This window comes from Paenibacillus sp. sgz302190, assembly GCF_059820445.1.
Window position 1 is genome coordinate 125318 of the sequence record NZ_JBZYAO010000010.1, and the last position, 56040, is coordinate 181357.

The 56040-nt window shown below is 52.3% G+C and carries 58 protein-coding genes and 1 other annotated feature (1 of these 59 running past the window's edge); of the genes, 41 read left to right on the top strand and 17 right to left on the bottom strand.

Features of this window, described 5'->3' with window-relative positions; all coding sequences use genetic code 11:
* The 3 genes in view from AC6RNO_RS13775 to AC6RNO_RS13785 are tightly spaced (at most 60 nt apart) and all read left to right on the top strand, a layout consistent with a single transcriptional unit that may run on beyond the window.
* Nucleotides 1-572 carry the 3' portion of a right-handed parallel beta-helix repeat-containing protein gene (locus AC6RNO_RS13775; RefSeq protein WP_497105772.1) on the top strand. The gene continues 781 nt to the left of window position 1, outside the view, so the window shows 572 of its 1353 coding nt (coding positions 782-1353); the start codon falls outside the window, past its left edge; it ends in the stop codon at nt 570-572.
* Nucleotides 573-611: 39 nt separating this feature from the next.
* Nucleotides 612-830 (top strand): hypothetical protein, encoded by a 219-nt coding sequence (locus AC6RNO_RS13780; RefSeq protein WP_474684889.1) that lies wholly within the window; start codon nt 612-614, stop codon nt 828-830.
* A 60-nt stretch (nt 831-890) separates the two neighbouring features.
* On the top strand, nt 891-1358 hold the full coding sequence (locus tag AC6RNO_RS13785; RefSeq protein ID WP_488435421.1) for an SRPBCC family protein: 468 nt from the start codon (nt 891-893) through the stop codon (nt 1356-1358).
* Nucleotides 1359-1443: 85 nt separating this feature from the next.
* On the opposite strand, the gene AC6RNO_RS13790 is transcribed toward AC6RNO_RS13785, so the two are convergent.
* On the bottom strand, nt 1444-1653 hold the full coding sequence (locus AC6RNO_RS13790; protein WP_474684891.1) for an alpha/beta-type small acid-soluble spore protein: 210 nt from the start codon (nt 1651-1653) through the stop codon (nt 1444-1446).
* Between the two features lie 436 nt (nt 1654-2089).
* Between AC6RNO_RS13790 and AC6RNO_RS13795 the strand changes: the two genes are divergently transcribed.
* The 4 genes from AC6RNO_RS13795 (at nt 2090) to AC6RNO_RS13810 (ending at nt 4019) form a co-directional block, all read left to right on the top strand.
* Complete coding sequence (locus AC6RNO_RS13795; protein WP_474684893.1) at nt 2090-2416, top strand: hypothetical protein; 327 nt, start codon at nt 2090-2092, stop codon at nt 2414-2416.
* 145 nt (nt 2417-2561) lie between these two features.
* Nucleotides 2562-3110, top strand: a complete 549-nt coding sequence (locus tag AC6RNO_RS13800) for a superoxide dismutase family protein (RefSeq protein ID WP_488435420.1) — start codon at nt 2562-2564, stop codon at nt 3108-3110.
* A 20-nt stretch (nt 3111-3130) separates the two neighbouring features.
* A complete protein-coding gene (locus AC6RNO_RS13805; protein WP_497105773.1) occupies nt 3131-3661 on the top strand; it encodes a hypothetical protein in 531 nt (176 codons plus the stop codon).
* Nucleotides 3662-3848: 187 nt separating this feature from the next.
* Nucleotides 3849-4019, top strand: coding sequence for a hypothetical protein (locus AC6RNO_RS13810; RefSeq protein WP_488435418.1), 171 nt, complete (start codon nt 3849-3851; stop codon nt 4017-4019).
* 246 nt (nt 4020-4265) lie between these two features.
* Here AC6RNO_RS13810 and AC6RNO_RS13815 read toward each other — a convergent pair whose 3' ends face one another.
* Nucleotides 4266-4694: a CBS domain-containing protein gene (locus tag AC6RNO_RS13815; RefSeq protein WP_474684897.1), complete on the bottom strand. Its 429-nt coding sequence runs from the start codon at nt 4692-4694 to the stop codon at nt 4266-4268.
* 138 nt (nt 4695-4832) lie between these two features.
* Between AC6RNO_RS13815 and AC6RNO_RS13820 the strand changes: the two genes are divergently transcribed.
* Nucleotides 4833-5273, top strand: a complete 441-nt coding sequence (locus AC6RNO_RS13820; RefSeq protein ID WP_497105774.1) for a GNAT family N-acetyltransferase — start codon at nt 4833-4835, stop codon at nt 5271-5273.
* Here the strand turns inward: AC6RNO_RS13820 and AC6RNO_RS13825 are convergent.
* From AC6RNO_RS13825 to AC6RNO_RS13835, 3 genes are all read right to left on the bottom strand, one after another.
* Nucleotides 5270-6895 carry an ATP-binding protein gene (locus AC6RNO_RS13825; protein ID WP_497105775.1) on the bottom strand — a complete coding sequence of 542 codons (1626 nt, stop codon included), beginning with the start codon at nt 6893-6895 and terminating at the stop codon, nt 5270-5272. The genes AC6RNO_RS13820 and AC6RNO_RS13825 overlap by 4 nt on opposite strands.
* A gap of 193 nt (nt 6896-7088) precedes the next feature.
* On the bottom strand, nt 7089-7364 hold the full coding sequence (locus AC6RNO_RS13830) for a DUF3892 domain-containing protein (RefSeq protein WP_474684900.1): 276 nt from the start codon (nt 7362-7364) through the stop codon (nt 7089-7091).
* Between the two features lie 43 nt (nt 7365-7407).
* On the bottom strand, nt 7408-8160 hold the full coding sequence (locus tag AC6RNO_RS13835; RefSeq protein ID WP_497105776.1) for an MBL fold metallo-hydrolase: 753 nt from the start codon (nt 8158-8160) through the stop codon (nt 7408-7410).
* 145 nt (nt 8161-8305) lie between these two features.
* Here AC6RNO_RS13835 and AC6RNO_RS13840 point away from each other — a divergent pair, with 145 nt between their 5' ends.
* Nucleotides 8306-8800: a CcdC family protein gene (locus AC6RNO_RS13840; protein ID WP_474684902.1), complete on the top strand. Its 495-nt coding sequence runs from the start codon at nt 8306-8308 to the stop codon at nt 8798-8800.
* On the opposite strand, the gene AC6RNO_RS13845 is transcribed toward AC6RNO_RS13840, so the two are convergent.
* The gene (locus tag AC6RNO_RS13845; RefSeq protein ID WP_474684903.1) at nt 8795-8962 is read right to left on the bottom strand and encodes an aspartyl-phosphate phosphatase Spo0E family protein; all 168 of its coding nucleotides are present in this window, start codon (nt 8960-8962) and stop codon (nt 8795-8797) included. The genes AC6RNO_RS13840 and AC6RNO_RS13845 overlap by 6 nt on opposite strands.
* Before the next feature lie 108 nt (nt 8963-9070).
* Between AC6RNO_RS13845 and AC6RNO_RS13850 the strand changes: the two genes are divergently transcribed.
* From AC6RNO_RS13850 to AC6RNO_RS13860, 3 genes are all read left to right on the top strand, one after another.
* Entirely contained in the window at nt 9071-9955 is an 885-nt protein-coding gene (locus AC6RNO_RS13850) for an alpha/beta hydrolase (RefSeq protein ID WP_474684904.1), read from the top strand.
* A gap of 84 nt (nt 9956-10039) precedes the next feature.
* Nucleotides 10040-10669, top strand: coding sequence for a stalk domain-containing protein (locus tag AC6RNO_RS13855; protein WP_497105777.1), 630 nt, complete (start codon nt 10040-10042; stop codon nt 10667-10669).
* 91 nt (nt 10670-10760) lie between these two features.
* Nucleotides 10761-11072 carry a DUF1292 domain-containing protein gene (locus AC6RNO_RS13860; RefSeq protein ID WP_474684906.1) on the top strand — a complete coding sequence of 104 codons (312 nt, stop codon included), beginning with the start codon at nt 10761-10763 and terminating at the stop codon, nt 11070-11072.
* 92 nt (nt 11073-11164) lie between these two features.
* On the opposite strand, the gene AC6RNO_RS13865 is transcribed toward AC6RNO_RS13860, so the two are convergent.
* Together AC6RNO_RS13865 and AC6RNO_RS13870 are read right to left on the bottom strand one after the other, a co-directional pair.
* A complete protein-coding gene (locus tag AC6RNO_RS13865) occupies nt 11165-11584 on the bottom strand; it encodes a DUF1885 family protein (protein WP_474684907.1) in 420 nt (139 codons plus the stop codon).
* Nucleotides 11585-11749: 165 nt separating this feature from the next.
* A complete protein-coding gene (locus AC6RNO_RS13870) occupies nt 11750-13219 on the bottom strand; it encodes an aminotransferase class V-fold PLP-dependent enzyme (RefSeq protein WP_497105778.1) in 1470 nt (489 codons plus the stop codon).
* Nucleotides 13220-13392: 173 nt separating this feature from the next.
* Between AC6RNO_RS13870 and AC6RNO_RS13875 the strand changes: the two genes are divergently transcribed.
* The 3 genes from AC6RNO_RS13875 (at nt 13393) to AC6RNO_RS13885 (ending at nt 16958) form a co-directional block, all read left to right on the top strand.
* Nucleotides 13393-14667, top strand: coding sequence for an MFS transporter (locus AC6RNO_RS13875; RefSeq protein WP_497105779.1), 1275 nt, complete (start codon nt 13393-13395; stop codon nt 14665-14667).
* Between the two features lie 34 nt (nt 14668-14701).
* On the top strand, nt 14702-15877 hold the full coding sequence (locus AC6RNO_RS13880; protein ID WP_497105780.1) for an MFS transporter: 1176 nt from the start codon (nt 14702-14704) through the stop codon (nt 15875-15877).
* Nucleotides 15878-16721: 844 nt separating this feature from the next.
* A complete protein-coding gene (locus AC6RNO_RS13885; protein ID WP_497105781.1) occupies nt 16722-16958 on the top strand; it encodes a LacI family DNA-binding transcriptional regulator in 237 nt (78 codons plus the stop codon).
* A gap of 99 nt (nt 16959-17057) precedes the next feature.
* Here the strand turns inward: AC6RNO_RS13885 and AC6RNO_RS13890 are convergent, their stop codons facing one another.
* Complete coding sequence (locus AC6RNO_RS13890; protein ID WP_488435408.1) at nt 17058-17759, bottom strand: hypothetical protein; 702 nt, start codon at nt 17757-17759, stop codon at nt 17058-17060.
* A gap of 106 nt (nt 17760-17865) precedes the next feature.
* Nucleotides 17866-18495 carry a YktB family protein gene (locus tag AC6RNO_RS13895; RefSeq protein ID WP_488435407.1) on the bottom strand — a complete coding sequence of 210 codons (630 nt, stop codon included), beginning with the start codon at nt 18493-18495 and terminating at the stop codon, nt 17866-17868.
* A 324-nt stretch (nt 18496-18819) separates the two neighbouring features.
* Here AC6RNO_RS13895 and AC6RNO_RS13900 point away from each other — a divergent pair, with 324 nt between their 5' ends.
* The 7 genes from AC6RNO_RS13900 to gnd all read left to right on the top strand — a co-directional run bounded on the left by AC6RNO_RS13900 (nt 18820) and on the right by gnd (nt 27922).
* The gene (locus tag AC6RNO_RS13900; RefSeq protein WP_488435405.1) at nt 18820-19665 is read left to right on the top strand and encodes a stalk domain-containing protein; all 846 of its coding nucleotides are present in this window, start codon (nt 18820-18822) and stop codon (nt 19663-19665) included.
* Between the two features lie 475 nt (nt 19666-20140).
* The gene (locus AC6RNO_RS13905; RefSeq protein ID WP_474684915.1) at nt 20141-20737 is read left to right on the top strand and encodes a YkzI domain-containing protein; all 597 of its coding nucleotides are present in this window, start codon (nt 20141-20143) and stop codon (nt 20735-20737) included.
* Between the two features lie 1073 nt (nt 20738-21810).
* On the top strand, nt 21811-22818 hold the full coding sequence (locus tag AC6RNO_RS13910) for a LacI family DNA-binding transcriptional regulator (RefSeq protein WP_474684917.1): 1008 nt from the start codon (nt 21811-21813) through the stop codon (nt 22816-22818).
* A 15-nt stretch (nt 22819-22833) separates the two neighbouring features.
* A complete protein-coding gene (locus AC6RNO_RS13915) occupies nt 22834-24105 on the top strand; it encodes a nickel pincer cofactor-dependent isomerase, group 22 (protein ID WP_488435403.1) in 1272 nt (423 codons plus the stop codon).
* Nucleotides 24102-25676, top strand: coding sequence for a gluconokinase (gene gntK, locus AC6RNO_RS13920; protein WP_497105782.1), 1575 nt, complete (start codon nt 24102-24104; stop codon nt 25674-25676). Before AC6RNO_RS13915 ends, gntK begins: the two co-directional genes overlap by 4 nt.
* A 33-nt stretch (nt 25677-25709) precedes the next feature.
* Complete coding sequence (locus AC6RNO_RS13925; protein WP_488435401.1) at nt 25710-26477, top strand: SDR family oxidoreductase; 768 nt, start codon at nt 25710-25712, stop codon at nt 26475-26477.
* A gap of 32 nt (nt 26478-26509) precedes the next feature.
* Entirely contained in the window at nt 26510-27922 is a 1413-nt protein-coding gene (gene gnd, locus AC6RNO_RS13930) for an NADP-dependent phosphogluconate dehydrogenase (protein WP_474684921.1), read from the top strand.
* A gap of 37 nt (nt 27923-27959) precedes the next feature.
* Here the strand turns inward: gnd and AC6RNO_RS13935 are convergent, their stop codons facing one another.
* On the bottom strand, nt 27960-28319 hold the full coding sequence (locus tag AC6RNO_RS13935; RefSeq protein WP_497105783.1) for a hypothetical protein: 360 nt from the start codon (nt 28317-28319) through the stop codon (nt 27960-27962).
* A 119-nt stretch (nt 28320-28438) separates the two neighbouring features.
* Between AC6RNO_RS13935 and AC6RNO_RS13940 the strand changes: the two genes are divergently transcribed.
* A complete protein-coding gene (locus AC6RNO_RS13940; RefSeq protein ID WP_474684923.1) occupies nt 28439-28963 on the top strand; it encodes a shikimate kinase in 525 nt (174 codons plus the stop codon).
* A gap of 67 nt (nt 28964-29030) precedes the next feature.
* On the opposite strand, the gene AC6RNO_RS13945 is transcribed toward AC6RNO_RS13940, so the two are convergent.
* Nucleotides 29031-29321: a rhodanese-like domain-containing protein gene (locus AC6RNO_RS13945; protein WP_474684924.1), complete on the bottom strand. Its 291-nt coding sequence runs from the start codon at nt 29319-29321 to the stop codon at nt 29031-29033.
* 123 nt (nt 29322-29444) lie between these two features.
* On the opposite strand from AC6RNO_RS13945, the gene crcB (AC6RNO_RS13950) reads away from it, so the two are divergent.
* The 5 genes from crcB (AC6RNO_RS13950) to AC6RNO_RS13970 are packed head-to-tail and all read left to right on the top strand — an operon-like array spanning nt 29445 to nt 32777.
* Nucleotides 29445-29831 carry a fluoride efflux transporter CrcB gene (crcB, locus tag AC6RNO_RS13950; protein WP_488435400.1) on the top strand — a complete coding sequence of 129 codons (387 nt, stop codon included), beginning with the start codon at nt 29445-29447 and terminating at the stop codon, nt 29829-29831.
* Nucleotides 29828-30187, top strand: a complete 360-nt coding sequence (gene crcB / locus AC6RNO_RS13955) for a fluoride efflux transporter CrcB (RefSeq protein WP_474684926.1) — start codon at nt 29828-29830, stop codon at nt 30185-30187. Before crcB (AC6RNO_RS13950) ends, crcB (AC6RNO_RS13955) begins: the two co-directional genes overlap by 4 nt.
* A gap of 15 nt (nt 30188-30202) precedes the next feature.
* Nucleotides 30203-31498, top strand: a complete 1296-nt coding sequence (aroA, locus tag AC6RNO_RS13960; protein ID WP_474684927.1) for a 3-phosphoshikimate 1-carboxyvinyltransferase — start codon at nt 30203-30205, stop codon at nt 31496-31498.
* Between the two features lie 32 nt (nt 31499-31530).
* The gene (locus AC6RNO_RS13965) at nt 31531-32340 is read left to right on the top strand and encodes a C39 family peptidase (RefSeq protein WP_497105784.1); all 810 of its coding nucleotides are present in this window, start codon (nt 31531-31533) and stop codon (nt 32338-32340) included.
* A gap of 11 nt (nt 32341-32351) precedes the next feature.
* Entirely contained in the window at nt 32352-32777 is a 426-nt protein-coding gene (locus AC6RNO_RS13970; RefSeq protein ID WP_474684929.1) for a CoA-binding protein, read from the top strand.
* Between the two features lie 84 nt (nt 32778-32861).
* Here the strand turns inward: AC6RNO_RS13970 and AC6RNO_RS13975 are convergent, their stop codons facing one another.
* Entirely contained in the window at nt 32862-33425 is a 564-nt protein-coding gene (locus AC6RNO_RS13975) for an FAD-dependent oxidoreductase (protein ID WP_497105785.1), read from the bottom strand.
* Between the two features lie 204 nt (nt 33426-33629).
* Between AC6RNO_RS13975 and AC6RNO_RS13980 the strand changes: the two genes are divergently transcribed.
* From AC6RNO_RS13980 to AC6RNO_RS14010, 7 genes are all read left to right on the top strand, one after another.
* Entirely contained in the window at nt 33630-34268 is a 639-nt protein-coding gene (locus AC6RNO_RS13980) for a hypothetical protein (protein ID WP_488435398.1), read from the top strand.
* Between the two features lie 109 nt (nt 34269-34377).
* Complete coding sequence (locus tag AC6RNO_RS13985) at nt 34378-36267, top strand: glucose PTS transporter subunit IIA (protein ID WP_474684932.1); 1890 nt, start codon at nt 34378-34380, stop codon at nt 36265-36267.
* Entirely contained in the window at nt 36264-38021 is a 1758-nt protein-coding gene (gene ptsP / locus AC6RNO_RS13990) for a phosphoenolpyruvate--protein phosphotransferase (RefSeq protein WP_474684933.1), read from the top strand. The genes AC6RNO_RS13985 and ptsP overlap by 4 nt, the downstream gene beginning before the upstream one ends.
* Nucleotides 38005-38535, top strand: coding sequence for a type 1 glutamine amidotransferase domain-containing protein (locus tag AC6RNO_RS13995; protein WP_474684934.1), 531 nt, complete (start codon nt 38005-38007; stop codon nt 38533-38535). Before ptsP ends, AC6RNO_RS13995 begins: the two co-directional genes overlap by 17 nt.
* Nucleotides 38536-38676: 141 nt before the next feature.
* Nucleotides 38677-39084, top strand: a complete 408-nt coding sequence (locus AC6RNO_RS14000) for a hypothetical protein (protein WP_474684935.1) — start codon at nt 38677-38679, stop codon at nt 39082-39084.
* A 169-nt stretch (nt 39085-39253) separates the two neighbouring features.
* Entirely contained in the window at nt 39254-40258 is a 1005-nt protein-coding gene (gene ccpA, locus AC6RNO_RS14005; RefSeq protein WP_488435397.1) for a catabolite control protein A, read from the top strand.
* A 43-nt stretch (nt 40259-40301) separates the two neighbouring features.
* Nucleotides 40302-41003, top strand: a complete 702-nt coding sequence (locus AC6RNO_RS14010; RefSeq protein ID WP_474684937.1) for a 5'-methylthioadenosine/adenosylhomocysteine nucleosidase — start codon at nt 40302-40304, stop codon at nt 41001-41003.
* Nucleotides 41004-41259: 256 nt separating this feature from the next.
* Here AC6RNO_RS14010 and AC6RNO_RS14015 read toward each other — a convergent pair whose 3' ends face one another.
* Nucleotides 41260-42447 (bottom strand): acetoin utilization protein AcuC, encoded by a 1188-nt coding sequence (locus AC6RNO_RS14015; RefSeq protein ID WP_474684982.1) that lies wholly within the window; start codon nt 42445-42447, stop codon nt 41260-41262.
* A gap of 38 nt (nt 42448-42485) precedes the next feature.
* Nucleotides 42486-43124 (bottom strand): GNAT family N-acetyltransferase, encoded by a 639-nt coding sequence (locus AC6RNO_RS14020; RefSeq protein WP_474684938.1) that lies wholly within the window; start codon nt 43122-43124, stop codon nt 42486-42488.
* 242 nt (nt 43125-43366) lie between these two features.
* On the opposite strand from AC6RNO_RS14020, the gene acsA reads away from it, so the two are divergent.
* Nucleotides 43367-45091 carry an acetate--CoA ligase gene (gene acsA, locus AC6RNO_RS14025; RefSeq protein WP_474684939.1) on the top strand — a complete coding sequence of 575 codons (1725 nt, stop codon included), beginning with the start codon at nt 43367-43369 and terminating at the stop codon, nt 45089-45091.
* Between the two features lie 923 nt (nt 45092-46014).
* On the opposite strand, the gene AC6RNO_RS14030 is transcribed toward acsA, so the two are convergent.
* A complete protein-coding gene (locus AC6RNO_RS14030) occupies nt 46015-49170 on the bottom strand; it encodes a transglycosylase domain-containing protein (RefSeq protein ID WP_497105786.1) in 3156 nt (1051 codons plus the stop codon).
* 140 nt (nt 49171-49310) lie between these two features.
* Nucleotides 49311-49576: a binding site (T-box leader), on the top strand.
* Between the two features lie 44 nt (nt 49577-49620).
* Between AC6RNO_RS14030 and tyrS the strand changes: the two genes are divergently transcribed.
* A complete protein-coding gene (gene tyrS / locus AC6RNO_RS14035; RefSeq protein ID WP_497105787.1) occupies nt 49621-50883 on the top strand; it encodes a tyrosine--tRNA ligase in 1263 nt (420 codons plus the stop codon).
* Between the two features lie 525 nt (nt 50884-51408).
* Here tyrS and rpsD read toward each other — a convergent pair.
* Nucleotides 51409-52008 carry a 30S ribosomal protein S4 gene (rpsD, locus tag AC6RNO_RS14040; protein ID WP_474684943.1) on the bottom strand — a complete coding sequence of 200 codons (600 nt, stop codon included), beginning with the start codon at nt 52006-52008 and terminating at the stop codon, nt 51409-51411.
* A 365-nt stretch (nt 52009-52373) separates the two neighbouring features.
* On the opposite strand from rpsD, the gene AC6RNO_RS14045 reads away from it, so the two are divergent.
* The 4 genes from AC6RNO_RS14045 to AC6RNO_RS14060 all read left to right on the top strand — a co-directional run bounded on the left by AC6RNO_RS14045 (nt 52374) and on the right by AC6RNO_RS14060 (nt 56034).
* On the top strand, nt 52374-54359 hold the full coding sequence (locus AC6RNO_RS14045; protein ID WP_474684944.1) for a sensor domain-containing diguanylate cyclase: 1986 nt from the start codon (nt 52374-52376) through the stop codon (nt 54357-54359).
* A 223-nt stretch (nt 54360-54582) separates the two neighbouring features.
* A complete protein-coding gene (locus AC6RNO_RS14050; protein ID WP_474684945.1) occupies nt 54583-55266 on the top strand; it encodes a TVP38/TMEM64 family protein in 684 nt (227 codons plus the stop codon).
* Nucleotides 55267-55376: 110 nt separating this feature from the next.
* On the top strand, nt 55377-55625 hold the full coding sequence (locus tag AC6RNO_RS14055) for an HPr family phosphocarrier protein (RefSeq protein ID WP_474684946.1): 249 nt from the start codon (nt 55377-55379) through the stop codon (nt 55623-55625).
* Between the two features lie 121 nt (nt 55626-55746).
* Nucleotides 55747-56034 carry an Fpa/YlaN family protein gene (locus AC6RNO_RS14060; RefSeq protein ID WP_474684947.1) on the top strand — a complete coding sequence of 96 codons (288 nt, stop codon included), beginning with the start codon at nt 55747-55749 and terminating at the stop codon, nt 56032-56034.
* Nucleotides 56035-56040: the final 6 nt, after the last annotated feature.

Below are 56040 nucleotides of genomic sequence, written 5' to 3' on the forward strand. Positions count from 1 at the left end.
CGCCGTACAGTGTCATTAACTGCATCAGCGGTTCCTATAACGTTACGATAACCGGCAATACGTTCAGGAATACCCAAAGGAGATCGACGGCCATTCATTTAGCCGCATCCGGGGGAGCCAACGCATCCAGATGCAGCATTTCCGGCAATACGATTTCGGGATTCGATGTGGGCGTGTCTAACAACGAGCAGCTGCTATGTTCTTATGCCGACAATACGATCAGCGATTGCGGGACAGCTTTTTACGGCAATAAATTATTCAATCAAACTTATTCGGTCAATGTAATATCGAACTGCACGAATGCTTTCGTATTTGCAGGGTATCAATTGTATTACGCCTACACGGATACGAAAATTTCGTTCATTGGCAATCAGGTCGGGGCCGATGTGCAGAACGGTTTTGTTACGGACGATACATCGATCTATGTAATGCGCAGAACTTTTATCGGAAATCAAGGCTTATCGATACCGAGCAAGGTTGTCAATGATTCTTCCGCGCTGGACATTAACAGTCTGAGAGCGGATCACAATCTGCTTCTGGCCAAACTGCGGATCCAAAAAATTGTCGAATAGGTGACTTTGTCTTGCGATACGGAAGGAGGCTGAATTGCGATGAAACGAGGACGTTCGAAGAAACTAAATATCGTTTTGTATGCGTGTCTAATGGCGACGATACCCACGATGGTATATCTTGAAATTCATCATTACTTTTGGATGAGCCTTGTACTGGTCTGTGTCATGTTCGCGATTTCGATGGTTATGTTCGGATTGTCCGTTTACGAGCACGAGAAAGCCGGAGAAAAAGCCAAACAGAAGAAATTTTTGAATTAGGAGTCGGGCATGAATGCTTCCCGGAAAATGCTATAATGGATGCTGACTGGGGGAACCGACATGCCTGTAATTCGAATCGAGCTGTACATTAACGCTCCGAAAGAGATTTGTTTTGATTTGGCGAGAAGTATCGATATTCATGCCAAGTCCGCTTCGCAGACGAAGGAGAGGGCGGTAGCCGGCGTGACGAGCGGTCTTATCGAGTTGGGGGAGACGGTCACTTGGGAAGCCGTTCATTTTGGCATCAGGCAGCGGTTGACGGCCAAAATTACGGAGTTCGACAAGCCGCACCGTTTTGTGGACGAGATGGTCAGCGGAGCTTTTCAGCGTTTCCGGCATTCGCATGAGTTTGCGGATAGCGGAGCGGGAACGATCATGACCGATGTGTTTGATTACACCTCGCCGCTCGGGGTGCTCGGCAAGCTGGCGGACATGATGTTTTTGAAGCGGTATATGGCCGGGTTTTTGCAAAAGCGGAACGCATATATAAAGCAAATGGCCGAACAAGCCCACGGCCGGCGGGAATAAAGCGCCGAATTTGCATTGCAAAGGACTGTCCGCCCCGCAAGGGGAGACAGTCCTTCTATGCTTTGCTTGCTCCTACATCAAAGGATTAGCGTTTGAAGCCGGAAAGCTGTTGCTCGGCAATTTGCACCAGACGCTTGGTAATGTTGCCGCCGATTGCTCCGGCATCGCGTGTGGCCAGGTTGCCGTTGTAGCCAGTCGGAGAGAGCGGAACACCAATTTCCTGAGCGACTTCGTACTTCAGTTGATCCAATGCTGCCTTTGCTTGTTGTACGACTAAAGCGTTGTTAGTTGCCATTGATCATCATCTCCTTTTTTATGGTACGCCTTTATTGTTTTGAATGTTCAGACTATTTATACGAGCAATCACAATAATTTTTCCGCTCAGAACTGACGGAACCGATTGCCTTCGCTCCCGCTCATAAAAATAAGGCGTGCACATATACATAGAAAGTCAAAAGATATATAAGGAGATGGTTCGTGCGTGAACAATGTGATTATTTTTTTTAATCAGAGGAAAGTTCCAGTGAGGTTGATTGGCACCGACCGAAAGCTCCTTCCGAGGTTAATCAAGGCGTTAGGGTCCAACAAAATAACGATCGGCAGGATACGGGAGTCGCTGGTGAAGATCGACCTTCTGGGCTCGGAAGCGATTGTGTATTCTTCACAGGGCGATAAATTCCGGATCCCTATCTTTTAATAAAGCGTGAGTCAGCCGGCAAGGAGGAACCTTTATGAATCGGTCGGATGTTATTTTGGAATTGCAGCTTGTGCCTGAATTGCTGAAACAGGCGGAAGCGATCTATACGGATGCCGTAACGGAATTGGCCTGGGCGAAGCATCGGCTGCTTGCCAAAGAGTGCGAAGTGATCGGCGAAGGCTTGGTGAACGGGAAGAACGAGCAGCAGCGCCAAGCCGAGATGTGGCCGTATACCAAAGATTTGCAGGAGCAGGTTTTACGCGTGGAAGCCGCGGTAGAGCATGCCAAGGTCGAGTTCCATTTTTACAAGCGCAAGCTGGAAAATTTGCAAACGATCGCCAAGCTGATGACCATTTTATAACATATAGCCCCATAGTAGTCTGCAATCGAAAAGATTGCGGATTTTTTTTTGAAAAATTGTATCCGTTTGATGTTTACTGTCGGATTCACTTGCGCATCCTAAGTGTAGTTTTTGCAAATCCCAAGACGCAGGAGGTCAATCGTCCGTGAATTCGACAAAATTATTGTTGGCCGCAAGTGCCATGCTGCTTACGATAAGCGGTTGCCAGAGTGTGAAAAGTGTTTCTGTTAAGGAGGCGGGGCAGCCCGCTGAAATTCAGGTGTCCATGATCGGAACGACCGGGCAAAAGATCGGTTCGGCGAAGCTGCAGTCCGTAGCGGATGGAGTTCGGATTCAGCTTCAGGTCAGCGGATTGAAACCGGGTATGCACGGTTTTCATATTCATGAGAACGGCGTGTGCGAAGCTCCGGAATTTACTACCGCTGGCGCCCATTTCAATACGTATAAGAAAGAACATGGATTCCTGAATCCCAAGGGAACGCACGTAGGCGATCTGCCAAATTTGGCGGTGGATGCGCAGGGAAACGGCCAAATGGACGTAACGACAAAGTTGGTCGTTCTTCCTCAGGACAAGCCTAACTCGCTCTTGAAGCCCGGCGGTACAAGCTTGATTATCCATGAGCAGGTCGATGATTTCATTACAGACCCGTCAGGCAATTCGGGCAAACGAGTCGCCTGCGGCGTTGTGAAATAAGCAAAGGGGCGATTATGATAATGATCAAAACTCAAGACTTGAAGCTGCAAATGGACGAACTGACCAAGCAAAACGATATGATGCTTATCGAACTGGAGCAGATGAAAAAAATGTTACAAAACAGCGGACAGGACTCGCAGAACGGGCAAAATCAGGATCAAAACAGCGGCGGGCAGCAGCAAGCGTCCGGTAACAACAGCCAGCCGCAAGATCAGGCCGGTTGTCAGGACCAGCAGACTCAGTCAAACCAACAAAATCAGCAAAACCAGCAAAACCAGCAAAATCAACAAAATCAACAAAATCAACAAAATCAGAATCAAAGGAACGGCGGCGGAAACCAGGTGTCGGATTTGGCGTACGAGCTGCTGAAAATTAAAGATCTTGTGGAAAAATTGGAGCAAAAGACGGCGCAATACGTTTGCAACCAGTCCAGCGGGGCGATGACGGAGAAGGACGCCGTAAATTTGGTGCTCACGCTGATGAACGGCATGGTCGATTGGGCCAGTGAATTTGTTTCATCCAAAAATTCGTCTTCCGGCCAATTGCAATAAGACAAAGGAACCGCCTGCGCGGTTCTTTTTGTCGAAAAGGCAGGTTTTCGATCAAGATTTCTTTATATTGGATTGATTTATTTTTTAGGAGTTTCGACAATATGCACTTATTTACAGGAGCTGGAATGATGGTTAAAGTATAGGGTAGAAAAAGAGAATAGACAAACCATTAAACGAGGTGCGGATCATGAGAGAAATGGATATCAGTAAAGTAATGAACCAGTTAGGGCTGCATATGGCCGATTTCGGGCGGTGGCTGAGTGAGGAAGAAGAATCGGACAACAGCGACATTCCGACGCCGCCTGTACAGCCCTTCGCCAAGCCGATGCCGTCTGAACCGGTGAAATTTCCTCAATAAGATGCCGTCATATCGAAGCTGCAGCTGCGGAATCGGGCTTCTTTTCTTCTGCATTGTTCCTCAGCGGCAACCATTCTTTCGCTGTCCGTCGTTGTTTCATTCCTCGCACATCCTGCTTTCCACTCAGTAAAAAACCTATCATTCTTATCCAATTATATCGATTGCCATTATTACATACGTTTTTTTGGTGACCGCAATATGCAAAAATAAAAACAAAGCCGACTTGGGAGGCCGGCTTCATTAGCTTTAATGCTCTGCCGCGGCAGAAGGAGATCTGAACATCTGTTTGGCGCAATATTCGATGATATCGCTTCTGCGCACGATGCCGATAAATTTATCCGCGTCATCGACGACAGGAACGAAGTTTTGCACTTTGGCCAGTTCGATTAAATCTTCCATATCCGCGTGGATATGAACCGGTTTGTTGTTCATTCGCAGCGGCACTTCCTGCAGGAGGTGCCGGTGAGCGTTCTCGAAGCCGATGCCTTCGGAATTTTTGAGAAACCAGAGCAAGTCGCCTTCTGTAACGGTCCCGACGTAGTGGCCGTTCTCGGAGAGGATCGGAACTGCCGTGTACCGATGGTATTCCATGCGTTCCAGAATTTGACGCAGCGTTGTCTGCATAGTAGTCGTAATAACTTCAGATTTGGGTAGTAGGAAGAAGGCTATATTCATTGACAAAACTCCTTTTTGCAAGCTCATACTCTCATTGTATCAAAAAGTGGGGACAGAATCTAAACCGGCGGCGAAATCGCCGCTTGCGGCAGCCCCGGCAATGAGATAAGCTGGACTTTGGAAAGGAAGGTGCGTCACATGACAGAAACGATTCGCGTAACGAACAAGGAACAACTGCAGTCCTGTTTCGATATCCGGTTGAAAGTATTTGTAGAGGAACAGCAGGTTCCCAAACATTTGGAAATGGATGAGAAGGACGAGTCTCACGAAGCAAGCCATCATTTTCTTCTTCTCGAAGGTGGACAAGCTGCCGCGACAGCGCGTTGGTATATGTATGCGGAAGGAATCGCCAAATTGCAGCGGATTGCTGTTCTTGCGGAACACCGCGGCAAAGGCCTGGGCAAGGAGCTTGTCCTTGCGATGGAAGAGCACGCGAAAGAGCTGGGGTGCGTCTCCGCGATGCTGGATGCCCAATGCCAGGCGGAGGGCTTTTATGCGTCGCTGGGCTATCATGTCATTTCGCCCGAGCCGTTTGACGATGCCGGCATCCCGCACGTCAGCATGCAAAAGCCGCTTTAAATATAAGCGGCGTGGTCCAGCGGAGCGCTTTGATTCGAAGCGAGCGGGAATTTAATAATAAAGCGGGTGCCTTGGCCGACCTGGCTCTCCACTTCCAGGGTCCCTTCGTGATCCTGGACAATTTTGTAGCAGATGGACAAGCCAAGCCCTGTACCGCTTTCTTTTGTCGTGTAAAAAGGATGAAATATTTTTTCCTGCAAATCGCTCGGAATGCCAGGCCCGTTGTCCTCTACGACGAGTGTCGCATGCTTCTGGTCGGCAGTGAGCTGCAGCCGGATCAAGCCGTTTTCCGTGATGGCCTCGCATGCATTTTTCACCAAATTGAGAATCAACTGAATCATTTTATCCTGATCCATAACGACATATACAGGCGTGCCCGGTATGTTGTAGCTTAAAATATGCCCCAGCCTGGTGGCTTCGGACTCCGTCAGCGAAACGACCCGAGCTACGCACTCATGCAGCGAGTGGATGCTGAACTGTGTGGAATGCGGCTTGGAAAACTGCAGAAATTCAGCCGTAAGCTCACTCATTCGATCGATTTCGTCCATAATCATTGAGTACCAGCTTTCGATATTGTAATCGTTTGCTTTAGAAATTTGCAAAAAACCGCGGATGGTCGTTAACGGATTGCGTATTTCGTGGGCCATACCGGAAGCCAATTCTCCCACTACCCGCAGCTTTTCCGACCGCAGCATATGCTCCTCGCGTTTTAGCCACACTTCCCGTTTCTTCAAAAATAAATGGTGCTCGGCCATAAGTATCAGATCATCCTTCGTCTGTCCTTCAAACGGATAGGTAGCGATGCCGTATGTAATTTGGATGCCCGTCAGCTTGGGAAGCTCCGAATCGAGCTGCAGTTTGTAGGAGGCGACATTGTTTTTGTGGTTGCCGTCTTGCAGCGGCATGACGACCGCAAACTCATCTCCTCCGTACCGGGCGACGATCAGAGCGTCAGAGAACAAAATTTTCAGCAGCTCGGCGATTTGCTTTAAAATAAAGTTGCCGGCCTGGAAACCGCGCGCCGTATTCATGGACTTCAAGTCATAGCAGTCGATCAAAATGAGCGCCAGGCTGCTTTTTTCGGCAACAAGCTCTTCCAGACGGCGGTGGCATTCCTCGTAGTTGTACAGCCCGGTCAAGGAATCCCGCGTCGAGAGTCTTGTCCGCTCTTTCCTCAGAAGCTCCGTCTGTTTCGCGGCGGATCGATTGGAGCGGGTCAATGCAAAAACGGACGCGAAATGCAAACAACCGCTGACGGCAAACAACCAGAGCAAGCCCGGGCCGTAAGCGCCAGGCATATTGGCGGCAATTGCCACATAAACGACTGTATAAGCGGCTGCTAACGGCCATGCCGCACGCCTGCGCTCTTCCGTGCCAATATCCCGGGACATGGAAAGCAGGTACAGCGCCAGCGCTATATTTTGCTGTGCAGCCCAGTGAAAGCCGCCTATTAACAGCAGACGAACCCAGGGGAGGGCGGCATGCCGATTGTTCAGATGCAGGCTCGACATATACAGAACGCAGCACAAAATAACAGGTGCGGGATGAATGGCGCTATTTGTCACAAATGCATATACGCACATAACACCGGCATAAGCGTAAAGAATACAGTTCAAGATCACGATATCATCTCCTGAGTGCATGTATGACATTATGTTAAAAACAGGGAATTCGGATGAGCAATATGTGTAATGTTCTCTATAGACAAGTAAATACCTGCATGACGATAGTAAATATTAGTAAATAAAGGCGGATTTTCTCGAAAAAAAGAACCCGCGAGCCGAAGTCTCTGCGGATTCTTGTTTTAAAACCAAACTAGAATGTAGGTAAATTGTCCAAATTGTTATCGGGATTGCCGTCGGCGTCCGAACGCAAATGTTCATCGCCGTCCCGGCCCCTGAATACGTTGACATGTTCAATCTGTCCGGCTTTGGCCATCTGCTGCGCCTGTTTGTAATCGACGACGGCTCCCGACGACAATTGCAGTTGGACGATGTCGCCGTCCCCGTTTTTGCGTACGGCTACGACTTGCTCTTTGCCGGATTGCGCGGCAGCTCCGGTTTTTGCCGAAGTTGGGTCAAAAGGGTTCATTTCAATCGCCTCCTCTGTATAGGATGGCTGGAAGGCGGTGTTTTTATTCGGATAAGTTCACGGTTTGATGCTGGCGCACAAATGTCATACGGCCTGTTTTACCGATGTAACTCTCCATGGTGTCGTTGTAATGCATCAAATAGATGCGCTGCTGAATGTCGTCCGGAAGCGTCAGCAATTGATCGAGCGTAGCGTGGATCATCGGCGTCCCGCTAAGCTGGCAGTCGTGAAAAATAACGGTGCACTTCCGTCTGCCTACGACCTCGTCCACGATCAGGCTGCGGTCAAATTGAATATCGGCGCTGTAAAAAGCATGATGGTTAATAAATATGGAATAACTCGGTTTATCCGGTATGTGCGGTGTCTGTATCATTTCGATGTGAAGTCCGGGAAATATCGGGGTTGGCACGGAAGCTTCGACGATCACGACTTCGAAATAGTCCGATAGGCCGACGCATCCCGCGCTCGGGTTATACATGCCGCCTTTGAGCGTATGCTCCCACAGCGTTTCGGCGACCGGCTGCGTGACAAACAGCTTGATCCGTTTCTTGTTATAATCGTAAAATAAACGAAAAGCGATCTCTTCCAGACCGAAAACATGGTCCGCATGTATATGTGTAATGATAATCCCGTCAAGTTGGTCCGGGGCAATCCCTAGCTGATAAAGCGATTGGGGAGTCGAGTAGCCGCAATCAATGAGCACCTTCTGACGATCGTGAATGATCAGCGCACTTGTATTATAATAGTTTTTTGCAAATGCACTGCCGGTGCCTACCATTTGAATTTGCAAACTCATTCATTCGCCTCCAATATTCGACAAAAAAGCCTCTTTTTCTAATGTAGCATGGGAGCTCGAACAATTTCAACCATTATGTAAAATGACTTTTGAACAATAAGGGACGATGTTATAATGGAGGGAAAGCAGATTGGAGGGATTTCAGATGACTTATGCACTAAGTTCTCATTTGCATGCTGTATCCCTGTTCGGGTCTCTTGGCATGGCATTGATGGTAATGCTGGTCAGAATGCGGGCTTCTTCGAAGCCGGTCAACGCTATGAAAATCATCATGCCGCCGATCGGGATGAGCACAGGGTTTATGATGTTCATTGCACCGGTCACAAGAATTCCCGTGGAATGGGGGATCGCTTCTTTTTTGGTCGGCGCGCTGCTCTTCTCTTATCCGTTAATCAAGACGTCGAACATGTACGTCCAGGACGGCCACGTGTATATGAAGCGCTCCAAGGCATTTGTGGGGATATTGCTTGTTCTGTTGGCGGTCAGATTCGCGCTGCACGGTTACGTGGAAGAGTGGATCACGATTTATCAAACGGGGGCTGTTTTTTTCGTGCTTGCATACGGAATGCTGCTTCCATGGCGCATTTACATGTATATGCAATTCCGCAAGCTTACCGTTAAAAACGGCGGAAGCTTATGAAGCGGCGATCTGTTTCATCTGCTTGACGATCAGCTTGTCCAGTTTTTGGCTGATTTCGATGACTTGGGGATGGTGAAGATTGTATTTGTAAGCGGCGGCGGTTGCCACCAGCTGTTTTTTTAAACGGTCAATTTCCATGTCGAGTTTCGTTGAACAGGCCATTTCAGTAAGTCCTCCTAGTAATTGCCACTTTTATTGTAAGTTTACATGATTCATTAGGTAAATGGTACTACAATTTATTGCTTTTTGATGAGGTGTTGAGAGTCGGGCATGTTGATGTGGACAATTGGAAGTTTATTTCTCCTGGCTGCGGCGGGAAGCGTCGCTATTTCCGCCCATGTTGGGTGGCGTCTTACACACCCCGCGCATAAGCCTGTCGACGATTCTCCGGCTGCATACGGCCTGTCGTTTCAGGATATTGCCTTTGAAAGCAGAACGAAAGACGCGAACCTGCGCGGATGGTTTTTGCCGGCTTCGTGGCCTGATGCCCGGATGACGATCATTTTAGCCCACGGATACGCGGGGACACGGCTGGAAAAAAGTCTTCCCGCGCTGGCTCTCGCCCGGTCGCTCGTACAGGCCGGCTATCACGTTCTCATGTTCGATTTCCGCAACTCGGGGCTATCGGAAGGCTCGATGACGACCGTGGGCTTTTTGGAAAAACAGGACCTGCTGGGCGCCATCGATTGGACCAAGCGGCATGTGCCGGGTGCGATCGGTCTGATCGGCTTCTCGATGGGAGGCAGCGCCTCTATCCTCGCAGCGGCGGAGGAGGACTCCGTTGTGGGCGTCGTTGCCGACAGCCCCTTCAGTCAGCTGCGACCTTACCTTCGGGCGAATTTGCCGGTCTGGTCGAAGCTTCCTCATTATCCTTTCACCCCGCTCATACTGACGATTTTGCCGCGGATGACGGGCATCGACCCGGAGCGGGTGGATGCGCTTGCAGCCGTGGACCGCGTCAGCCCGAGGCCGATTTTGTTCATCCACAGCCGGAATGACGGCGCTATTCCTTATACCCATAGCGAGGCGATGTGGAGCAGGAACAGACACTCGTCCCAGCTGTGGCTTACGGAAAAAGCCGGACATGTCGGCTCGTACAAGCTTTATCCTTCCGAGTATACGAACCGGGTTCTCGCTTTTTTTTCAAATTTATAAAAACGGACGCAACTCTTCCCATCATCCGGAGTATAAAGATGCAGACAGGAAGACTACTAACGAGAGCTGGAGGGGTTAAGAGGGATGAAAGGGATGAAAGTTCAGCGTATATTTGCGTTGATGCTGGTGTTTTTTATTCTTAGTACGGCTACTGTGGTGGCCTCATCGATATGGGGGAATTATGAGGGATTCAGCATTGCGCGGTTGGTCGTCAACGATAAGACGGAAGAGTTTTCCGATTCGGATGTGCCGCCGCTCATTATTAACGGCAAATCGGTTCTGCCGCTTCGCTCGCTGACGCAGTCGCTGCAAGCGCTGGTGAAGTGGGACAACACGAACAAGACCGTGTCTTTGTACAAACCGAACGTGCATATGTTCTTTACGACGGAAGTGCGGAAGGATTCGTCGTTCGTGCCTTTTGGGGTCGTGGAGAAAGGCAAGAAAGCCGATATGATCATCGTCTTCGCGCAGGTTGACAACCTCAAAACGAACATCAATTCCGTCCAGGTATCGATCATCTCCCCGAGCGGGAACAGCGTGGTAGACCCTGTGGTCAAAGATATTACGGAGGTCAAGGATTCGTTCTGGCTCAAAGTTCCTTTGTACAACGTTTCGTTTGACGAGTCCGGAAACTATTTGGTCAAGTTTGCCATGCGGCAGGAAGGCTCTTCCGATTACAACGTCGTTTCGGAAAAGCAGATCCAGTCCAATTAAGAGCGGGTCCGCAAACTGTGGTTTGACCTCTCCTATCGAAAATGTTACCATGATTGGGAAACCAATTATTTGATGAAGAGAGGTTCTGCCTGTGAGCGATCATAAACACGATCATGTACACGGCCCAGACTGTGATCACGATCATGAGCATGGGGAAGATATTTTTATCGTCACCGATGAGGACGGTAAAGAGCATGAGATGGTGATGGTGTACACCTTCCAATCTCAAGAACAGGCCTATGCCGTATTGTTGGATCGCAACGATCCTGAGGCAGACGGGGTCATTTTCCGTGTCGAAGAAGAAGACGATGAAGCTTACCTCGTCAATATCGAGGACGAAGCGGAATGGGAACGTGTCGTTACCATTTACAACGAAATTATAGCTCAAGAAGCTGACGAGTAAAAACGATACATAAAACCCCCTTTCAGAGCGAGCGAGTTCTGAAAGGGGGTTTCTCATTATATCCTGGACACTTGACATTCAGCCGGTTTGCGTCATTTCCGGGGGTTAAAATACATGATTCTTCCGTTAAACAAGTGAAGTTCGGCTTTCAACTGACGACCCAAATATTTGCTGAATTCGTTGCCTTTGCTTTTGTCGCCATGAGTCGCGTTATCCGGCAAAACGATCTGCACAAAATGGCGCCCCTCGTCCTGGGAGCCTTCACTGCCGACGCCGACGACGATATATTTGTACAGCGGATTCGTTCCTTTGAGGTAAAACCATTTGCCGTCGCCTTCCGGCTTCGTTTCGATCGTGTAGGGAAATCCCGCCTCGTCGTATTCCCAGCCGAGCTGCTTCGCCGTAAGGGCAAGCTGTTCCCGGTAATGAAGCAGTTTCTCCTTGACCTCGTCCAAAGAAAGAGCGGAGACGGCAGAGCCTGCCACGAACTTGATATAAGCGCTTTGAGCCATTGTTTTGCGACCTCCTAAGAGTTTTCCGAAGGAAAACTTGCGTCGTAAGCATATGCTTTGAGTTTTCCGAAGGAAAACTTGCGTCGTAAGCATATCAGCACATCAACAACATCATAGCACCATGTAAACGGTTTTACAATATTTATCCAGCACGATTGCGCGCGTTTAGAAAATGGCCTGCGTCTCCACGATGACTTTGACGTTTTGCACGCTGCGATCTTCCGGGCCCTTGACGGGAAGACCGACTTCGACGTGCTCGACGATGTAATCGATCAGCTCCTGCGTGATGACTTCCCCCGGCAGAAGAATAGGGATGCCCGGCGGATAGACGTAAATGAACTCCGCGATAATGCGGTCGGCGGCTTCCTTGAAAGGAATCGTTTCCGTTTCCCCGTAGAACGCATCCCTTGGAGTCAAGGTCAGCTGCGGGATGGCCGGAATTTTGACCACTACTTCATGGATGTGGCCGCTGCCATCATGCACGGTGGACAGCTTGCTCAGCGCCTCGATCAAAGTATCGATGTTCTCCCGGGTGTCCCCCGGCGTGACCAGGCAAAGAATGTTGTACATATCGCTCATTTCCACTTCAATGTTGTAATTGTCGCGGAGCCAGTTCTCGACTTCGAAGCCGGTAACTCCCAGCTTGCGGACGTGGACCGTTATTTTTGTCGGATCGAAATTAAATGTAGCTTCATCGCCCAAAATTTCGTCGCCGAAGCAGTAGAGACCCGGAATTTCATTGATTTGCTTTCTCGCGTAATGGGCAAGATCCAGCGCATGCTGCGCCATGGAGCGGCCATTCAGTGCCAAATGTCTGCGCGACGTATCGAGCGAACCGAGCAAAATATAGGAGGTCGAAGTTGTAGTCAGCATGCTGATGATCGTCTGGATGCGCTTCGGATTGATGCGATTGCCCTGCACGTTCAAAACGGAGCTTTGCGTCATGGAGCCGCCGAGCTTGTGCACGCTGGTCGCCGCCATATCCGCGCCCGCTTTCATGGCCGACACCGGAAGCTGGTCGTGAAAATGAATGAGCACGCCGTGCGCTTCATCCACAAGAACAGGCATGTTGTAGCTGTGGACGAGCTCTACGATTTCGGTCAAGTTCGTGCAGACGCCATAGTAAGTAGGATTAATAACGAGTACCGCTTTTGCGTCAGGATGTTTTTCAAGCGCTCTGCGGACGGAGCGGGTCGTAATGCCGTGATCGATCCCGAGATTTTTGTCGCGGGCAGGTGAAATGAACACCGGCTTCGCGCCGACGAAAATAATAGCCGCAAGAACGGACTTATGTACGTTGCGCGGAATAATAATTTTATCTCCTTCGGAGCAGACGGTCATAATCATCGTCATAATGGCTCCGCTTGTCCCTTGCACGGAGAAGAACGTGTGATCCGCCCCATAGGCGTCGGCGGCAAGCTTTTGCGCTTCTTCGATCACGCCCATCGGTTGATGGAGGTCATCCAGAGGTGCTATATTGATGAGGTCGATGGACAGGGCATTGTCCCCAATAAAGGAACGAAATTCCGGGTCCATGCCGACTCCTTTTTTATGGCCAGGAATATGGAATTGAATCGGATTTTTCTCGGCATGCGCCAGCAGTGCGGAGAACAGGGGGGTACGGTTATGGTCCACCTGATTATCGCTTCCCTTCTATAGTGGATTTGCTTGTCGATCTTTGCAACAAACAAAATGAGTATAACAAAATAGAGATTTCATGCAAGTGAAATTTTTGAAAATAGTTTGCACGCCTTGCGGCAAAACTAACAGGAAAGATCGGAAACGTCGGGAAAAGGAGCGGCAATCCCATGAATAGTTTGAAAAAATGGAAAAAACAGCGTTTGTTTTCGCCGTTTGTACTGGAACTATTGATCATTATGTTCGTGGTCGAATTTGTGAAAGGCGCTCTGCTGCTGACGATTTTGCCGGTCTATATGAAAACGGCCCTGGGCGCTTCCGCTTTCGTTATCGGCTGGACGCTCGCTGCCCAGTATATTGGAGATAATGTGCTGCGCACCCCTGTTGGATGGATCATCGACCGATTCGGCTATCGGACGGTGATGCTGACGGGAGTCCTGCTGACATTCGTCTCCGTCGTGCTCATTGCGACTACGTCCGCGTACATCTGGACGATTCTGGCTTGCGCGCTGCTGGGCTTCGGCACGGCTCCGCTGTGGCCGTGCGTCATTACAGGTACGACGGAGGTGGCCGGCGACGAAGCGAAGGGAACGATTATGAGCGTCGTCTATGTGGCTTGGCTGTCCGGCGTCGGACTCGGTCCGGTGGCGATCAACTTTTTTATTGCGGACCATAATTTCCGTCCGGCCTTTCAATTAATTATCGGCTGCATGACCCTAGTCGTACTGGTTGCCCTGCTGCTGCCCGGAAGACCAGCGGCGGGAGGGAAGACGGCGAGAGGGCGGCGAGCGCCGGAGAAGGTCGAAGGAGCGGCGCACATGCCCGCTAATCGCGGTAGCCGGCCGGAAAGAGCGGCGGCCTATATGCGCGAGGTCAGGCAATCGATGACGGTCAGCCCGCTGCTGTTTCCCGCGATGTTCGCGCAGACGTTCGCGCTCGGCATCCTTACGCCGATCTTGACGCTGTATGCGCGGGAAGTTTTGAAGCTGTCTTCGTTTCAATACAGCATGTTTTTGATCGCCGGCGGGGCGGTGACCGTGCTCTTTTTGATCCCGATGGGCAAGCTCGTCGATCGCATCGGCATTCGCCCATTTCTTGTCGCGGGCTTTTCCCTGAGCGCAGCCAGCCTGCTGCTGTTCACCTACGCGCGGGGGATGGGGCTGCTGTATGTTCTCGTCGCCGTGCTGGGCATCGGCTACGCCCTGATCATTCCTTCCTGGAACGCGTTGATCGCATCGGCGATCCCTCCCGAGAAAAGAGGGGCGGTTTGGGGATTTTTCCTGACGATCGAAGGGCTCGGCATGATCATAGGACCGATCGTATCCGGCAAGCTGTGGGACATTTACGGATACCATGCGCCGTTTTTGCTGAGCGGCTCGGTTCTCATTATTTTGCTTGTTCTTCAAAAGTTCATTTCCATCGGAAAAAAAGGTATGGTACGATAATGGAAAATGCTGCAATTGGAGGAAGACTGGCAACATGAATAAACAAATCGGAATTATCAGCCTGCTGCTTATTACGATATTCATTGGCTTCGGCATCATCATTCCCGTACTTCCGGAAGTCGTGGTCGGGGCAGGAGGAGACAAATTTCACAACGCGCTGCTGCTATCCGTCTATTCGGCGGCATCTTTTCTCATGTCGCCTGTGTGGGGAGCCATGTCGGATCGCATCGGCCGCAGACCTATCATCATGATCGGCTTGGTCGGCTTTTGCGTGAGCTTTTTAATATTCGGCTTTGCCGGCGGCCATCTGTGGATCATGTACGTATCCCGCATCTTGGGCGGACTGTTCTCCGGCGCGGCCACCGCTTGCGCAGTCGCCTATGTCGCCGACATTACGACAGCCGAGAACCGGACGAAAGGGATGGCGATGGTCGGCATGTCCATCGGGCTGGGCTTCATTTTCGGACCGGCGCTGGGCGGCATTTTGAGCCGCTGGGGGCTGGAGCTGCCTTTTTTTGCATCGGCCGGTTTATCGTTCGTTTCTCTCGTATTCGCTTACATGGTTTTGAAAGAATCGCTGCCTGCGGATCAACGCGCCTCCGCGGCCAAGGAAAGCAAAGTTTCCAGATGGACGGCGTTTGCCGGATCGCTCAAATATTTGTATGTGCTGTCGTTTTTCGTTACGTTTACGCTTGCCGGGTTGGAAGCGACATTGCAGTATTTCCAAATGGAAAAAATCGGCGCGACGCCTTTTGACATCGGCATGATGTTTCTGGCGAGCGGCATTGTCGGGGCGCTGATTCAAGGCGGCGTCGTGCGGAGGCTGGTGAAAAAAGGGGCCGAACAGCGCGTAATCGCGATCGGGCTCATTTTGTCCGCAGCGGGGTTCTTCCTGCTGCTGTTCTCGACAAGCGTGGTGAGCGCCGCGGTGTATTTGTCCGTCTTCGGCGCAGGCAATGCGCTGATCCGGCCTTGTGTCACTTCGCTCATCACGCAGCGGACGAAGGTCGGGCAGGGCGTAGCGACGGGCTTAAGCTCGTCGATGGACAGTCTGGGCCGCATCGCGGGGCCGCTGCTGGGCGGGGCTGTGTTCGCACTTGACCGGGCGCTGCCGTTCCTGATCGGCGGCGTGCTGTGCTTGGCCGCGACGTTGCTTTTGCAGCGCTTCGTGCTGCTGGACCGCCGTGCGGCGGCGGGGCAGACCGCGTAGCGAAGCCGGGGAAGCCGTGCCTGTAGCGGCGCGTTGGGAGCTGCGCGCGGTACGGCCGGCCCGCCGTTCGGGCGGTCGGAGCGGCGGGCGTGGTCCGTGACCGGCCTGCACGGCCCGAATGGCGCGATCGGCGGGCTCGGCCCGTTGCCGGCGCGGGGGAAAGTCTGCAAAAGTCACAAAAGTCAGACTGTTGGAAAACCCGCCCGCCAGAGCGGATGCATCTATTCGGTTATGCGCAGAAAGCCTGCAAAAGTGCAGCTTTTTGCTTGTTAAGACGCGCGTAATGGGAAATTCCTGCAAATGTGCAGGAATTTCAGCACATTTCTGCGCTCAAACCCGTTTGAGTCGAAAATTCCTGCACAATTGCAGGCTTTTCAGCCAAATGAACTACTTTTAAAGATAAAGCCTGCACTTTCGCAGGCTTTTTGGCATTTCTAAGCGGTTCAGGCCCCTTCCGGCTGCGGCAACAAAGGGGCGTGTTGCAGCGGGCTGAACCCAATGGCTCGGGGCCAGAATGGCGTTTGCCGAGCTGTTGCAAGCAGATGTGCATCGCTAACGTTATGCAGCCTCACGCAGCGTCATGCCCGCAGCTATAACGCGTGCCCGCGATGCCCGCAGGCGTACCGTGTGCCCGGGGCTGCCCGCAGGCGAAACGCGAGCCCGGGGCTGCCCGCAGGCGAAACGCGAGCCCGGGGCTGCCCGCAGGCGTATCGCGATTCCGCGATGCCCACAGCCCGGAGGGCGTTTTCTTGCCTGCTCCCTGGAAAGGCGTAGAGTTTTTCCGCTTAATGGTGTACAATGTTGGCACAAAATGAAGGATCCAGTGAAAAGGAAAGTGTCAGCGATGAAGCCAACTATTTATGATACTGCCAAAGCGATAGGGATCTCGACGGCTACCGTATCCAAAGTCATCAACAACACGGGCAGTATCAGCGATAAGACGAGGAGCAAAATTCACCGGATTATGGACGAGCTGAAGTATCAGCCGAACAGGCTGGCATCTGCGATGAAGGGCAACGGCAATGTGCCGGATGAATCCAGCAGATACATGCTGGAAAGAGTGAAAAAAGAATTGACATAATGAAAGGCTGCCCCGCGGTCGTCGGACCTTGCGGGGCAGCCTGTTTGTTCGCCGCGGTAGCCCGAAATCGGTACGCGGAGAACCGTTGTAAACGGCGGCTTATTGTTTGGGGCCGTCATTTTTTTTGCAATTGATCATCTTCTCGATGGAAGGAGTGAGCTGATCCTTGATCGTTTGGACGAGCTTGTCCTTCGAAATGCCTTTGGACGCGGCGATTTCGGCCAGCGATTTGCCGGCTTTAAGCTCGGATTTCAGCTCTTCCCGGCTCATCCCCAGCGACAGGGCGAGCTTCTCGGAGTCCGGCTTCATCATGCCGTGCATGTGCCATTTGCCGTGATCGTTCATCTTGTCGAACAAATGTTTCTCGTTCAAGATGGATTTCAGATGCTCGGGGAGCTTTTGCTTCATATGCTCGCCCTGGTCGGCCGTCATCTTGCCGTCCTTGACCGCGGCATCGATTTTGCCGGAGCGCAGCGTCTGCAGCTTGGCGGTCAGATCGGCTTCGCTGATGCCTTTGGCCGCGGCCACCTCGGCAATGCTTTTGCCGCTTTGCAGCAATTTGATCATGGTTTCTTTATTGACCCCGATCAAGGAAGCGGCCTCTTCCACGATCGGCCACTTTTTCCCGTGCCTGTGGTGTGCGGTCTCATCTTTGCGCTCGTCGCCCGCCGCCTTCGCAGCCGGGGCCGCTTCCGTCTGCGCGCTGGCTGTGCGGCCTCCGGCATAGACGGCGCTTGCGGCGAACATCACGGAGCAGGCGATGGAGCCGACGATCAGCTTTTTCATAAAAGCTTGTTTCATCGGTCGGAATACCTCCTTTCTGTACAGAAATCGGAATTACAGCACTTAGTCTGTACAGAAAGGATAAATTTTACTTGAATGGAACCTTAAGCTAACTTAAATTTTGTCAGGCTTGGACGGCAGTCCGGTAGAGCGGAATGAGGCTCTCAAAAGTTTGCTTGATCAGCTGTTCCAGCTCGGCAGGCCGCTTCAGAACCGGTTCGCTAGCGGCAAGATTGCGTCCGATCAGGAGCTCGGCCTTTTTCACATCGCGGAAGCGGGTTAGCGCTGCTGTCCATTCGCTGCGGTCCAATTGCGACACGGCTACCGTATCTTTTTTCATATGATCGAAAGACAATACGAAATCGCTCGGCACTTCTTTTTGCAGCCGGTCCAGCTGACCCAAATAACGCTCGGCGATTTTGTCTTTGTTCGGAAGCTCGTAAATGAGCGCGAGCCAAATGAAAAGCCGGTCGTCAAACAGGCCGACCTGAAAATGCGGCACCTGCTTGTAGCCCCGTTTGTTCGGGCAAATCGCCAGCCATGTATCGACAGGCGGATTGACGGTGCGCCGCGCGTGCTTGGCTATATGCAAAAACATCTCCGTGCCGGACAGCAGGGACAGATCCTCGCACAAGGAGTCGCCCAGCGCCTTGAATTTGGGCTGAATCCGCTCGCGAATGGCCTCCATTCGGCCGTCCAGGCCGGCAATGGCAAATGTATCGAAATCGTGCTCCGTAAATCCGCTGAAATTCATCGTGTATTCCTCTCCTGTTGACACTTTTTTCACTCATTCTAATGCAAATTGCCAATTCCTGCAATGATCCGTACATAGCTCATGCATAGGCCGCGAAGCGCCTTGGCGGCCGCTTCGCAAGCAAAAGTCGCCCGGCAGGCGGAGCTGCTTTTGTGCATAACTTCAACAGAGTTCACCCGTCAGACTCCAGGGACGTTTGAAGCATTGCCCGGGAAAGTCACTGGCGTTTTGGAGCTGTTTTGTTGGAAAAAGCAGGAGAATGGCGATTTATGGCGAATAATTTCCAGACATTTCATTACTTTGCAGACAGGAGAAGCTAATGCTATGAGAGTAAGCAAATGGACGAAATTTACGGTTGTCGGTACTTTGATGGGCACCTGTTTTACGGCGGGCGTGTATGCCCAGGATGTTTTGGAGCGGGTGGACGCTTATTTGCGCAAGGATTTTCAAGTTGTCGTAGACGGGAAGCAGGTGGCGCTGGCAAATCCCCCTTTGATTTATAACAATACGAGCTACTTGCCGGTGAAAGAATTGGGAACGTATTTGGGCGCGATCGTAAATTGGAAGGAAAGCAACAAAACGATCTACGTCAACAGCCGCAAATACCCTGAGCAGACAACGGACGGAACCGATACGCAGTATACTGAAATCGTGCTGATGAGCCCTTATGCGCAATATTTCACTTATCTGGGCGCACAATATCCCGTTTTGATCAACATGACGGATCAAGGCTACTTTTACCGGTTAAAAGATGTGAAAAGAATGGGCGTTGACGTCGGCGGGCTTCATCTGGCCAAAGAGAAGTATACCGGGGATTTTTACGTGAACGAAAAAGAACTGAAACCGAAGTGGCAGGAAACGCCGCAGCCTGCGTACGTGCCGGAGCCGGTTGTCTTCACCGAAGAGGAGGACGACCTTAAGCGCAAAGCCATTTCCGATTACATCGAGGGCATCCGGAATTACGAAATAAACAAGGTGTCGTATTCGACGACGCCAATTATTATCGATGCCCTCCCCGAAGAAAATACGTATGACTTTTTAATGAGCGAGAACGGGCATTTTTTCCGCACCAAGCTCAAACTGACGAAGACGATTGAAATTAACAGTTCCAAGGCGTATACCGTAGGAAGCACGTCAAAAGAAGATATTCAGGCTTCCAAGCTTAATTGACGGACCCGGCGTATCAAAATATGGGCACCGAAACCGAAGACCGTCTAGATCGAATATGTCAACCGGGACCAGGGTGCTCTCGAGCCCGGCTGATCGGCGGCTTTATGTCCGAATATGGAGGCAAAAGATTTTCGAATTTCATGCCGCAAAAGCGGGCCATTGACGCCATTGAACGAATAGCCTCCGGGCAAACCCTCGGCGATATGCGGCTGCACATGGGAGTGCCGGCGCTGTTTGCCTGATTTTGTTTGGCGTCAGGGCGGCGATTTTGCGGCCTGGCGGCGGGGAAGCAAGCTGAATAACAGGCCTGTCCGATTATCGGGCGGGCCTTATTAATTTTTGTACGTTTTGCCTTAAAAAAATGTCAATAATCCAAGTTGCTAAAACATAGAATTCATAATAAGATAAAGATAAGAGGATAAGTTGTCTGAATATTTAGTCAAAGACGTGCCAATAAAATATGGAGGGGATTGCCGTGAGCAAGAGTCATGAAGTAGAATACTGCAACCTAGAGTTACGATTTGATCGCCGGCTAATCCGGAATTTTATCAAAGCGCTTATTCAGGAAGGATATTCGCTCTACTGGAATGAAAGTGAACTGCAGTTCATCATATCGATTCGTACGGGACGCAAACTGATCAAGCTGAAATTCGAGCGAATCGGGGAGAAGTATAAAATTGTAGGGAACTACTCCTTTAAGGATGAGAAGCTTGCTGAAATGATGGAGAAGCTGATCGGGGACACCCGCGGGCATGCCGTAGTGAAGCGGTTTAAAGACAGACAAATATTGATTGAAAACATCATGTTCGGCGAAATCATCCGCATGGTGGAGATCAGCGGCATCGAGCATAAAGTGCTGTATCAAAAAGAACCTGTTGTCACGGTGGAAGAAGTGATGCAGGCGCTGCGATCCAAACGAACGGATGAGAGAATCCCGGTCCTGCGCATGGAAATGGATTACGAGCTGGCGACGCTGTTTGACGCCATGGCTTCCGGCGATCAAAAGACGGCGATGGAGAGCAAGGCGAAGCTTGCGGAAATGAGACAAGAGATGATTTTGCTGGAGATGTGACGATGAATATAGGAAGCACATGATGGGAGAGCCTGTATCTGGAAGATGCGGGTTCTCCTTTTGCGTTTAAAAAAGACGCAGCCCGCTGAAAGCTGCGCACCTGCAGCCGGCTGCGTCCGCCTGCCGGGAGCAAATCTGTATCTGCGTGTGGGGAAGCCTGCCTACAGCAAATTCGCATCTGGGGGCGGGAAAGCTTGCCCGCAGCATATCTGTATCTGCGTGTGGGAAAGCCTGCCTACAGCAAATTCGCATCTGCGGGGGCGGGGAAACCTGTCCACTACAAATCCGCATCTGCGGGCGGGAATATCTGCCCAAAGCCAATCGGCATCTCCTGGAGTGGGAAAACCTGCTCATAGCCAATTGGTTTCTCCGCGAGCGGGAGAACTTGCCCATAGCAAATTCGCATCTGCGGGCGGGAAAACTTGCTCAGTCGGAAGGTTCCCCTGCTTGAGCGCCGGTGCCTCGTGGGTTAGGCACAGAAAACCTGCAAAAGTGCAGGTTTTTGCTCTTTGATGCGCCTGCGGTGGGAAATTCCTGCAAATCTGCAGGCTTTTCCGTTAATATGCAGGGCTTGGCCCGATTTTCCCGGAAATTCCTGCACAATTGCAGGCTTTTCGCCCAAACGAGCCGTTTCCATCGAAAAAGCCTGCACTTTTGCAGGTTTTCCTAGTGGGGGGCTCGCCAGGCTGTAAAGCGTGCACTTTCAAGCACTTTCGCGGGCTTTCCGAGCTGGCGCTCAAGCCAGGCTGTAAAGCGTGCACTTTCAAGTGCTTTTGCCGGCTTTCCGAGCGGGCGGCTCGCCAAGCTGTAAAACGTGCACTTTCAAGCACTTTCGCGGGCTTTCCGAGCGGGCGCTCAAGCCAGGCTGCTAAGCCTGCATTTTCAAGCGCTTTCGCAGGCTTCGCGAGAGGCGCGGTCGCGCACGGCACCTGCGTTCAACATGCCCGAATAAGCGCATGATCCACTTGAGACAGGTGCTTGTTTGCATTCCGGGAAACAGCGGAATTTCCCGCGTGAAATAGGTATTGTTAACGTGTGCATAGATGTGCTATGCTGGAGTCAGAGGTGAGCGAATGAGCGTTACGATCAAAGATATTGCTCGTCTTGCAGGCGTTTCCCATACGACGGTTTCCAGAGCGCTGAACGACAGTCCGCTCATCAATGAGGAGACGAAGGAACGGATTCGCGCGATGGCTGAGCAGATGGGGTATTCGCCGAATTTTAGCGCGAAAAGTTTAGTGCTGGACCGGTCTTATAATTTGGGGCTCTTTTTTACGACGCTTAGCCAGGGAACTTCCGCCGGATTTTTTTATGAAGCGATTCGCGGGGTGAACAGTGTCATTCAGGACCGGTATCAATTGATCGTCAAAGGGATTGACGATTACACGAGCTTCCATACGATTACGCGCCGCAATTTCGACGGCATTATCGTAGTCAGCCAAAGCGATGACGATCAGCGATTGATCGAGCACGCGTCAGGCAAAGGCATCCCGATCGTCGTGTTGAACCGGCCGGTCGACACTCCCGGCGTGCTCAACGTGCTTTCCGATGAAGAGCAGGGCTCTTTTCATGCCGTTTCCTATCTGATTGAGCAGGGGCATGAGCGCATTGCCTTGATCGAAGGGCGCGCAGGCTTTAAATCGGCGGAAAACCGCCAGGCGGGTTTTGAAAAGGCGATGCGGCATTACCGGATTCCGGATAATCCGAATTACAAGTTTCCGGGGCTGTACGATCTGGAAAGCGGTCACCAAGCCATGAAGCGGTTTCTTGAGCTGGAAGAGCGTCCAACGGCGGTATTTTGCTGCAACGACCAGATGGCTCTCGGGGCTATGAAAGCTGTATCGGAAGCTGGGCTGCGCGTGCCTGACGACATTTCCGTGCTCGGCTTTGACGATACGGAGTTTGCGGCTTACGTGACTCCGGCGCTCACTACCGTTCGCAGACCGATCGAACAAATAAGCAAGGAAGGCGCCGTCCGGATCATCGACATGATCGAGCACAAGCAGTCCGAGACCGCCGCGCTGTTTTTAAAAACCGAACTGATTGTGAGAGAATCCGTTCGCAGGGTGCAGAAGGCGTAAGAGAGGGGAATAAGGATGAGCATATTAAGAGAATTATTAAAAGACATACCCATTCCGCAAATGGTAAAAATCCGTCAAAAATTCGACGGCGCGCGGCTGGAAAACCCGGAGCTCGAGCTCCGCGGCAAGCTGTATGAGAGCGGAGTGCTGGACACGATCCAGCCCGGACAGCAGGTCGCCGTAGCCGTCGGAAGCCGGGGAATCGCCAATATCGCGGGATTCACCAAAACGACGCTCGATGCGATCAAAGAGCGCGGCGCGCACCCGTTCATCGTGCCCTGCATGGGCAGCCACGGCGGGGCGACGGCGGCCGGCCAGGCGGAGGTGCTGCATCATCTGGGCATCTCCGAAGAAACGATGGGAGCGCCGATCCGCTCCTCGATGGAAGTCGTGCAAATCGACCAGCTGCCGAACGGCCTGCCTGTGTATGTGGACCGCATCGCTTCGGAAGCGGACGCGATCGTCGTCATTAACCGCGTGAAGCCGCATACGGCGTTTCGCGGACGGATCGAAAGCGGCATCATGAAGATGATCGCGATCGGCCTGGGCAAGCAAAAAGGCGCCGAAGCGTGCCACCAGCTCGGCTTCAAGTACATGGCCGAGAACGTGCCGGCGATGGCGAGAATTATGATCGACAAGCTGCCGATCGTGTTCGGCGTAGCGCTTGTCGAGAACGCCTACGATCAGACATGCAGGGTGGAGGTGCTGCCCGCCGCCGAGATCGAGGCGAGAGAAGAAGGCCTGCTGGTCGAAGCGAAGGCGCGGCTGCCGAAAATTTTATTTGACGAAATTGACGTCCTTCTTATCGATTATATCGGCAAAAACATCAGCGGTGACGGCATGGACCCGAACGTGACCGGACGGTACCCGACGCCTTATGCGCACGGCGGGCCGGAAGTAGCCAAAATGGTCGTTCTGGACCTTACTCCGGAGACAAAAGGGAACGCCAACGGTGTAGGAACCGCCGATTTTACGACGCAGCGGCTTGTCGACAAGACCGATTTGGCCGCGACCTATGCGAACGGGTTGACTTCGACCGTGTGCGCGCCGACGAAGCTGGCGACTACCCTTGAGAACGACTACTACGCGATTAAAGCGGCGGTTAAAACATGCAACATTTTGGATTACACGAAGTGCAAGCTTGTTCGCATTCAGGACACCCTGCATTTGGGGGAAATCGAAATTTCGGTCAATTTGCTTGAAGAGGCGAAGCGGCATCCCGATATCGAGGTGCTGACCGAGCCTTACGATCTTGTATTTGACGCAGAAGGGAATATTAGCAAATGAGTCAGCTTTCAGCAGCGAAGCCGTATATTTTAGCGGCGGATATCGGCACGACCAGCACGAAGACGCTCATCATTGACAGAGAGGGCAAGGTGAGAGCATCGCATTCGATCGAATACCCGCTGTTTACGCCTGCCCCCGACCGGGCGGAGCAGGATCCGCGGCAAATTTTCGATGCGGTTGTCACAGGGATCGGAGCTGTCGTAAGCAAGCTGGGCATCCGCGCCGAGGAAGTGCTCTGCGTTTCTTTCAGTTCCGCGATGCACAGCCTTATTGCGGTCGACCGGCAGGCGGAGCCGCTGACGCCCTGCATCACCTGGGCCGATAACCGCAGCGCCGGCTATGCGGAAGAGCTGAAGCAAAACGGCCTGGGGCAAGCGGTATATTCCCGGACGGGCACGCCGATTCATCCGATGTCGCCGCTGTTTAAATTGATGTGGTTTCGCGATCACGAACCTGAACTGGTCAGCCGGACATACAAGTTCGTCGGCATTAAAGAATACGTCTTCGCCAAGCTGTTCGGCCGGTTTTTGATCGACCACTCGCTGGCCAGCGCGACGGGACTGTTCAATTTGGAACGGCTGGACTGGGACGAGGAAGCGCTCGGGCTGGCGGGCGTGACGAGGGAGCAGCTGTCGGAGCTTGTGCCCACGACATACAGGGTGGAAGGCATGAACGCGGAATACGCCGAAGCGATGGGACTGTCGCCGGAGACGCCGTTTATTATCGGCGCTTCCGACGGCGTATTGGCGAATCTGGGCGTCGGCGCCTTCGAGCCGGGCGTCGTTGCGGTTACGATCGGCACGAGCGGCGCCGTCCGCAGCGTCGTGCCGCGGCCTGTGACCGATCCTGAGGGCAGGCTGTTCTGCTACGCCCTGACCGAAAATTTCTGGGTCGTCGGCGGCCCGATCAACAACGGCGGAATTGTGTTCCGCTGGGTCAGGGACCAGCTGGCCACGCTGGAAGCGGAAGAAGGCCGTCGGCGCGGCGGCGATCCATACGACAGGCTGACCGAGCTGGCCGCTCAGGTGCAGCCGGGCTCAGGCGGCCTGCTGTTCCTGCCGCTGCTTTCGGGAGAGCGGGCGCCTTACTGGAACGCGAACGCGCGCGGCGTTTACTTCGGGCTGACGCTCAGCCACGAAAAAAAGCATATGATCCGCGCCGCTTTGGAAGGCGTCATGTTCAGCATCAACTCCGTAGCCGCTTCCCTGGAGGGGCTGATGGGACCCGCCGCGGAAATCCGCGCATCGGGCGGCTTTGCGCGCTCGGCGTTTTGGCGGCAGATGCTTGCCGATATGACGGGCACGCAGGTCGTCGTGCCCGATTCGATCGAGAGCTCGGGTATCGGAGCGGCTTTGCTGGGGCTTTTGGCTATGGGAGAAATCGAGGATTTGTCCTATGCGCACAACTGGATTCGGGTAGGCAGGGCTCATGAGGTGAATGAAAGCGATTATCGCGTATATAAGCAATTGACATCTATTTATACAAGCGTATATCATCAATTAAAAGATCAATTCGATGCGATTACCGCTTTTCAACAGCAGAACCTCCTGAGCCCTCCTGCAAAAATATAAACCAGCTTTTCACTATTGAGGAGGGCAAAGACAATGAACTTATTTGATCTTACTGGGAAAACAGCCGTAATCATCGGCGGAAACAGCACGCTTGGAGGCGTCATGGCGACAGCTCTGGGCGGACACGGCGCGAAAGTCGCGGTCGTCGGCCGCAATCAGGAGAAGAGCGAGCAGGTGCGTCAGCGGATCGAAAGCGCCGGCGGAGAAGCGAAGTGCTTTCCGGCGGACGCCACCAAACGCGAAGATTTGGAGCTGCTGCTCAAGGAAGTTTTGGCGTGGACCGGCCGTGTCGATATTTTGATGAATTGTCCGGGCAAAAACAGCGCTACGCCTTTCTTTGACATTTCCATGGAAGAATGGGATTCTATTATGGAGGTTAATTTGAAAAGCGTCGTGTTAGCCTGCCAGGTGTTCGGGAAACATATGATCGACCAAGGAGAGGGCGGAAGCATTATCAACATATCGTCCGTTTCTTCCGATCCGCCGCTTTCCCGTGTTTTCACTTACTCAGCCTCCAAGGCGGCCGTCAACAATATTACACAAAATCTGGCCCGCGAGTTCGCTCCGAGCCGGGTGCGTGTCAATGCGATCATTCCGGGCTTTTTCCCAGCGGAGCAAAATCGTAAGATCTTGTCCCCGGAACGGGTGGAATCGATCATGCGGCACACGCCGATGAATCGTTTCGGCGAAGCGGAAGAACTGCAGGGAGCGGCCGTATTCCTCGCTTCGGAGCAGGCATCCAGCTTCGTAACCGGTGCTGTCTTAAGAGTGGATGGCGGTTTTGGCGCGATGACGATTTAAAACATATTTAATCGGAAGGGTGTATGAGAGACATGTCCAAACAACAAATTGGTGTCGTCGGTCTTGCGGTCATGGGGAAAAACCTGGCGCTGAACATTGAAAGCAGAGGTTTCAGCGTATCGGTCTATAACCGTTCCCCGGAAAAAACAAAAGAGCTTCTGGAAGAAGCGCCCGGCAAGAAACTGACAGGTACATACAGCATTGAAGAATTTGTGCAATCTCTGGAAGTGCCGCGCAAAATTTTGATCATGGTCAAAGCGGGCGGCCCTACTGACGATACGATCAACCAACTGCTGCCTCATTTGTCCAAAGGCGATATTTTGATCGACGGAGGCAATGCTTTCTTCCCCGATACGCAGCGCCGCAACAAAGAGCTTGAAGCGCACGGCATCCGTTTTGTCGGCACAGGCGTTTCCGGCGGCGAAGAGGGCGCATTGAAAGGGCCGTCGATTATGCCAGGGGGCCAAGAGGACGCTTATAAGCTTGTCGAGCCTATTCTGACGGCGATTTCCGCCAAAGTGGGCGGCGATCCTTGCTGTACGTACATCGGTCCCGACGGTGCCGGCCACTATGTGAAAATGGTGCACAACGGTATCGAGTACGGCGACATGCAGCTGATTTGCGAAGCTTACCAACTGTTGAAAGACGTGCTGAATGTGAGTACGGAAGAGCTTCACGAGATTTTCACGGAGTGGAATAACGGAGAGCTGGACAGCTATCTGATTGAAATTACGAAAGATATTTTCACGAAATACGATCCGGAAACCGGCAAGCCGATGGTCGACGTCATTCTCGATTCCGCAGGCCAAAAAGGAACGGGCAAATGGACAAGCCAAAGCGCACTGGATCTTGGCGTTCCGCTTTCCATCATTACGGAATCCGTCTTCTCCCGCTTCATTTCGGCGATGAAAGCCGAGCGCGTCGCGGCCAGCAAAGTGCTGAAAGGACCCGCGGCCCCAGCCTATACCGGCGATCGCAAAGCGTTTATCGAAGCGGTTAGACAGGCGCTGTACGCAAGCAAAATCTGCTCTTACGCGCAAGGCTTCGCACAGATGAGAGCCGCTTCCGAGGAGTACAACTGGAACCTGAAATACGGCAGCATCGCAATGATCTTCAGAGGCGGCTGCATCATTCGCGCAAGATTCCTGCAAAACATCAAGGACGCGTACGACCGCGATTCCGAGCTGAAAAACTTGCTGCTGGATTCATACTTCCAAGGTGTGGTCGATAAATATCAACAATCGTGGAGACAAGTCGTCGCTGAGGCTGTAACCCGTGGTATTGCAGTGCCTGCGTTCGCTTCCGCGCTTGCATACTACGACAGCTACCGCACGGAAAGATTGCCTGCCAACCTGCTGCAGGCGCAGCGCGATTACTTCGGCGCACATACGTTCCAGCGTGTGGACAAAGAAGGCTCCTTCCATTTCAACTGGATGGAGAACTAATCGGCGGGCGGCGGGGAGAGGGGCCGCGCTTGCAGGGCTATTTTGAAGTATCTTCCTGCAAGCCGTATGCCGCTTCCCGCAGCCACATTTTCAGGCGGTCGGCTTCTTGGTCGAACCCGTTGCGGCGGTGAATGAGCATCATCGCGACTTCAGCAAAATAACGAAAATTTTTCATCAGGCGTGGTTGACTAAGATCCAGCATTTGCGGGTCTTCTTCAGCCACTTTTTTCTTAATAAACTCCAATATCCAGATGACGTCATCTTTGCACAGCGGATAACCGGGGTGTAAAATCTGTTCCAGTTTGCCTTTGGTGTGATTGGTATAGGTGGAAGTTACGTTCAAAGCTCCATCTCTCCTTGCAGATTTATGGTCTGTAGTTCCATCTTTACTGTTCATGCTGGAATATATTCACATTACTATATGTTTTTTTGACATCATGTATTCATCGCAGCCCGGTTTATGGTATGATATTGGGTAAGTTTGCGCAAAAAAGCGATTCGGAAAAGGGGATTGGCGTGAGTACGAGCAATATCGTTCTGGTAGGATTTATGGGTACAGGCAAATCGACGGTTGGAAAAAGTCTCGCCGCACGCTTGGGCTGGACGTTTCTCGATTCGGATACCGTCATCGAACAGCAGAGTCAGACGACGGTGTCTGAACTGTTTCGGATACATGGAGAGCCGTACTTTCGGGAGTTGGAGAGTCAGGCATTATCCGATATATTATCGCAAAGCAATCAAATTTTGGCGACCGGCGGCGGAGCCGTGCTTGCCGGCAAAAACCGGGCCTGCATGCAGCAAAACGGCTTCGTTGTCGCGCTCAAAGCTTCTCCTGAAGTAATTATTCAAAGAGTGAGCAGCGACCAAAGCCGTCCTTTGCTGCAGGGCAATTTGGAAGAGCGGGTTCATACGCTGCTGGAGCAGCGCAGACACGCTTACGATTTCGCGCATCTGGCGATCGATACCTCCGAGCTGGACCCCGATCTAATCGCCGATCTGATTATGGAAAAAGCAGGACTTAAGGGCGCCGACCGAAGTTAACGCCTAGGAGTCTGTCCGATGAACCACGTAGAAGGTATGCACTAAACCAACTCCGTCGGACAGACTCCTAGTTAGGCCACTCCAGCATGCCGCCGGTCATATTTTTAAGGCCTTTGTATCCGAGCGATTCGAGGTAGCCCAGCGCCTTGCCGCTGCGGTTTCCGCTGCGGCATACGAGAATAATTTCGCTAGCCTGCGGAATTTCGGCGTGCCTTTCCGGCAGCTCGCCGAGAGGGATATGCTTCGCTCCGGGAATCATGCCTGCGGCAACTTCCTCGTCTTCGCGAACATCGATAATCGTAAGCTGTTCGCCCTGTTCCAGGCGTTTTTTGATTTCGGACGGTACAATCGTATCCATGTAAGACCTCCGCATGTCGTAATAGCTGGGAAGAAGTCCCACCCTAGCTTTAATGATAGGAAGAAAGCGGTTGGTTGTCAAACCGCGGGAAATGCCAATTCGATACAAACGGGGGGAGTTCGATTGACTTCGGTCTATATCGGTATAGCCGGCATTTTGGGGGCGCTGACCCGCTACGCGATTTCACTTTCATGGAATCCGGCTTTGCCGGAATCGTTTCCATGGGGAACTTTGCTGTGCAATTTCGCGGGGTGCCTGATGCTCGGTTTTTTTGCCTTCGCCGCTAAGCTTATGCTGCCCGACAGTTTGCGGGCTTCAATTACGGTTGGGTTCATCGGCTCTTTCACGACGTTTTCCACCTTTAGCTACGAAACGGTCGATATGCTGCGGACGGGTCATGTACTGCAGGCTTTCCTGTATATTAACGTCAGCTTATGGGGGGGACTCGCCCTGGCCTGGCTGGGAAGCCGGCTGGGTCAATCTTTTCGCAGCAGGGGGGAACAATTATGACAACGTGGCTCTGGCACGTTTGTTTGGTAGGGGGCGGAGGCTTTGTCGGGGCAATTAGCCGTTATCGAATGTCCCTTTACATGAGCAGAAGGTTTCCAAGTTCTATTCCGTATGGTACACTGACTATAAATCTGTTAGGCAGTTTTTTGCTCGGTTGGCTTATGAAATACCATGCGTCGGACGATTGGAAACTGTTGATCGGAACGGGTTTTATGGGTGCCTTTACGACATTTTCAACGCTTGCGCTTGAGAGTGTGAAGCTTTTGCAGGCAGGAGCATGGAACTATTGGCTTCTTTATACGCTGCTGAGCTATACACTCGGCATTGCGCTTGCGTTTGTTGGATATTACATATAGGGAGAGATCGAACTGATGAAGGCCATCGTCAAGCCAACCGCTCGTCTGCAAGGAGAAATTAACGCATTATCGTCCAAAAATTACACAACCCGCTACCTGCTGATCGGAGCGCTCGCGGAAGGGACAAGCACGATTTATTATCCGGCTCACAGCGAGGATAGCGATGCTATGCGGCGCTGCGTGCGCGACCTCGGAGCCGTAATCGAAGAGGACGACGAGAAAATCGTCATCACCGGATTCGGCAAGCATCCCAAGCACGTATCCGAGCTGAATGTCGGCAACGCCGGCGCGGTGCTTCGCTTTTTGATGTCCACCGCCGCATTTTGTCCTGACCTGACGTTCGTCAACACGTATCCCGATTCTTTGGGCAAACGCCCGCACGATGACTTGATCGACGCTTTGCAGCAAATGGGCGTCGAAGTGCAGCACAATAACGGGCGGCTGCCGATCACGATAAAAGGCGGACAGCCACGCGGCGGCAAAATTACCGTTTCGGGCAATGTCAGCTCGCAATTTTTAAGCTCTTTGCTGTTTATGACGCCGCTGCTCGAAGAAGACAGCGAAATTGAAGTTTTGCACGACTTGAAATCGAAAATCATCGTCAGACAGACGCTGGAAGTGCTCGAACAAGCAGGAATTAAAGTCGAGGCAAGCGAAGACTTGATGCATTACAAAGTGCCGGGCAGACAAGCTTATCAGGCCAAAGAATATGTCATCCAAGGCGATTACCCGGGTTCCGCGGCCGTATTGGCGGCGGCGGCCGTAACTCACTCGGATGTCCGCGTGCTGCGTCTGGAAGAGAACAGCAAGCAGGGCGAGAAGGCGTGCGTGGACGTTCTGCAGGCCATGGGCGTCAATCTGACGCATAACAACGGAGTAGTCCATGTTCGCGGCAATCAGCAGCTTAAAGCCGGAGAGTTCGACGGGGATCACTTTACGGATGCGGTGCTTGCCATGGTGGCTGCCGCGGTGTTTGCCGAAGGCACCTCCCGGTTTTACAACGTGGAAAACTTGCGCTACAAAGAGTGCGACCGCATCACGGATTACTTGAACGAGCTGCGGAAAGCCGGTGCGGATGTGGAAGAGCGCCAAAGCGAAATCATCGTGCACGGCAAGCCCCAGGGCGTAGAAGGCGGGGTAGAGATTAACGCTCATTTCGACCATCGCGTGATCATGGCTTTGACGGTCGTCGGCCTTCGCTCGGAGAAAGGGCTCGTTATTAAAGATGCGCATCATGTCGCCAAATCGTACCCGCAATATTTCGATCATTTGCGTTCCATCGGCGCCCAAGTAGAACTGGTTAGCGAATAGCAATTTTCTAAAATAGCGAACAGGTGATCAGCATGACGATACTATGGCAAGGATTAAAGGTGACGTTCGGCTTTTTTCTCATAGCAGGGCTTATATTTGCCAGCGCCGTCTTTTCTGTTTTGCTGTATGGCAAAGCAACGGGAAGGGAACCAATGCTTTTCGCATCCGGCACGGCGCTGGTCGCTCCCGAGGCGACGGCCGCGTCTGCCGGCACCCCGACGCCTGCTCCATGGCAAAAGCCGGCCTCCGCCATGATTGATGCGCCTATCATCAAACAGCTGCCGGAGCTTCCGGCAGGATGCGAGATCACCAGCCTCACGATGCTGCTGCAGTTCAACGGCATCTCCAAAACGAAAATGGAGCTGGCTGCCGAATTGCCTGTCGACAAGACGCCGGTTGCTTTGAACAGCGACGGTTCCATTCAGTTTTGGGGGAATCCGAATACGGGCTTTGTCGGCGATGTAACGAGGAAACAGCGGGGCTTCGGCATTTATCATGCCGGCCTGTTTCCGCTTCTCAAGCAGTACATTCCGCAAGCCCAGGATGTGACGAATCAAGATTTTAGTACATACGAAGAGCAAGTGGCGAAGGGAATTCCGGTTATGGTCTGGACGACGATCGACTTTAACGTCCCTTACAAATGGGTCACTTGGGATACACCGATCGGACCTATCCAAACGTCATTTGCGGAGCATGCCGTTTTATTGGTAGGATATGATGAGAACAACGTTTATTTGAATGATCCGTTAAGCGGCAAGAAGCAGTTTCAAGTCGATAAAGCTCAATTTCTCGAAAGCTGGGAAGCTATGGGAAAACAGGGCTTGACGTATTCGAGCAAATAGGAGGGAAACGTATGGCATTTGAAAATCCGCCGCGGGAACGCATCAAGGAACTGCTGGCAAAAGCGGGAAACATCGCTGTCGTAGGTCTGTCGGACAATCCGGACCGGACGAGTCATATGGTTGCAGCGGCAATGCAGAGCAGAGGGTACCGGATTATTCCCGTAAATCCGAACGCGACGACGATTTTAGGCGAAACTTGCTATCCGTCGTTGTCGGACATTCCCGAGCCGGTCGATATCGTGAACGTATTCCGCCGCGCGGACCAGGTCGTTCCCATCGCCGAGGAAGCGGTAAAAATCAAGGCCAACGTGTTTTGGCTGCAGCTTGACATCGTCAACGAAGAGGCGGGACGCATTGCCGCCGAAGCCGGACTCGAGGTCATCATGGACCGCTGCATTAAAGTCGAAGACGCGGTGTTGAATCCCAGAAATCAGTAGCATGTTAAGCATTGCAGCCACAACGCGCAAAACCGCCCGGTTCTTACGAAAGTAAGAGCGGGCGGTTTGTTTGTTTCATGGCTTTTACGATTTCATTACGTCGTGATCGACATAACGCTCGCCGTTTAATTCGCTGATGACATTGATGGCTACTTTGGCCCCATCGCCTGCCGTAATAATCGTATGTACGCTTACGCCGGCGGTTGTTCCGGCGGCCCATACGCCGGCCATGCTTGTTTTGCCTTGTGCGTCTGCATCAACAACGTTTTTAATGCGCGGCTCTGTGCCTGCTTTTGTCTGAATGCCGGCGGCTGCGGCCAGCTCCACAGACAAGCCTGTCGCCAAAATAACGTGCTTGCCTTCGTATGAACCGGTTTCGGTCGATACGCGCAAGCCTTCACCCGTTTTTTCCAACTGTTGGGCTTTGCCTTGTACGAACTCGGCTCCGAACTTCGCTGCCTGCTTCTTTCCGGTTTCCACAAGGTCCGGTCCGGAAATGGCGTCGACACCGTAATGATTTTCCACCCATGCCCGTTTGGTAATGCTTTGATCGTTGTCGATTACAAGCGTCGATTTTCCCGCTTTGGCTGTGAACAGTGCTGCGCTTGCACCTGCCGGGCCTGATCCGATAATGATAACATCGTACATGTAGCGTCACTCCTTGTAATTTGAAAAATAGGGATTCAAGAAGATTATGACATATAAAAAACTACATAGTCAATTTCTATGTATAATAAGTATGCTTAATCGCTATCCAATAGCTTCCATAAATAAAAAAAACGCAGACGGTTAGAATAAAAAAGGCTTCTTAAAGGAGGCTCAATCAACTGACAATTAAAGGAGGATTTACGCGTGTACAACAATATTAACAACTTCGGGTCTTCTTCCTTCGGGCAGTCGTCTCAAGGCGGGGGCTCCCAATATCAAGGCTTCCAAAAGCAATACCAACCTATAGGTTATGTTCAATCCTTCTATGGAGCGAACGCCGCACAAGGCAGCCAAGGCTGGGGGACACAAGGAGCGTCTTCCGCTTCTTACCATACTTCCCAATACCGCGGCAACCAAACAGGCCATGACAACTACCTCCGTTCCGATTCGCAAAATCCTAGCCATTACCAAGCTTCAATTCCGTCTTATTCCGGCATGAATCAAGCGCAAAACCAATTCGGGTCCAGTCAATCCCAGTTTGGCCAACAAAATCAACAACAATACGGTCAACAACAGCAACCATACAGCTCCAATCAATTCGGCCGCGCCGCAACCGGCAATCAATCCTACGGTCAGCAATGGGTATCTCCGACGGCATACCATACCACTCAATACCGCGGCAATCAAAGCGGCCATGACAACTACCTGCGTTCGGACTCCATGAATCCGGCGCAGCATCAATCCGGCAGCCAACAAAGCGGAATGGGCGGTCAAAGCTTTTCCTCCTTCAGCACAGGGATGAACCAAGCCGGCCAGCAGTTCGGATTTAACTCCGCGTATTAAAAACGGGAAACCTATGCAGGAGCAGGTCGGTCATCGGCCTGCTTTTTGTTTTTGACAAACAGGCTGACAAGCTATACGATTTGGTATAGAGAGAGGAGGTAGCATTTGTGTGAACTGGATGGGAATTTTGCAGCAGCTCGGCCGCTCTTTAATGCTGCCTACGATCGCTCTGCCAATCGCTGCTGTGCTGCTTCGCCTGGGGGATCTTCCGTGGGATGCCGTTCATGCGTCCGGCTTCGGGGATATGCTGCTGCTGGCCGGGAATACCATCTTCGAATACATACCGATCATTTTTGCAGTCGGTGTCGCGCTTGGGCTTACGGAAAGCGCAGGCATTGCCGGCCTGTCCGCGATGCTGGGTTACTTTATGTTCACGCGTCTTGTGGAGCATGCGCTGGGCGCGCAATTTCAACTCGGCGTATCCGGCGGAATAATGATCGGTCTTATCGCTGCGATCATCTATCACCGTTTCAAGGAGTTCCAACTCCCGGAGTACATCCAGTTTTTCGGCGGTCCGCGCATCGTGCCGCTTGTCATGGGGCTGGCCACGTTTATTGTCTCTTACCTGATGATTTGGATCGGCCCTTCCTTGGAAATGGCGATGGGCAAGCTCACCCAATGGCTACTCGGGCTCGGAGGCTTCGGTACGTTTCTCTACGGCGTCATTCACCGTCTGCTCGTTCCGTCAGGGCTGCATCACATCCTGAACAATTTTTTCTGGTTTCAAATCGGTTCCTATGAAACGCCGGACGGAAAGATGGTCTACGGAGACTTGCCGCGGTATTTTGCAGGGGACCCGAGCGCAGGGATTTACATGGCGGGATTGTATCCGATTATGATGTTCGCTTTGCCGGCGATCGCGTTTGCCATCATCCAGGAAGCCAGGGAAGACCTGAAGCCGAAAATCAAAGCGACATTTTTAACCGCCGCGCTGGCTTCTTTTTTAACGGGCGTCACTGAGCCAATCGAGTTTGCGTTCATTTTTGTCGCGCCGTACTTGTTTTTTATTCATGCGCTTTTGTCCGGCGCCGCTATGTGGATCGCCTATGAGCTGGACATTCATCACGGTTTTTCCTATTCGGCCGGGGCGATTGATTATGTCATCAATTTGCACCTGTCGCACAACGGGCTGCTTTTGCTGCCGCTGGGAATTATTTATGGGCTGCTTTATTACTTTTTATTTCGCTTTGCCATACGCCGGTTCCAGATTCCGACGCCAGGGCGGGAAGAAGGCTCCTCACTCGAGGAGTGGGCGGGAGATATTCCGTACCGTTCCCCGCTTATATTGCAGGCGCTCGGCGGCAAAGACAATATCAAAAAAATTGAAGCCTGCATCACCAGGCTGCGGCTTACCCTTGCCAATGATCGTTTGATGGACATTACGGCTTTACGCCATTTGGGTGCGGCAGGCGTCATACGTCTTGGGGGAGGCAATGTGCAAGTCGTGTTCGGTACGTTCTCGGAGCTAATACGCGAAGAGATCGTGAAGGTGCTGCGTAAAGACATCCAGCCGGTGCTGTTCAGCGCGCCGATGCAAGGCAGGATGATCTCGATTGAAGAAGTGCCGGATCGCATCTTTGCATCCAAACTGGTCGGCAACGGAGTCGCTTTTATTCCTGAGAAAGGCGAATTGGTTTCACCCGTAGCGGGAACTATTATGCACGTCTATCCGACGATGCATGCGCTGGGGATCCAGACTCAGGAGGGGCTCGAAGTGCTGCTGCACATCGGAATCGATACGGCAAGCTTGCCGGGCAAATGCTTTACGGCGGTCGTGAAAGAAGGCGATCACGTAGAACCCGGGCAGTTGCTCGTCAAATTCAATTTGAACAAGGTGAAAAAATTAGCTTCATCACTGGCGACACCTATGATTATTACAAATCCGGATTTGGTTAGATCCTGGAGCTTCGCTCCGTTTAAAGCTGTTAAAAAAGGCCAAGCATCCGTGATGTCCGTCGTCTTAAAGCCTACAAAAACGCCGGGGGGAACTAACGGATGATCAGAGGGATAGGAGCGTCATCAGGGATCGCGATGGGTCAAGCTTTCGTGATCCCGACATGGGAGTGGGACTTTCCTGAAAAAATGATTGATGTAACGGATTTAGCATATGAATTCGAGCGCTTGTACGACGGGATTCAATCCTCCAAGCATGAGCTGGAGCTGATCAAGCAGGAGATCAAGGAAGTTGTCGGACAGGATCAGTCTTATATATTCGACGCTCATCTGGCGATACTGGAAGATCCGATATTCATGAACGAAATTCAAGGCATTATCGAGCTGCAGTACAAAGCGGCGGAAGTGGCGGTCAAAGAGGTCATCGACAAGTTCGTCGGCATGTTCAATCTTATTGACGACGAATATATGAAGGAGCGGGCGCTGGACATCAAAGATGTCGGCAACAGGCTGCTGAAGCATTTGCTCGGCGATACCGACAGCAATGTGCCGCCTATCGACCATCCTTATATTTTGGTCGCCAAGGAGCTGACGCCGTCGCAGTTGGCCCATCTGGATCCGGCTAAAGTGCTGGGGCTGGTGACCATACTCGGCGGGACGCATTCCCACGTGTCCATCATGGCGAGGGCGATGTCGGCACCATACGTTCTCGGCCTGGAGGGCAAGCTGCTAAGGCCGATCCAGAACGGCGATTTCCTGATCATTGACGGTCAGGAGGGGACGCTTTACATCAACCCGGATCCGGTCACCATCGAGCGCTACAAGGCCAGAAAGCGGAATTGGCTGGAGTTCAAGGAAAGCCTGCAGGAGATTGCCAATGTTCCGCCGATGACCGTGGATCAAAAGCTGGTCCATCTTCATGCAAATATGAACTCCGTCATGGAAATCGATCAGGTGCTGAAAAGCGGCGCATCGGGGGTCGGGCTGTTCCGCACGGAGTACATTTACATGGACCGCGAATCTTTGCCGAGCGAAGAGGAGCAGTTCGAAGTGTACAGGCACGCGGCTATCCAGCTGCAAGGCCGGCCGATCATCATCCGGACGCTGGATATCGGCGGAGACAAGAAACTGGACTATTTGCCCTTGGCCAAAGAGGACAATCCGTTTCTCGGCTACCGCGCCATCCGCATTTCTTTGGACCGCAAGGACTTGTTTAAAGCGCAGCTGAAAGCTATATTAAGAGCAAGCAGCTACGGCAACGTCAAGCTCATGTATCCGATGGTTACGACTTTGGGCGAAGTGCGCCAGGCGAAAGCTTTGCTGGAAGAAGCCAAGCAGGAGCTGCGCAGCCAGGGAGCCGCTTTCAAAGAGGACATCGAAGTGGGCCTTACGATCGAGGTGCCGGCGGCCGCGCTTATTGCCGATGTACTCGCCGGCGAGGTCGACTTTATCAGCATCGGCACGAACGATCTTGTCCAATACGTGCTCGCCGTCGATCGCATGAACGAAAATATCGCGCATATGTACGATCCTTTTCATCCTGCGGTGATCCGGCTGTTGAAGCACGTGATCGAATCCGCGCAAAGCGCCGGAATTCCGGTCGGCGTATGCGGCGAAATGGCGGGAGACATTCGGGCGCTGCCGATCTGGCTGGGGCTCGGCATCGAGGAGCTCAGCATTTCCGTGCAGTCGCTGCTGCAGGTGAAGCACCGGTTGTTAAGCAGCGACGCTTCCAAATGCCGCCACTTGGTCGACCAAATCATCGCTTGCAAATCAAGCGAACAAATTAAAGAGCTGCTTGTTCAGGCCGAACAGGCGGCAACTGCTTCGGGAGGGAATTCGAATGGTGTTAACAGGTAACAAAGTGCTCGCTTTTGTCGACGAAGAGTTTGAAGATCTGGAAATGTGGTATCCGGTGCTGCGGTTAAGAGAGTCGGGCGCCGTCGTGGATATCGTAGGACCGAAGGCACAAACCGTCTATCACGGCAAATACGGCGTTCCGATTACTACGGATTACGCTTTCTCCGAGGTGAAATCGTCGGATTACGCCGGGCTGTACGTTCCGGGCGGATGGGCTCCCGACAAGCTTCGCCGCTATCCGGATGTGCTGCGGCTAACGCAGGAATTTCATGCCGCATCCAAGCCGATCGCACAAATATGCCATGCCGGCTGGGTGCTCATTTCGGCCAAAATCGTCAAGGGCTATACCATGACGTCGACCCCGGGCATTCGGGACGATCTCGAAAATGCAGGCGCTATATGGGTTGACGAGGAGGTTGTCGTCGACCGGAATATCGTTTCCGGACGCCGTCCGCCGGACCTTCCGGCATTTACGAAACAGTTCGTGGATGTGCTCGCGAAGTTTGTTGGTTAATTACCTGCAATTCGGCATCCCGCTTCCAGAGGTGGCAAAAACTACTACTTATTTTTCGGAAGGAAATTACGAGAAGAAGTAGAATACCATAGTACAAGAGCAAGTAACGTACATGCCGCCTGTTATGAAGGAGTGCTAAGGATGCAAAAGTATTGCAAATGCGGACGTTCGATGAATTTACGTCTGCGGACGGTGATCTACCAAAACAAAGTTGACATTGAAAATGTGCCTATTTACTCTTGCGAAGCATGCGGCCGCAGCGAGGTAGTTCCCCATGTCAAACCAGAGCTTACAGGACTGATCGGAAAATTGGGAAGCAAGCCTGACAAGCAGCAGTTCTTTTTTCAAGAAATTTCCGAAGTCGCTTATTTGCTGCTTAAAGTAACGGAAAAAGAGCATATGAATGATTCGATGGAAAAAATTGTCGAAGAACGGATCAATGAACTTCTTGACATTTTGCTGCTGGCGCAATCGCTCGGAGATATGCCTTGGACGGAAGAAGTCCGCAAGCGTCTGGCGCAAATTACGCAAAGTACGATATCGACATAAAAACACGCAGCCAATCTCCCGCGAGGTTGGCTTTTGCAAATAAAATGAAATTATTTTCAAAAAATTTTCAATCCATTTTCAATATGCGTTGCAAGATGCATGAATTTGTCGTATCATAACTGTAACATGCTAGGATCGCAGAATACTTTTGAATATGGAGAGAGTAAACGTGACCGTAACCATTTATGATGTAGCACGCGAAGCAGGAGTTTCCATGGCGACCGTTTCCAGGGTCGTGAACAACAATCCGAACGTAAAACCTCAAACACGAAAAAAAGTATTTGAAGCGATCGAACGGCTCGGGTACCGCCCGAATGCTGTTGCGAGAGGTCTCGCGAGCAAAAAAACGACGACTGTCGGCGTCGTCATTCCCGATATTTCCAACTCGATTTTTGCTGAAGTTGCCCGCGGAATCGAAGATATTGCTAATATGTACCATTACAACATTATTTTGTGTAATGCTGATAAAAAGAAGGAAAAAGAAATTCGCGTCATCAATACGCTGCTGGAGAAGCAGGTTGACGGACTGCTATTCATGGGCGGCGTAGTCACGGAGGACCATATCCAGGCGTTCCGTACGTCTTCAGTCCCAGTTGTGTTGTGTGGTACGAAAGACGAGAACCATACGATGCCGTCCGTGGATATCGATCACGAGAAGGCCGCTTTTGACGCTGTGAACGTGCTGATTGCGGACGGGCATCGCGATATCGCGATGATTTCCGGAACGCTGCAGGACCCGGCTAACGGTTTCGCCCGTTATCAGGGGTACAAAAAAGCTCTCGAAGCGGCGGGCATTGAAGTTCGCGACGAATTCGTCAGGATCGGCAATTACCGTTACGAGTCCGGTATCGAAGCGGTTAAATATTTTCTGGAGCTTTCGCCGCGACCGACCGCTATTTTCTCCGCGACGGACGAAATGGCGATCGGGGCCATTCATACGATTCAAGATTCGGGACTCAAGGTGCCGCAGGACATCGCGGTCATCAGCGTAGACAACATCCGCATGGCTTCCATGGTCAGACCGACGTTGACGACAGTGGCTCAGCCGATGTACGACATCGGCGCCGTATCGATGCGTCTGTTGACAAAGCTGATGAACAAAGAGTCCACGGACAATATGCAGGTCATTTTGCCGCACGAAATTATTTACCGTCAATCGGTGGCTCATTCCTAATGAGCCATCTTTCTATTTTGGTCAGAGATGGGGAAAACGGATCATGACATGGAATAAAATCGCGCTGATCGGCGCCATGAACGAAGAGATCGAACTGCTGCTTGGCTCTATGGAGCATGTCGGCGAAACCGTCAAAGCCGGCATTACATTCCGCGAAGGCGAATATTTCGGGAAACAGGTTGTCGTCTGCCGTTCGGGCGTCGGCAAAGTAAACGCAGCGGTAACGACTCAAATCCTTATCGACCATTTTGGAGTCGAAGCGGTCATCTTTACCGGCGTCGCCGGAGCGCTGGACCCTGAATTAAACATCGGGGACCTGGTCATCTCCAGCGAGTGCATGCAGCACGATATGGATGTGACGGCGTTAGGCTTCCCGAGAGGCGTCATTCCTTACGAAGCCAAATCGCTGTTTGAAGCGGACGCGAAGCTGGTCGAACTTGCCGTCGCTTCGGGAGAGCGGCTGTTTCCAGGCAGAGTGAAGCTCGGAAAAGTGTTATCCGGCGATCAATTCGTCGCGAGCCGGGAACTGGTCGCACAGCTCCATCGGGAGCTTGGAGGGACCTGCACGGAGATGGAGGGAGCGGCCGTCGCGCAAGTATGCTCGATGAACGGCATTCCGTACGTCGTCATCCGCTCCATGTCGGACAAGGCCGACGGTTCCGCCCATGTGAACTTTGCCGAATTCACGATCCAAGCATCCGAGAACTCGCACAAAATGGTGGAAGACATCGTCAAACACCTGTAATAACGGCAAGAGCAAGTGGCCGGACATGAAAAAAGGCGCCTCCATAACCACGATAACAAGTGGGGATGAGGCGTCTTTTTGCGTGGGGCGCTCGATTTGCGATGAAAAACAGGGTCCAAGCCCGACTTGCAGCGCTCCCTTCCGCATTGGCACAACAAAAGTCAATTGGCTTCGTGTCCCCGGGTGGGGGGCTTAGAGCAAACGGTTAGACCGGCGGTGAATGAAAAGATAGGACTCCTTGCAAGGCGGCTATGCGCTATTTCAGGTACATCATGGCAAGCTCCTTCGTCTGCCTGTTGCGCTCGGTAATCTCCCGGCGCCGCGGAATCGGCGGCCACTCCTGCACCGGGTCCAGCCACGTCTGCGGCAGTTGGACCGGGCTTTTGCCCTGCCAGGCGTCGAGCCACGCCTGGGGCAGCCGCAGCTGGGGCTCCGCATCCAGCTGCCCGGCCAGCGCCTGCTCGCTCATTTCGAGCCAGAGCAGGCTCCAGGCCCGCGGTACGACGCGCCAGATGTCGTACCCGCCGCCCCCTAGCGCAATCCACCGCCCTTCGCACCAACGGTGCGCAAGGGAGTGGATCAGCTCGGGCATGGCTTTGTACACGCGCATGGAGCAGTGTACATGCGCGAGCGGGTCGAAAGCATGGGCGTCGCACCCATGCTGGGAGACGATCACGTCCGGCCGGAAGCGGGCGACGGCTTCGGTCAGCACCTCGCCGAAGCATTCCAGCCACGACTCGTCCTCGGTGTAGGGCTCCACCGGGACGTTCAGCGACGTGCCGAACGCGTCGCCCTCGCCGCGCTCGCCCACGGCTCCCGTGCCGGGGAACAAAAATTTCCCCGTCTCGTGAATGGAAAGCGTGCATACTTGCGGATCGGCGTAAAAGCCCCACTGAACGCCATCCCCATGATGCACGTCGGTATCGACGTACAGCACCTTCGCGCCGTACGTCTCTTTCACATGCGCAATCGCCGCGGATGCGTCGTTGTAGACGCAGAAGCCGGCGCCCTTGCTGCGCAGCGCATGATGCAGCCCGCCGCCCAGGTGCAGGGCGTGCGGGGCCGCGCCGGACATCACCAGCTCCGCTGCGGCGATGGAGCCGCCTACGACCGTTGCCGTGACGTCGTGCATCCCGGCAAAATAAGGCGTGTCGTCGGTATCGAGTCCGAAGCGTTCCGCTTCACGGACCCAGCGCTCCTCCGGCACGGGCAAGCTAAGCGCTTTCACGGCTTCGATGTAAGCGGGAGCGTGAACTCGCAGCAGCTCGTCGTCCGCTGCCGCCCGCGGAGCTTTCAGCGCGCTGTCCGGGAGCGCGCCTGCCTTGCGCAGCAGGTCTACGGTCATGACCAGCCGATTTTGATTGAAAGGATGCTCATCGTTGAATTTATACTTGGTCTCACCGTCATCATAAATAAAGACGGGGCGTTTGTCGTTCTTTTTCATATCGTTTACTCCCCTGGGCACATGCTTGCGTCCAAAATTTAATACATGAACCGCTGATGAAAGCGAATGCGGTCAAACTGCTCGACGGACGAAAGCGGAACCTGCTTTCCGATGCGCACCATAAGGCAGTTGGCGGGATGCGAGCAAATTTCGGGATCGTCGGTGGCGAACCAGATCATGTCCACGCTTTTCATTAATTTTTCCATCATTTGGCGATACTCCCAAACGCTCAGGCCGCTGTTTTCGAGGTCCCAATGCCAGTAATATTCGGTCGTAAAGCATATGACGTTTTCAAGCTGGCCATCCTCAAAAGCTAGCCGGATCAGTTTTTTACCCAGTCCCATAGACCGGTAATCGTCCGCGACTTCTATTGCGCCAAGCTCAATGAGATCCTGCATGTTTCCTTCCGACCAGCGCTCGATTTCATCCGGATAATGAAAGGTCACATACCCGACGATCGTCGTTCCGTCCCGGGCGAGGACAATCCGCCCTTCGGGCAATTGAGCGATTTCGATCAACGCTTCAAGTTGTTCCTTCGGCCTGCGGAACGCATCCAGCTTCGGATGCATCGCAAGTTCCTGCAAGCTTCCCGGTGAAACGGGACCTTCGACGACGATTTCGGGCTGATCCGGAGCGTTGCGAAAGCTGTGCGAGTGATACCGTTTGATATGCTGCATAACTTCGGCTCTCCTTTTAAAAAACGGCATGATGGTGAAATTTCTCTTCGGATGAAGGTCGTTATAGTTAACTTATAGCAGACTTTCCGGCCGAATAAAAGAGCAGCAATGCAAACAATTTGGCGTAGGCGAAAAAATTTCATTGTGTTATAATAGAATAAGTCAAAAATTGATCACATTTTGCGCGAAAATTTCATTTAAATGAAAGCGTTTTAAGATGCGCGAGGAGGGTTTTATTTATCATGGAGCAAATGAAAGCGGAACTCATTGAACCGGTGTCTACGAACCCCAACATGAACAGCTACGAGCAGACATATGAGGCTTTCGACTGGAAGGAAATCGAGCAGAGCTTCTCTTGGCATGAAACCGGAAAGCTGAACTTGGCCTACGAAGCGATCGACCGTCATGCGGATTCATCCAGGAAAGATAAAATCGCTTTGTATTACAGCGACGCTCAAAGGGAAGAAGCGATTACGTTCGGGCAAATGAAAGCGAAATCAAACCAGTTCGGCAACGTGCTTCGCGGCTTGGGCGTGGGTAAGGGTGAGCGGGTTTTCATCTTCATGCCCCGGACTCCCGAGCTTTACTACGCTTTGCTGGGCACGATTAAAGTAGGCGCGGTTGTCGGACCTTTATTCGAGGCTTTTATGGAAACCGCCGTGAGGGACCGGCTGGAAGACAGCGCGGCAGTGGCGATCGTCACGACGCCGGCTTTGTTGTCTCGCGTACCGGTGAGCCAGCTTCCTCATTTGAAGCACGTCATTCTTGTCGGCGAGAACATTGAGCTTGGCGAAGGCCAAGTCGATTATTACGCGCAAATGGCGACCGCATCCATGGAGCTGGATATCGAATGGGTCGACCGCGAGGACGGACTCATCATTCATTATACATCGGGATCTACCGGAAAGCCGAAAGGCGTGTTTCATGTTCACAACGCGATGATTCAGCACTATTATACAGGTAAAATCGTGCTTGACTTGAAGGAAGACGACGTGTACTGGTGCACGGCCGACCCGGGCTGGGTTACCGGCACTTCTTACGGGATTTTCGCGCCATGGTTGAACGGGGCTACCAATGTGATCCGCGGCGGCCGGTTCAGCCCGCAGGATTGGTACAACACGATTCAAAAGTACGGCGTAACCGTATGGTACAGCGCTCCGACCGCTTTCCGGATGCTGATGGGGGCGGGAGACGAAGTTGTGGGGCAGTTCGATCTGTCGTCGCTGCGCCATGTTCTCAGTGTCGGCGAGCCGCTGAATCCGGAAGTCGTTCGCTGGGGACTTAAAGTATACGGACAGCGCATCCATGACACATGGTGGATGACGGAGACCGGCGGCCATCTCATTTGCAACTATCCGAGCATGGCAATCAAACCGGGATCGATGGGGCGTCCCATCCCCGGCGTTCAGGCTGCCATCCTGGATGACGCGGGCAATGAGCTTCCGCCGTATCGCATGGGCAATCTGGCCATCAAGACGCCTTGGCCGTCGATGATGCGCAAAATTTGGAACAATCCGGCCAAATACGAAGAATATTTCCGCATTGCCGGCTGGTATATTTCCGGCGATTCCGCTTACCGGGACGAGGACGGCTATTTCTGGTTCCAGGGCCGCGTCGATGACGTCATCAACACGTCGGGCGAGCGCGTAGGGCCATTCGAGGTGGAAAGCAAGCTCGTCGAGCATCCGGCGGTAGCGGAAGCGGGCGTAATCGGCAAGCCGGACCCGATGCGCGGCGAAATCATTAAAGCGTTCATCGCGCTGCGCGAAGGCTACTCGCCATCCGACGAGCTGAAAGCGGACATTTCGAAATTCGTAAAAGAAGGACTGTCCGCACATGCGGCTCCCCGTGAAATCGAATTTAAAGATAAGCTGCCGAAGACCCGCAGCGGAAAAATTATGCGCCGCGTGTTAAAAGCTTGGGAGCTGAACTTGCCGACAGGCGATTTGTCTACAATCGAAGATTAGTTGGTTCAGCTTGATCATCGCGAAAAGCCCCTGTTCCACCGCAGCGAGCGGTGGAACAGGGGCTTTTTGATTGGATTGGCTGCGTCGTTGGGAGCGCAGCCATGTGTGTGAAGCAGCCTGCTGATAGTGGACACGAGACGAGCAAGCGTCTCAACACGTGTCAGCAGCTTGGCTGTCGCTGGAAAGCCTGTGAAAGTGCAGGCTTTTTCGGCGGTATCGGGCCGTTTGGAGGAAAAGCCTGCAAATGTGCAGGCTTTTCCAGGCCAAATGGGGCCGAGCCCAAATTTCAGCCGAAAAAACTGCACATTTGCAGGAATACTCCCGCGGCACGGGTAGCAAGGAGCAAAAAGATGCACATTTGCAGGCTTTCTGCGCGCAACTGCTAGTGGAACGAGACGAGCAAGCGTCTCGACACGTGTCAGCAGCCCGGCTACCGCTGGAAAGCCTGCGAAAGTGCAGGCTTTTTCGGCCGGATCGGGCCGTTTGGAGGAAAAGCCTGCAATTGTGCAGGCTTTTCCAGGCCAAATGGGGCTGAGCCCAAATTTCAGCCGAAAAAACTGCACATTTGCAGGAATACTCCCGCGGCACGGGTAACAAGGAGCAAAAAACTGCACATTTGCAGGCTTTCTGCGCGCAACTGCAGTGGATGCGCCAGACACTCTGCGAAGGGGTACCAGCCGGCCCACATCTCGGCAGCCTCTGAGCAGCCTGTCGGCCGTGCTGTTGTGTTAGAGAGCAAGCGTCTCGGCAAGGGCTAGCGGGTCAGCTCGCATCTCGGCAGCTCTCCGAGCAACCTAGCGGCCCGTGCCTGTGCCATACGGGCAAACGTCCCATCCCGGCTAGCCCTCCGTGCAGCACGGCGACCCGTGCCGCGCCCGCTTGAAAATGAAGAAAGACCCGGTTTTCCCGGGTCTTTCTTCATTTTAATTGTTATAAGCGATCGCAGCCGACGCTTTGGATTCGCCTGCCTCGTTGACGGCGGCTACTTTGTAGTAGCCGTTGTACGACGAGGCGAAGTAGTGAAACTCGGTAGCATCTTTCACGGAACCGAGCTTGGTGTAGGTTCCTTTTTCTTTGTCGCTGTAGTAGACGATATACTGCTTCACTTTGTCTTTGGCGGCGTTGGCTTTCCACGATATGACGATACCGTTGGCGTCCTCTTTGGCCTTCAAGCCTGTCGGCGCGGAAGGTACGTCTTTCGCGCCGCCGCCCTGTTGTCCGCCGTTAGGCGAGCTTTCCGGCTCGCTTGTCGCTCCCGGCGAAGGGGAAGCGCCGTTCTTGCCCTCGCCGCCGGTTTCGCCGCCGGGGTTTCCGGGGATTTGGGTGCCGTCCGTCGGAGGGACGAACAGCGTATCCAGCGAGCTTCCATCCGTGTAGGCGGATCGGCTTGGCGGCGATTCCTTGCCGGCCACATCGACTGCGGTGATGTAATAGCCCATTAAAGCCGAGGCCGGAACCTGGTCTACAAATTTCGTCTCGTCGCCTGCCATAACGACTTTTCCGCTGAGCAGCTGGAATTTGCCGTGGTTGTCGGAACGGTAGATGCGATAACCGACAAGGTCGGGATTAGGGCTGGCCTGGAACGTTATGACAGACGTATCTCCGGACTTGGTGGCGACAACCGAGGTCGGCGCGGTCGGTTCTTTGCCGTCGTCGACGCGCGGGTCGACTTCGGAAGGCGCGTCGGAATCGTAATCGACAGGCTTGTAGTTATCGATCGATTTCCTGCTTTTTTCAGGAAGCTTGTTCATGGCGGCCTGAACTTCTCTTAACAGCTGGCTGATCGATTTTTGCCGTTTGATTACGGTTTTTTCCTGTACGAAATCAGCCGGCGTATTTTCCTGGGCAATGTAGTTAAGCCCGTCGTAAGTGCTGATTCTCGCGTTGACCATAACATCGTCGGTTTCTGACGGCACATATTTCTGATTGAAAATATCGGTGACCAGATGCCCGGTTTTGCTGGTCAGATCGCTAGGCAGCTTGCCGGAAAGGTCGGAAACAGTTGCTGAGACGATGCCTTTCGGCTTCTCGAACGTTTTGGTCGGGAAGAGCTCCGGTTTTTTCTCAATCGCACTATTCATGATAAGCGCCCAAATATCTTTGGCATGGTAGGTCTGCAATGTTTTCGCCGACAATTTGTTAACCGGCTGATCGTAGCCGATCCATACGCCAACCGTAATGTCCGGCGTGAAGCCCATGAACCAGGCGTCGGCGTCGTCCTGCGTCGAGCCGGTTTTACCGGAAATCTCGATTTTGCCGTACGATTTATATTTTTTCATCAGATCCGTCGCCGTACCTTGGGAAATGACCGTTTTCATCATATCGGTAATCAGGTAGGCCGTCTGCTCGGAATAGGCGGTTACAGGCTCGGACTTATGTTCATAAATCGTGTTTCCGTTGGAATCCTTGATTGCGCGAATCATATACGTTTCATTGAAAACGCCTTTGTTTGGAACCGAAGCGTAGGCGCCGGTTAATTCTTTGACCGAGGTACCGCGGCTTAAACCGCCGATAACGCCTGTCTGCGCATAATAGTCTTCTTTTTGCAGCGAAGTAATGCCTAATTTTTTGGCAAAATCCCAGGCTTCGTCGATGCCGACCTTATTCAGGAACAGATCGATGGCGGGAATGTTGTACGATTGGTTCAAAGCTCTCCGGGCCGTCATCAAACCGTGGAACTTGTGATCCCAGTTCTCCGGAAGATGGAAGCCTTTCACGCCATCCTTGAGAATAATCGGCACGTCGTCGATAACGCTGGCCGGTTGAATTGCGCCACTCTCCAGGGCGGGTATGTATGCGGCGATCGGCTTCATGGTGGAGCCGGGCTGCCGGAACGCCTGTGTGGCATGATTCAGCTGCTCCTGGAAAAAGTCGCGGCCTTCAATCATCCCTTTGATGGCGCCCGTCTTGCTATCGAGCATGATGGCGCCAACTTGTTCCGTGCCTCTTTTGTCCTTCGGCGCGAAATTTTTGTCGTTGCCGGAAATTTCGTGCATGGAATCGTAGATGGTCTTGTCGATCGTCGTGTAAATCTGGTAGCCGCCGCGCAGCAGCTGCGCTTGCATGCCTTTGAAAGCTTCGTTATAGGCGGCCTGATCTTTTTTGGGATCGAGGTCGGGCTTTTGCAGCTTGAGCAAAATTTCGGTAGCTTCTCTTTCGGTTTCGATCATCAAATAAGGGTATGTCGTGTACGCTTTTTGCGACGGCTGCGGCATCGTTGATTTGAGATCGAAATTAAGAGCTTGCTGGTACTGAGCGTTTGTAATTTTTTGCTCCTCGAGCATTCGCTTGAGCACTAATTGCTGACGGGTTACAGCCCGTTTGAATCCGTCCGGATCGAATTCAGGCTTGCTCGTATAAGCGGAGTACTGGGAAGGAAGCTGGGGAAGTCCCGCCAGATAAGCCGCTTGGGCAACGTTCAGCTTGTTGAGGTCGTCAATGTTGAACAAGCCTTTGGCCGCCGCTTTGATGCCGTACAGATTATAGCCGGTATAGCCGTTTCCGTAAGGAATTTTATTTAAATAGGCGAGCAAAATTTCGTCTTTCGACATCAGGCGTTCCAATCGCAGCGCCAGCAAAATCTCTCTGGCTTTGCGCCCGTCGTCCCGGTCGAGCGTCAAAAATACGCGCCGGGCAAGCTGTTGGGTGATCGTGCTGCCGCCCGTCTGTACGTCTTCATTCAGCAGCTTCTGGGTAACCGCGCGGTACAGCCCGCGGAAATCGATGCCCCGATGATTGTAAAAATCTTTATCCTCGATGGCTAGAACCGCATCCAGCACGACTTGGGGAATGTCGTTAAGCGTGGCGAGCCGCCTGTCTTCCTCCGTCCGCAGCTGCCCGATGACCGCGTCATCATTGAAGTAGGCGAAGCCAGTGACGGCATTGTCCTGTATTTGCTGGCGGATCGTATCCGCGCTGCGTACCGGATCTTTTTTGACCAGCGCGCTGACATAGCCGAATGCGGCAAATCCGCCCAATAATCCGGCCAGGAAGGCGGTGATGATCGTCCACTTCAAAGTTATCCAACATACTTTCAGTGTAGTTCTTAACCTGGGATGTTTGGTGAAAAATTTACTCATAAGTTCCAGTTTCCTCCTAACATGAACGCTACTAGTATACCATAATCGCGCCTTATTCGGTAATGATGTAAAATGAATGAGGCAGAGAGGTTTGACAACCGCAGCAGGCTTGTGTTATAAATTGGGTTGAATACGACATTCAACATGCATAGATGGATCAGCAGTAGTCAGCTTGCGGATGCTTTCAGAGAGCCGATGGATGGTGCGAATCGGTACCTGCACGCTAGCGAATTACGGTCCGGAGCAGCAAAAGGGAACCTGCGGCGAGTGCGCCGGAAGTAGCTTTTGCCGGAGAAGCCCCGTTATCGGCTGTGAGTGAAAATGGCTAGTACAGGTTAACGCAGTAGTACGCATCAGCCGTTTTAATCAGGGTGGTACCGCGAGTTGAAGTCTTCTCGTCCCTTTGTGGACGGCGAGGCTTTTTTATTTTGACAAAGGAGAGGGATGGCAGTGAATATTTTACAGGATTTGGAGTTTCGCGGATTGCTTCAGCAAGTTACGGACCGGGAGGGTTTAGATAAAAAGCTTTCCTCCGAGCGCGTAGTTTTGTACTGCGGTTTCGATCCGACGGCCGACAGCCTGCATATCGGGAGCTTGCTTCCGATTTTGACCTTGCGGCGCTTTCAGCAGGCGGGACATATTCCGCTGGCGCTTGTCGGCGGCGGCACCGGATTGATCGGCGATCCGAGCGGCAAAGCGAACGAAAGAACGCTTAACGGTCCTGAAGTGGTACAAGCATGGTCGCAGAGCATCAAGTCGCAGCTTTCGCGGTTTTTGGATTTTTCGGAGGGGCTGGACAACAGCGCGGAGCTGGTGAACAACTACGATTGGCTCGGTTCGCTGAATGTGATTGAATTTCTTCGCGACATCGGCAAAAATTTTACGGTCAATTACATGCTGGCCAAAGATTCGGTTGATTCCCGGATCAGCAAAGGGATTTCTTTTACGGAATTCAGCTATATGATTTTGCAGTCGTACGATTTCCTGAAGCTGGCCCAGACGAAAAATTGTTCTTTGCAAATCGGCGGCAGCGATCAATGGGGCAACATTACGGCAGGGCTGGAGCTTATCGGAAAAACGACCGATCACCGCGCTTTCGGCCTGACTTTGCCGCTGGTTACGAAAAGCGACGGGCAAAAATTCGGCAAAACGGAAGGCGGAGCCGTCTGGCTCGATGCGGCCAAAACGTCGCCCTACCAATTCTATCAGTTCTGGGTGAATACCGACGATAATGACGTCGTGCGTTTTCTGAAGTATTTTACTTTCATTAGTCATGAGGAAATCGGCCGTTTGGAAGAAGCCGTGAAGCAGCAGCCGGAAAAACGCGAGGCCCAAAAAGTGCTGGCAAGCGAAGTGACGAAGCTGGTACACGGGGAAGAGGCGCTGCAAAGTTCCTTGAACATTACGGCTGCGCTGTTCAGCGGCAACATTCAGGAGCTGTCGCGGGCGGAAATCGAAGAGGCGTTCAAGGACGTGCCGTCCACGACGCTGGATCAGGAAGACATCGGTCTGATCGACCTGCTCGTAGCGGTGCAGGCTGCGCCGTCGAAGCGTCAGGCACGTCAGGATATCGAAAGCGGCGCGGTGACGGTTAACGGCGTCCGGGTCACACAGCTGGAAGCCAAGGCGAGCGAGCTTGGCAAGCTCGGCGGCTCGTACATTATTATTCGCCGCGGGAAAAAGAACTACTATTTGGCTCAGTTCGCAGGCTGATTGTGACGGTAATGATCGACAGCGTTCATGGCAGGCGGTCGACCGACCGCCGTCATGTAGTGCAACGCCGCGCGCTGGGAGGGAGACCGCCGGCACTAGCCGACGCGCGGAAAACCTGCAAAAGCCGAAAGTGCGTGAATTTGCGCCGCGATGTTTTCAACAGCCTGCGATTATGCAGGAATCTCGTCCATAAGGTGGCTGAGCCCAGCCTCGTGTCAAAGGCTATAGCCCCCATCCGGTTGGCTGTACGAAAAAAACCTGCAAAAATACAGGAATTTGCAGCCTTGATCGCTGGCTACGAACAATTCCTGTAAAAGTGCAGGTTTTTCACCGAACACATAGACTCAGATTCATTTTCAGCGAAAATTCCTGCACTTTTGCAGGTTTTTCGCTAAAACAAGCCAATTCCGGAGGAAAAACCTGTACTTTCGCAGGTTTTCACGCCCCTCAACTTGCGTCCTTGAGAGGCTTCGGCCCCACAATGAACAAAGAAACCCCTTAGGGAAGTCCCTAAGGGGTTGTTTATTAACGGCTGTAGAACTCGACGATTTGTTTCTCGTCAATTTCTTGCGGAAGCTCGGAGCGCTCAGGCAAACGGATGTACTTGCCTTCCATAGCGTTCTCGCTGAATTCGAGATAAGTAGGCAGGTAGTTGCGGTTAGCAAGAGCTTCTTTCACTGCGGAAAGGTTTCTGCTTCTTTCGCGAAGGCCGATTACGTCGCCAGTAGATACGATGTAAGAAGGAATATCTACTTTTTTGCCGTTCACAGTTACGTGTCCGTGAGCGACCAATTGACGAGCGCCCGCGCGGGAGTTGGACAGGCCAAGGCGATATACCAGGTTGTCCAGACGGCTTTCCAGCAGGATCATGAAGTTTTCACCCGCGATACCTTGCAGCTTGGAAGCTTTGTCGAACAGGTTGCGGAATTGTTTTTCGTTCAAGCCGTACATATGGCGAAGTTTTTGTTTCTCTTGAAGTTGAACGCCGTAGCCGCTCAGCTTTTTACGTTGTCCTGGACCGTGTTGGCCCGGAGGGAAAGGGCGTTTCAATTCTTTGCCTGTACCGCTCAGGGAAATGCCAAGGCGGCGGCTTAATTTAAATTTAGGGCCTGTATAACGTGCCATGTTAGGAAAAACTCCTTCTTTTCACATATAGTTAGTAGATGCGTCTTAGATGTCCGGGTGAAGACACGTGCCTGGTTTTGCTTACGAGTCGTAAAATAAGGGGACTCCCTGGCAAGAATAGTTCAGCCGCTGTCTTGACAGGAGCAAAATCAGTGAGGGTGATCACAAATGGCATTCACCGCAATCATGTTTGTACTCGACTTCTAATTTTATAAAAAACATGACCGAGTGTCAAGCTGAATTCTACCGCACGCTATCGAAGCCGATTGAAAAACTCGTGCAATACACATAGAAACATAGTATGATAAATGAAGTAAACATATCGCTGCAGAGTAAGACATAATCAGTCGTCAAAGGAGAAGCCTATGAGTGAACTACTTCGTAGTCAGAGTCAATATATGATTGCCGGTCACTTCGAAGAGTTGCTTCGTCAAGGGCTGCTTCTCTCCAATGATGCTTCAAATATGGCGCAAGACATGCCGTTCATGCAGCAGGCTTTTGCCGGCTGGAAAAGCCAGAACGCGCCGGAGATGCTGCCTCCGGAGACGCTGTTGATTTTAACGGATTCGCTTTTGGGCGCGCTCGATTCCTGCTCCGGCAAGACGGCCGGGGAAATGGGCCGGATCCGTTCCGCCAAGTCGTGGACCGTAGCCGAGCAGGGGGATAACCCGTTCGCCAGAAGCGCCGCGCTGCGGACGCTGTGCAGGATGAACGGAGGAGAAATGGAATCCCGCGCTCTGCAACCGGTGGCCGGCGTTTCCTTGCCGATTGTGAATGAGCAGGGCCATCCGCTCGGCTACCTCGGGTTGTTTTCCGCCGCTGTGAGCGAGGCGCAGGATCTGGTGCAGCTGCTTTATATGATCGTCGTATCTTTGAAAAGCAGCGCCCAGTTGCTGATTGAGCGGCGCAAGTACGAGCTGCTGCAGCGCCACAATCAGCACAATGAACGGGAATCGAAGAAGCAGCAAGTTTTGTTCGAAGCTTCCAAGAAACTGCATGCCAAGATCGATGTCGACTCCGTTTTAGCGGAAGTCATCGCGAGTCTGCACAGCGTGTATCCCAACATCGAAGTGGATCTGCTGCTTTCCCAGGACAGCCATAATACGGGATTGCCGGTGAAGCCGCTCAATTTTCAAAATCTGGACGACGATATCAACACCAAGGCTTTTATGGAAGGGCACATCATTTTCGAGCCGGTTTCCGGAGACGAAGGGCCGAGCTGCGGCGATATTGCCGTCCCGCTGTCAGGCAAACAGGGCGTGTACGGCGTGCTGCACCTGCACTCCGAGCACGACTTGATTCATTCCTCCGACCTGCGGTTTATTTCCGTGCTGGCCGATACGGCCGGTTCCGCATTTGAGAATGCGAAGCTGTACGAGCAGTCCAACGTGCTCATAAATGAACTTCGGTTAATTAATGAAATTACGAAGCGGCTGAACCAAAGCTTGCGTCTGAGCGAAATTTTCAGCTTCGCTTCAAGCGAGCTGCTGACGATATTTAACGCCGATTACAGCTGTATTTTGCAGACGGACAAGGAAGCGGGAAAATTGGTCGTGCAGGCCAGCAACCTGCCGTCGATTTTCCACGAAACGTTTTCGCTGGATCAAGGCTTTTCCGGCCTCATCTGCACGACGAAAGAGCCGGTCATCATTTCCGATTACTGGATGAATTCGAAAGTGGAATCCAAGCTGATGGAGATGAGCCGCTCGCGGTCTCTCATCGGTTCGCCGATTCTCGTAAACGGGGAGGTCGTCGGCGTCATTCTTGTCGTTCACCGCAAGCCGAACTTTTTCTCGTACGAAAATTACAAGCTGTTGCAGGTGCTTTCCGGCCATATCGGACTGGCGATGAGCAACGCTTCTTTGCACGCCGAAGTGAGGCGGATGGTGATCACGGACAATTTAACCGGACTGTATGTGCGCCATTATTTGGACGAGCAGGCCAATTTGATGCAAAAGAAAGATTTTTGCGGCTCTCTGATCGTTGTCGATATCGACAATTTCAAAAAAGTCAACGATACATACGGGCACCAGGTCGGAGATAAAATTTTGATCCAGGTCAGCCATATTATCAAAAGCAGCATCCGTGACAGCGATATTGCCGCCAGATGGGGCGGCGAGGAGTTGGCCGTATACTTGCCTCAAGTGGCCAAGGAGCAGACCGTGCGCATTGCGGAACGCATTCGCGTCAGGGTTTCGCAGGAAACAAGTCCGGGCGTAACCGTATCCTGCGGCGTATCGGATTGGAACTGGGAAGAGGACAAAATCAGCGTCGAGTCGCTCTTTTACCGGGCGGATATGGCGTTGTACCAGGCCAAACATAACGGACGCAACCAGATTCAGATAGGCTAGCGGCAGAAGCACTTGTCCTGGAATAGGACGGGTGTTTTTTCAATTGCTACATCCGTTTGTCATAGTTTGGCTTTGTTGGGGAAAACTTCAATTAGGACGATAACGGCTTCGGATGGCAGGGAGCGGTGTTCGCGAACAGGCCGAACCGTCATCCCGGTTCCCGCTTTCTGATCCCGTGCGAACATGATACAATAGTTGGAACTGAGGAGAGGGTGGTCGAAATTTGCCGATATTAAAGAGAAAACGGCTTTTGCAAATCGGAATCGGACTGGCATTGGTCGCAGGTCTGGTCTACTTTTTCTTTTTTACGCATACCGGAGGCAAATTGCTGCACAGCAACATGCAGGAGCTTTCCGAGCACTTAAGATCGCTTGGCATCTACGGCCAACTGCTCGGCATGCTGCTTGTACTCGTTCAAACGTTTTTTCCCTTTGTTCCTTTTGTGCTCGTGGCCGGCGCGAATGTCGTCATTTTCGGAATCAAATGGGGCTTTGTCGTCAATTATGTGATGTCGTGTATCGGGGCGGTGGTTTCATTTTATTTCGCCAGGTATTACGGCCATGAGTGGGTGGAAAAGCGCTTGCAGCGTTTTCCGGCAGCCATGCAGTTCAGCCGGCGCATGGAGAAGCAGGGCTTTTTTTATGTGTTGATCGGAAGGCTGATTCCGGTTGTGCCTTCATCGGCGATCAATTTCGCCGCAGGGCTTACGCGGATGCCGTTCTCGCAGTTCTTTTACGGAACTTTGCTGGGCAAATTGCCCATCGTGTTTTTGGAATCGATGATTGCCCACGATCTGTTTCACTTCCGCAAATATAAAGGCAGACTGATGCTGCTTGTCGTCGTTTTCATATTGCTGATGCTCGCCGGAAACTGGGTCAAGAAAATGCTTACATCGAATCGAAAGTAAAGCCGGTTAAGGATAAAGCAGGAAAATTTTTTGTTGCGCTTTCACGCCTTTCCAAGTTATCATAGAGGAAGCAAGCGACCGATTTTTAGTGAAAAATGGAGGAATGTAACATGCCAAGTGCAAATAATGCCGCTATCGTTGAAATTTCCCAAACCGCCAACAAATTCAGATCGTCTATCGTTCTGCAGTACGATAATAAGTATATCGATGTGAAAAGCATTCTGGGATTGTTTACAACTCTGCTTAGCTCCAGCAATTATGATCTCCACGTGCACGGTCCGGATGCGGATGAAGCGAAGAAGGCTATGGCTGACGTTTTCTCCAAACATAACCTGGGCGTCAACATTATTGAAGACTAATAAGCGAGCGCAAGAAGGTATTCTCAGAATCTCTGAGGGTACCTTCTCTTGTATATTGAAGCGATATCGCTTATCATAATCATATAAGGACGGATGACTTTGCGTACGAGGGGGAAGTGAGATGTCTTCATCTGATCTACTGGTTAATTTGAATCAAAAAGCGCTCAGTCTTCTGCAAGAAGATGCCAATAAAATCGAAAAGCTGATCGAAGTACAGATGGAAAATTTGACGACACGTCAATGCCCGTTGTACGAAGAGGTGCTGGATACGCAGATGTACGGACTGTCCAGAGAAGTGGACTTTGCCATTCGGGCCGGACTTATTTCCGAAGCTGCGGGCAAAGATATTCTCAGCAAGCTCGAACGCAATCTTGCACAGCTATATGAAGCGCTAAATGCCAAAAAGTAACCCGAT

Excerpts from the sequence above, each read along its gene's own strand:
- AC6RNO_RS13780 (WP_474684889.1), top strand. The coding sequence starts at position 612 with ATGAAACGAGGACGTTCGAAGAAACTAAATATCGTTTTGTATGCGTGT.
- AC6RNO_RS13785 (WP_488435421.1), top strand. The coding sequence starts at position 891 with ATGCCTGTAATTCGAATCGAGCTGTACATTAACGCTCCGAAAGAGATT.
- AC6RNO_RS13790 (WP_474684891.1), bottom strand. The coding sequence starts at position 1,653 with ATGGCAACTAACAACGCTTTAGTCGTACAACAAGCAAAGGCAGCATTG.
- AC6RNO_RS13795 (WP_474684893.1), top strand. The coding sequence starts at position 2,090 with ATGAATCGGTCGGATGTTATTTTGGAATTGCAGCTTGTGCCTGAATTG.
- AC6RNO_RS13805 (WP_497105773.1), top strand. The coding sequence starts at position 3,131 with ATGATCAAAACTCAAGACTTGAAGCTGCAAATGGACGAACTGACCAAG.
- AC6RNO_RS13810 (WP_488435418.1), top strand. The coding sequence starts at position 3,849 with ATGAGAGAAATGGATATCAGTAAAGTAATGAACCAGTTAGGGCTGCAT.
- AC6RNO_RS13815 (WP_474684897.1), bottom strand. The coding sequence starts at position 4,694 with ATGAATATAGCCTTCTTCCTACTACCCAAATCTGAAGTTATTACGACT.
- AC6RNO_RS13820 (WP_497105774.1), top strand. The coding sequence starts at position 4,833 with ATGACAGAAACGATTCGCGTAACGAACAAGGAACAACTGCAGTCCTGT.
- AC6RNO_RS13830 (WP_474684900.1), bottom strand. The coding sequence starts at position 7,364 with ATGAACCCTTTTGACCCAACTTCGGCAAAAACCGGAGCTGCCGCGCAA.
- AC6RNO_RS13835 (WP_497105776.1), bottom strand. The coding sequence starts at position 8,160 with ATGAGTTTGCAAATTCAAATGGTAGGCACCGGCAGTGCATTTGCAAAA.
- AC6RNO_RS13840 (WP_474684902.1), top strand. The coding sequence starts at position 8,306 with ATGACTTATGCACTAAGTTCTCATTTGCATGCTGTATCCCTGTTCGGG.
- AC6RNO_RS13845 (WP_474684903.1), bottom strand. The coding sequence starts at position 8,962 with ATGGCCTGTTCAACGAAACTCGACATGGAAATTGACCGTTTAAAAAAA.
- AC6RNO_RS13850 (WP_474684904.1), top strand. The coding sequence starts at position 9,071 with ATGTTGATGTGGACAATTGGAAGTTTATTTCTCCTGGCTGCGGCGGGA.
- AC6RNO_RS13855 (WP_497105777.1), top strand. The coding sequence starts at position 10,040 with ATGAAAGGGATGAAAGTTCAGCGTATATTTGCGTTGATGCTGGTGTTT.
- AC6RNO_RS13865 (WP_474684907.1), bottom strand. The coding sequence starts at position 11,584 with ATGGCTCAAAGCGCTTATATCAAGTTCGTGGCAGGCTCTGCCGTCTCC.
- AC6RNO_RS13875 (WP_497105779.1), top strand. The coding sequence starts at position 13,393 with ATGAATAGTTTGAAAAAATGGAAAAAACAGCGTTTGTTTTCGCCGTTT.
- AC6RNO_RS13880 (WP_497105780.1), top strand. The coding sequence starts at position 14,702 with ATGAATAAACAAATCGGAATTATCAGCCTGCTGCTTATTACGATATTC.
- AC6RNO_RS13885 (WP_497105781.1), top strand. The coding sequence starts at position 16,722 with ATGAAGCCAACTATTTATGATACTGCCAAAGCGATAGGGATCTCGACG.
- AC6RNO_RS13890 (WP_488435408.1), bottom strand. The coding sequence starts at position 17,759 with ATGAAACAAGCTTTTATGAAAAAGCTGATCGTCGGCTCCATCGCCTGC.
- AC6RNO_RS13895 (WP_488435407.1), bottom strand. The coding sequence starts at position 18,495 with ATGAATTTCAGCGGATTTACGGAGCACGATTTCGATACATTTGCCATT.
- AC6RNO_RS13900 (WP_488435405.1), top strand. The coding sequence starts at position 18,820 with ATGAGAGTAAGCAAATGGACGAAATTTACGGTTGTCGGTACTTTGATG.
- AC6RNO_RS13910 (WP_474684917.1), top strand. The coding sequence starts at position 21,811 with ATGAGCGTTACGATCAAAGATATTGCTCGTCTTGCAGGCGTTTCCCAT.
- AC6RNO_RS13915 (WP_488435403.1), top strand. The coding sequence starts at position 22,834 with ATGAGCATATTAAGAGAATTATTAAAAGACATACCCATTCCGCAAATG.
- gntK (WP_497105782.1), top strand. The coding sequence starts at position 24,102 with ATGAGTCAGCTTTCAGCAGCGAAGCCGTATATTTTAGCGGCGGATATC.
- AC6RNO_RS13925 (WP_488435401.1), top strand. The coding sequence starts at position 25,710 with ATGAACTTATTTGATCTTACTGGGAAAACAGCCGTAATCATCGGCGGA.
- gnd (WP_474684921.1), top strand. The coding sequence starts at position 26,510 with ATGTCCAAACAACAAATTGGTGTCGTCGGTCTTGCGGTCATGGGGAAA.
- AC6RNO_RS13935 (WP_497105783.1), bottom strand. The coding sequence starts at position 28,319 with ATGAACAGTAAAGATGGAACTACAGACCATAAATCTGCAAGGAGAGAT.
- AC6RNO_RS13945 (WP_474684924.1), bottom strand. The coding sequence starts at position 29,321 with ATGGATACGATTGTACCGTCCGAAATCAAAAAACGCCTGGAACAGGGC.
- crcB (WP_474684926.1), top strand. The coding sequence starts at position 29,828 with ATGACAACGTGGCTCTGGCACGTTTGTTTGGTAGGGGGCGGAGGCTTT.
- aroA (WP_474684927.1), top strand. The coding sequence starts at position 30,203 with ATGAAGGCCATCGTCAAGCCAACCGCTCGTCTGCAAGGAGAAATTAAC.
- AC6RNO_RS13965 (WP_497105784.1), top strand. The coding sequence starts at position 31,531 with ATGACGATACTATGGCAAGGATTAAAGGTGACGTTCGGCTTTTTTCTC.
- AC6RNO_RS13970 (WP_474684929.1), top strand. The coding sequence starts at position 32,352 with ATGGCATTTGAAAATCCGCCGCGGGAACGCATCAAGGAACTGCTGGCA.
- AC6RNO_RS13975 (WP_497105785.1), bottom strand. The coding sequence starts at position 33,425 with ATGTACGATGTTATCATTATCGGATCAGGCCCGGCAGGTGCAAGCGCA.
- ptsP (WP_474684933.1), top strand. The coding sequence starts at position 36,264 with ATGATCAGAGGGATAGGAGCGTCATCAGGGATCGCGATGGGTCAAGCT.
- AC6RNO_RS13995 (WP_474684934.1), top strand. The coding sequence starts at position 38,005 with ATGGTGTTAACAGGTAACAAAGTGCTCGCTTTTGTCGACGAAGAGTTT.
- AC6RNO_RS14000 (WP_474684935.1), top strand. The coding sequence starts at position 38,677 with ATGCAAAAGTATTGCAAATGCGGACGTTCGATGAATTTACGTCTGCGG.
- AC6RNO_RS14010 (WP_474684937.1), top strand. The coding sequence starts at position 40,302 with ATGACATGGAATAAAATCGCGCTGATCGGCGCCATGAACGAAGAGATC.
- AC6RNO_RS14015 (WP_474684982.1), bottom strand. The coding sequence starts at position 42,447 with ATGAAAAAGAACGACAAACGCCCCGTCTTTATTTATGATGACGGTGAG.
- AC6RNO_RS14020 (WP_474684938.1), bottom strand. The coding sequence starts at position 43,124 with ATGCAGCATATCAAACGGTATCACTCGCACAGCTTTCGCAACGCTCCG.
- acsA (WP_474684939.1), top strand. The coding sequence starts at position 43,367 with ATGGAGCAAATGAAAGCGGAACTCATTGAACCGGTGTCTACGAACCCC.
- AC6RNO_RS14030 (WP_497105786.1), bottom strand. The coding sequence starts at position 49,170 with ATGAGTAAATTTTTCACCAAACATCCCAGGTTAAGAACTACACTGAAA.
- rpsD (WP_474684943.1), bottom strand. The coding sequence starts at position 52,008 with ATGGCACGTTATACAGGCCCTAAATTTAAATTAAGCCGCCGCCTTGGC.
- AC6RNO_RS14045 (WP_474684944.1), top strand. The coding sequence starts at position 52,374 with ATGAGTGAACTACTTCGTAGTCAGAGTCAATATATGATTGCCGGTCAC.
- AC6RNO_RS14055 (WP_474684946.1), top strand. The coding sequence starts at position 55,377 with ATGCCAAGTGCAAATAATGCCGCTATCGTTGAAATTTCCCAAACCGCC.
- AC6RNO_RS14060 (WP_474684947.1), top strand. The coding sequence starts at position 55,747 with ATGTCTTCATCTGATCTACTGGTTAATTTGAATCAAAAAGCGCTCAGT.